Origin of the sequence: Thioalkalivibrio sp. ALJ16 (genome assembly GCF_000377345.1) — a bacterium.
Lineage (GTDB): Bacteria > Pseudomonadota > Gammaproteobacteria > Ectothiorhodospirales > Ectothiorhodospiraceae > Thioalkalivibrio.
This window is the reverse complement of record NZ_KB898044.1, coordinates 1-56,805: the sequence shown is the minus strand read 5'-3', so window position 1 is coordinate 56,805 and position 56,805 is coordinate 1. Positions and strand designations below refer to the sequence as shown.

The 56,805-nt window shown below is 67.8% G+C and carries 50 protein-coding genes, 3 tRNA genes and 1 other RNA gene (1 of these 54 only partly in view); 41 read left to right on the top strand and 13 right to left on the bottom strand.

Annotated elements, in window-relative coordinates:
* Positions 1 to 113: the 5' portion of an addiction module protein gene (locus D000_RS0108455; protein ID WP_018873099.1), read on the bottom strand. It extends 112 nt beyond the left edge of the window; the window shows 113 of its 225 coding nt (coding positions 1-113); the start codon lies at positions 111 to 113; the stop codon falls past the left edge of the window.
* 300 nt (positions 114 to 413) lie between these two features.
* On the opposite strand from D000_RS0108455, the gene D000_RS0108450 reads away from it, so the two are divergent.
* Together D000_RS0108450 and D000_RS0108445 are read left to right on the top strand one after the other, a co-directional pair.
* Positions 414 to 1,583, top strand: a complete 1,170-nt coding sequence (locus tag D000_RS0108450; RefSeq protein WP_018873098.1) for a GNAT family N-acetyltransferase/peptidase C39 family protein — start codon at positions 414 to 416, stop codon at positions 1,581 to 1,583.
* Positions 1,576 to 3,060, top strand: coding sequence for a RimK family protein (locus tag D000_RS0108445; protein ID WP_018873097.1), 1,485 nt, complete (start codon positions 1,576 to 1,578; stop codon positions 3,058 to 3,060). The genes D000_RS0108450 and D000_RS0108445 overlap by 8 nt, the downstream gene beginning before the upstream one ends.
* A 153-nt stretch (positions 3,061 to 3,213) precedes the next feature.
* Here the strand turns inward: D000_RS0108445 and D000_RS0108440 are convergent, their stop codons facing one another.
* Entirely contained in the window at positions 3,214 to 3,759 is a 546-nt protein-coding gene (locus D000_RS0108440) for a glycine cleavage system protein R (protein WP_018873096.1), read from the bottom strand.
* Between the two features lie 120 nt (positions 3,760 to 3,879).
* On the bottom strand, positions 3,880 to 4,701 hold the full coding sequence (locus D000_RS0108435) for a TatD family hydrolase (protein ID WP_018873095.1): 822 nt from the start codon (positions 4,699 to 4,701) through the stop codon (positions 3,880 to 3,882).
* A 164-nt stretch (positions 4,702 to 4,865) separates the two neighbouring features.
* Between D000_RS0108435 and pepN the strand changes: the two genes are divergently transcribed.
* The 6 genes from pepN (at position 4,866) to D000_RS0108405 (ending at position 12,618) form a co-directional block, all read left to right on the top strand.
* A complete protein-coding gene (gene pepN, locus D000_RS0108430) occupies positions 4,866 to 7,505 on the top strand; it encodes an aminopeptidase N (protein ID WP_018873094.1) in 2,640 nt (879 codons plus the stop codon).
* Positions 7,506 to 7,744: 239 nt separating this feature from the next.
* Positions 7,745 to 8,185, top strand: coding sequence for a hypothetical protein (locus D000_RS0108425; protein WP_051074954.1), 441 nt, complete (start codon positions 7,745 to 7,747; stop codon positions 8,183 to 8,185).
* A 146-nt stretch (positions 8,186 to 8,331) separates the two neighbouring features.
* The gene (locus tag D000_RS0108420) at positions 8,332 to 9,807 is read left to right on the top strand and encodes a TolC family protein (protein WP_018873092.1); all 1,476 of its coding nucleotides are present in this window, start codon (positions 8,332 to 8,334) and stop codon (positions 9,805 to 9,807) included.
* Positions 9,807 to 11,231: a multicopper oxidase family protein gene (locus tag D000_RS0108415; RefSeq protein ID WP_018873091.1), complete on the top strand. Its 1,425-nt coding sequence runs from the start codon at positions 9,807 to 9,809 to the stop codon at positions 11,229 to 11,231. Before D000_RS0108420 ends, D000_RS0108415 begins: the two co-directional genes overlap by 1 nt.
* 106 nt (positions 11,232 to 11,337) lie before the next feature.
* Positions 11,338 to 11,706, top strand: a complete 369-nt coding sequence (locus D000_RS0108410; protein WP_026279864.1) for a copper resistance CopC family protein — start codon at positions 11,338 to 11,340, stop codon at positions 11,704 to 11,706.
* A 3-nt stretch (positions 11,707 to 11,709) separates the two neighbouring features.
* Positions 11,710 to 12,618 (top strand): copper resistance D family protein, encoded by a 909-nt coding sequence (locus tag D000_RS0108405; RefSeq protein WP_018873089.1) that lies wholly within the window; start codon positions 11,710 to 11,712, stop codon positions 12,616 to 12,618.
* A gap of 59 nt (positions 12,619 to 12,677) precedes the next feature.
* Here D000_RS0108405 and D000_RS0108400 read toward each other — a convergent pair whose 3' ends face one another.
* On the bottom strand, positions 12,678 to 13,802 hold the full coding sequence (locus D000_RS0108400; protein WP_018873088.1) for a S1C family serine protease: 1,125 nt from the start codon (positions 13,800 to 13,802) through the stop codon (positions 12,678 to 12,680).
* Between the two features lie 44 nt (positions 13,803 to 13,846).
* Here D000_RS0108400 and D000_RS0108395 point away from each other — a divergent pair, with 44 nt between their 5' ends.
* From D000_RS0108395 to D000_RS0108370, 6 genes are all read left to right on the top strand, one after another.
* Positions 13,847 to 14,596, top strand: coding sequence for a Nif3-like dinuclear metal center hexameric protein (locus tag D000_RS0108395; RefSeq protein ID WP_018873087.1), 750 nt, complete (start codon positions 13,847 to 13,849; stop codon positions 14,594 to 14,596).
* Between the two features lie 330 nt (positions 14,597 to 14,926).
* A complete protein-coding gene (gene petA, locus D000_RS0108390; protein ID WP_026279863.1) occupies positions 14,927 to 15,529 on the top strand; it encodes a ubiquinol-cytochrome c reductase iron-sulfur subunit in 603 nt (200 codons plus the stop codon).
* Positions 15,529 to 16,938 (top strand): cytochrome b N-terminal domain-containing protein, encoded by a 1,410-nt coding sequence (locus D000_RS0108385; protein WP_018873085.1) that lies wholly within the window; start codon positions 15,529 to 15,531, stop codon positions 16,936 to 16,938. The genes petA and D000_RS0108385 overlap by 1 nt, the downstream gene beginning before the upstream one ends.
* Complete coding sequence (locus D000_RS0108380; RefSeq protein ID WP_018873084.1) at positions 16,938 to 17,681, top strand: cytochrome c1; 744 nt, start codon at positions 16,938 to 16,940, stop codon at positions 17,679 to 17,681. The genes D000_RS0108385 and D000_RS0108380 overlap by 1 nt, the downstream gene beginning before the upstream one ends.
* Before the next feature lie 374 nt (positions 17,682 to 18,055).
* A complete protein-coding gene (locus tag D000_RS0108375) occupies positions 18,056 to 18,682 on the top strand; it encodes a glutathione S-transferase N-terminal domain-containing protein (RefSeq protein WP_018873083.1) in 627 nt (208 codons plus the stop codon).
* A complete protein-coding gene (locus D000_RS0108370; protein ID WP_018873082.1) occupies positions 18,679 to 19,125 on the top strand; it encodes a ClpXP protease specificity-enhancing factor in 447 nt (148 codons plus the stop codon). Before D000_RS0108375 ends, D000_RS0108370 begins: the two co-directional genes overlap by 4 nt.
* On the opposite strand, the gene D000_RS0108365 is transcribed toward D000_RS0108370, so the two are convergent.
* Genes D000_RS0108365 through D000_RS0108355 form a run of 3 tightly spaced genes read right to left on the bottom strand, consistent with a single transcriptional unit; the run spans position 19,118 to position 22,761 of the window.
* On the bottom strand, positions 19,118 to 20,512 hold the full coding sequence (locus tag D000_RS0108365; RefSeq protein WP_018873081.1) for an FAD-binding oxidoreductase: 1,395 nt from the start codon (positions 20,510 to 20,512) through the stop codon (positions 19,118 to 19,120). The genes D000_RS0108370 and D000_RS0108365 overlap by 8 nt on opposite strands.
* A 10-nt stretch (positions 20,513 to 20,522) precedes the next feature.
* Positions 20,523 to 20,879, bottom strand: a complete 357-nt coding sequence (locus D000_RS0108360; protein WP_018873080.1) for a YraN family protein — start codon at positions 20,877 to 20,879, stop codon at positions 20,523 to 20,525.
* Between the two features lies 1 nt (position 20,880).
* Positions 20,881 to 22,761: a penicillin-binding protein activator gene (locus D000_RS0108355; RefSeq protein WP_018873079.1), complete on the bottom strand. Its 1,881-nt coding sequence runs from the start codon at positions 22,759 to 22,761 to the stop codon at positions 20,881 to 20,883.
* Between the two features lie 69 nt (positions 22,762 to 22,830).
* Between D000_RS0108355 and rsmI the strand changes: the two genes are divergently transcribed.
* From rsmI to lpxC, 19 genes are all read left to right on the top strand, one after another.
* A complete protein-coding gene (gene rsmI / locus D000_RS0108350; RefSeq protein WP_018873078.1) occupies positions 22,831 to 23,676 on the top strand; it encodes a 16S rRNA (cytidine(1402)-2'-O)-methyltransferase in 846 nt (281 codons plus the stop codon).
* A 274-nt stretch (positions 23,677 to 23,950) separates the two neighbouring features.
* Positions 23,951 to 24,305: RNase P RNA component class A (gene rnpB / locus D000_RS13610), an RNA gene on the top strand.
* 287 nt (positions 24,306 to 24,592) lie between these two features.
* Entirely contained in the window at positions 24,593 to 25,033 is a 441-nt protein-coding gene (gene mraZ, locus D000_RS0108345; RefSeq protein WP_018873077.1) for a division/cell wall cluster transcriptional repressor MraZ, read from the top strand.
* Between the two features lie 5 nt (positions 25,034 to 25,038).
* On the top strand, positions 25,039 to 25,965 hold the full coding sequence (gene rsmH / locus D000_RS0108340; protein ID WP_018873076.1) for a 16S rRNA (cytosine(1402)-N(4))-methyltransferase RsmH: 927 nt from the start codon (positions 25,039 to 25,041) through the stop codon (positions 25,963 to 25,965).
* Positions 25,965 to 26,249, top strand: a complete 285-nt coding sequence (gene ftsL / locus D000_RS0108335) for a cell division protein FtsL (protein WP_018873075.1) — start codon at positions 25,965 to 25,967, stop codon at positions 26,247 to 26,249. Before rsmH ends, ftsL begins: the two co-directional genes overlap by 1 nt.
* On the top strand, positions 26,237 to 27,952 hold the full coding sequence (locus D000_RS0108330; protein ID WP_018873074.1) for a penicillin-binding protein 2: 1,716 nt from the start codon (positions 26,237 to 26,239) through the stop codon (positions 27,950 to 27,952). The genes ftsL and D000_RS0108330 overlap by 13 nt, the downstream gene beginning before the upstream one ends.
* Positions 27,949 to 29,493, top strand: a complete 1,545-nt coding sequence (locus tag D000_RS0108325) for a UDP-N-acetylmuramoyl-L-alanyl-D-glutamate--2,6-diaminopimelate ligase (RefSeq protein ID WP_018873073.1) — start codon at positions 27,949 to 27,951, stop codon at positions 29,491 to 29,493. The genes D000_RS0108330 and D000_RS0108325 overlap by 4 nt, the downstream gene beginning before the upstream one ends.
* On the top strand, positions 29,490 to 30,860 hold the full coding sequence (gene murF / locus D000_RS0108320; protein ID WP_018873072.1) for a UDP-N-acetylmuramoyl-tripeptide--D-alanyl-D-alanine ligase: 1,371 nt from the start codon (positions 29,490 to 29,492) through the stop codon (positions 30,858 to 30,860). The genes D000_RS0108325 and murF overlap by 4 nt, the downstream gene beginning before the upstream one ends.
* The gene (gene mraY / locus D000_RS0108315; protein WP_018873071.1) at positions 30,841 to 31,923 is read left to right on the top strand and encodes a phospho-N-acetylmuramoyl-pentapeptide-transferase; all 1,083 of its coding nucleotides are present in this window, start codon (positions 30,841 to 30,843) and stop codon (positions 31,921 to 31,923) included. The genes murF and mraY overlap by 20 nt, the downstream gene beginning before the upstream one ends.
* 4 nt (positions 31,924 to 31,927) lie before the next feature.
* On the top strand, positions 31,928 to 33,274 hold the full coding sequence (gene murD / locus D000_RS0108310; RefSeq protein ID WP_018873070.1) for a UDP-N-acetylmuramoyl-L-alanine--D-glutamate ligase: 1,347 nt from the start codon (positions 31,928 to 31,930) through the stop codon (positions 33,272 to 33,274).
* Entirely contained in the window at positions 33,271 to 34,473 is a 1,203-nt protein-coding gene (gene ftsW, locus D000_RS0108305) for a putative lipid II flippase FtsW (RefSeq protein WP_018873069.1), read from the top strand. The genes murD and ftsW overlap by 4 nt, the downstream gene beginning before the upstream one ends.
* Positions 34,470 to 35,564, top strand: coding sequence for an undecaprenyldiphospho-muramoylpentapeptide beta-N-acetylglucosaminyltransferase (gene murG, locus D000_RS0108300; RefSeq protein WP_018873068.1), 1,095 nt, complete (start codon positions 34,470 to 34,472; stop codon positions 35,562 to 35,564). Before ftsW ends, murG begins: the two co-directional genes overlap by 4 nt.
* Positions 35,561 to 36,991: a UDP-N-acetylmuramate--L-alanine ligase gene (murC, locus tag D000_RS0108295; protein ID WP_018873067.1), complete on the top strand. Its 1,431-nt coding sequence runs from the start codon at positions 35,561 to 35,563 to the stop codon at positions 36,989 to 36,991. Before murG ends, murC begins: the two co-directional genes overlap by 4 nt.
* Complete coding sequence (gene murB / locus D000_RS0108290; RefSeq protein WP_018873066.1) at positions 36,988 to 37,950, top strand: UDP-N-acetylmuramate dehydrogenase; 963 nt, start codon at positions 36,988 to 36,990, stop codon at positions 37,948 to 37,950. Before murC ends, murB begins: the two co-directional genes overlap by 4 nt.
* Positions 37,947 to 38,885: a D-alanine--D-alanine ligase gene (locus D000_RS0108285; RefSeq protein ID WP_018873065.1), complete on the top strand. Its 939-nt coding sequence runs from the start codon at positions 37,947 to 37,949 to the stop codon at positions 38,883 to 38,885. The genes murB and D000_RS0108285 overlap by 4 nt, the downstream gene beginning before the upstream one ends.
* Positions 38,886 to 38,950: 65 nt before the next feature.
* Positions 38,951 to 39,673 carry a cell division protein FtsQ/DivIB gene (locus D000_RS0108280; RefSeq protein ID WP_026279860.1) on the top strand — a complete coding sequence of 241 codons (723 nt, stop codon included), beginning with the start codon at positions 38,951 to 38,953 and terminating at the stop codon, positions 39,671 to 39,673.
* A gap of 23 nt (positions 39,674 to 39,696) precedes the next feature.
* On the top strand, positions 39,697 to 40,932 hold the full coding sequence (gene ftsA / locus D000_RS0108275) for a cell division protein FtsA (protein ID WP_018873063.1): 1,236 nt from the start codon (positions 39,697 to 39,699) through the stop codon (positions 40,930 to 40,932).
* Between the two features lie 96 nt (positions 40,933 to 41,028).
* Positions 41,029 to 42,186: a cell division protein FtsZ gene (gene ftsZ / locus D000_RS0108270; RefSeq protein ID WP_018873062.1), complete on the top strand. Its 1,158-nt coding sequence runs from the start codon at positions 41,029 to 41,031 to the stop codon at positions 42,184 to 42,186.
* Between the two features lie 122 nt (positions 42,187 to 42,308).
* Positions 42,309 to 43,229 carry a UDP-3-O-acyl-N-acetylglucosamine deacetylase gene (gene lpxC, locus D000_RS0108265; RefSeq protein ID WP_018873061.1) on the top strand — a complete coding sequence of 307 codons (921 nt, stop codon included), beginning with the start codon at positions 42,309 to 42,311 and terminating at the stop codon, positions 43,227 to 43,229.
* 47 nt (positions 43,230 to 43,276) lie between these two features.
* On the opposite strand, the gene D000_RS0108260 is transcribed toward lpxC, so the two are convergent.
* On the bottom strand, positions 43,277 to 43,714 hold the full coding sequence (locus D000_RS0108260) for a DciA family protein (protein ID WP_018873060.1): 438 nt from the start codon (positions 43,712 to 43,714) through the stop codon (positions 43,277 to 43,279).
* Between the two features lie 45 nt (positions 43,715 to 43,759).
* Here D000_RS0108260 and D000_RS0108255 point away from each other — a divergent pair, with 45 nt between their 5' ends.
* From D000_RS0108255 to D000_RS0108240, 4 genes are all read left to right on the top strand, one after another.
* On the top strand, positions 43,760 to 44,650 hold the full coding sequence (locus tag D000_RS0108255) for a M23 family metallopeptidase (RefSeq protein ID WP_018873059.1): 891 nt from the start codon (positions 43,760 to 43,762) through the stop codon (positions 44,648 to 44,650).
* A 142-nt stretch (positions 44,651 to 44,792) separates the two neighbouring features.
* Positions 44,793 to 47,591 carry a preprotein translocase subunit SecA gene (gene secA, locus D000_RS0108250; RefSeq protein ID WP_018873058.1) on the top strand — a complete coding sequence of 933 codons (2,799 nt, stop codon included), beginning with the start codon at positions 44,793 to 44,795 and terminating at the stop codon, positions 47,589 to 47,591.
* Between the two features lie 27 nt (positions 47,592 to 47,618).
* Complete coding sequence (gene argJ / locus D000_RS0108245; protein WP_026279858.1) at positions 47,619 to 48,830, top strand: bifunctional glutamate N-acetyltransferase/amino-acid acetyltransferase ArgJ; 1,212 nt, start codon at positions 47,619 to 47,621, stop codon at positions 48,828 to 48,830.
* The gene (locus D000_RS0108240; RefSeq protein ID WP_018873056.1) at positions 48,811 to 49,788 is read left to right on the top strand and encodes a Nudix family hydrolase; all 978 of its coding nucleotides are present in this window, start codon (positions 48,811 to 48,813) and stop codon (positions 49,786 to 49,788) included. Before argJ ends, D000_RS0108240 begins: the two co-directional genes overlap by 20 nt.
* Before the next feature lie 40 nt (positions 49,789 to 49,828).
* On the opposite strand, the gene zapD is transcribed toward D000_RS0108240, so the two are convergent.
* The 5 genes from zapD to pilB are packed head-to-tail and all read right to left on the bottom strand — an operon-like array spanning position 49,829 to position 55,151.
* Positions 49,829 to 50,599 carry a cell division protein ZapD gene (gene zapD / locus D000_RS0108235; protein WP_018873055.1) on the bottom strand — a complete coding sequence of 257 codons (771 nt, stop codon included), beginning with the start codon at positions 50,597 to 50,599 and terminating at the stop codon, positions 49,829 to 49,831.
* 53 nt (positions 50,600 to 50,652) lie between these two features.
* The gene (gene coaE, locus D000_RS0108230) at positions 50,653 to 51,297 is read right to left on the bottom strand and encodes a dephospho-CoA kinase (RefSeq protein WP_018873054.1); all 645 of its coding nucleotides are present in this window, start codon (positions 51,295 to 51,297) and stop codon (positions 50,653 to 50,655) included.
* Positions 51,298 to 51,307: 10 nt separating this feature from the next.
* Positions 51,308 to 52,177 carry an A24 family peptidase gene (locus D000_RS0108225; protein ID WP_018873053.1) on the bottom strand — a complete coding sequence of 290 codons (870 nt, stop codon included), beginning with the start codon at positions 52,175 to 52,177 and terminating at the stop codon, positions 51,308 to 51,310.
* A gap of 3 nt (positions 52,178 to 52,180) precedes the next feature.
* Complete coding sequence (locus tag D000_RS0108220) at positions 52,181 to 53,392, bottom strand: type II secretion system F family protein (protein ID WP_018873052.1); 1,212 nt, start codon at positions 53,390 to 53,392, stop codon at positions 52,181 to 52,183.
* Between the two features lie 43 nt (positions 53,393 to 53,435).
* Positions 53,436 to 55,151, bottom strand: coding sequence for a type IV-A pilus assembly ATPase PilB (gene pilB, locus D000_RS0108215; protein WP_018873051.1), 1,716 nt, complete (start codon positions 55,149 to 55,151; stop codon positions 53,436 to 53,438).
* A gap of 223 nt (positions 55,152 to 55,374) precedes the next feature.
* On the opposite strand from pilB, the gene D000_RS0108210 reads away from it, so the two are divergent.
* From D000_RS0108210 to tuf, 4 genes are all read left to right on the top strand, one after another.
* Positions 55,375 to 55,459, top strand: a tRNA-Tyr gene (locus D000_RS0108210).
* Positions 55,460 to 55,514: 55 nt separating this feature from the next.
* A tRNA-Gly gene (locus D000_RS0108205) sits at positions 55,515 to 55,588 on the top strand.
* Positions 55,589 to 55,643: 55 nt separating this feature from the next.
* Positions 55,644 to 55,719 (top strand) — tRNA-Thr (locus D000_RS0108200).
* 67 nt (positions 55,720 to 55,786) lie between these two features.
* A partial coding sequence (tuf, locus tag D000_RS0108195; protein WP_018873050.1) for an elongation factor Tu occupies positions 55,787 to 56,805 on the top strand: 1,019 nt, incomplete at its 3' end.

The following is a 56,805-nucleotide window of genomic DNA, read 5'->3' as shown; positions in this document are numbered from 1 at the left end:
CGGTCCACGCCCGCATCGGGCGGGTTCAGGCTGCGCAGGAGGGAATCGACCATCAGAGCGCGCTCTTCCACGGGAAGGGACTCGGCTTCGTCAATGAGGTCTTTGATCTTCATGTCACCATCCTTGTGGTATCGCTGGGGGGCGATGACCGGCGCAAGCGGAGTTCTCATACTGGCATTTTGCGGCTGGCAGTGCGAGATGGAGGCTTGGTGGCTACATGCAGGAGGGAATATACGGCGGGCTCTGTTCGGCCCCTGGGGGGGCGGCACGGCCATCATCGGTCGCCTGGACGAACTAGCGGGGGCACTGCGTTAGTCGGGGTCTCGTCACCGGTGAATATTCCTGCTGGGGCGGGCTATTGGCGCCTGGTGGTTGCGCTACGATGGAGATCGGGCCGCCGCCGGGAGAGGAGCGTGAGCCAGCAGGTCAAGCAACGGGTCGCGCCCGCCGCAGAATCGCCCTTGATCCGTCCGGCCACGCTGGAGGATCTGGAGGCGCTGGTGGCGCTGGAGGATGCGGCGTTCGAGATCGATCGCATCTCGCGGCGGCAGTTTCGCTACCTGCTCACGCGCGGACATGCGGCTACGCTGGTGGTGGAGGATCCCGGCGGGGAGGGCCTGCTCGGCTACGTGATGCTGCTGTTCAGCCGTGGTACCTCGCTGGCGCGGTTGTACTCGATTGCGGTCAGCGCGCGGGCGCGCGGCCAGGGGCTGGGGCGGCGTCTGGTGGAGGCGGCGGAAGACGCGGCGCGCCAGCACGGGCGGACCGATCTGCGCCTGGAGGTGCGGCGCGACAATGCAGCCAGCCTGGCCCTGTTCCGCGGGCTCGGGTATCGCGACTTCGGCACCATCGACGACTACTACGAGGACCACATGGATGCCCTGCGGTTGCAGAAGTCGCTGGCGCCCGGGCCCGATCCGGCGCTGGTGCGCGCGCCGTACTACGCGCAGACGCTGGAATTCACCTGCGGCCCGGCCGCGCTGATGATGGCGATGCGCGCAGTGGACCCGGCACTGAAGCTGGACCGGCGCCTGGAGCTGCGCCTGTGGCGCGATGCCACCACGATCTTCATGACCTCGGGCCACGGCGGCTGCGGGCCGTACGGGCTCGCGCTGGCGGCGGCCCATCGCGGGTTCGAGGTGGAGCTGCTGGTGCGCGATCGCGGCGTGGCCTTCGCGGATTCCGTGCGCAGCACGGAGAAGAAGGAGGTCATGCAGCTGGTGCAGGAGGACATGGTCGAGGAGCTGGAACAGCTGGCGGTGCCGGTGGTGCATGGCCCGGTGAACGTGTCCCAGCTGGAGGCGCGCTTTGCCGAGGGCGGGGTACCGGTGGTGCTGATCAGCAGCGTGCGGCTGTATGCCGAGCGCTTCCCGCACTGGGTCACGGTGACCGGCTTCGACGAGCGCTTTGTCTACGTGCACGACCCGTTCGTGGATGCCGAGCAGGGCGAACGTGCGGTGGACTCGGTGAACATGCCGATCGCGCGTGCGGACTTCGAGCGCATGGCGCGCTACGGCCGCGCGGGGCTGCAGGCGGCGGTGATCGTTGGCCCGCGTCGTGCGGCGGAGGGCGGGCATGCCTGAGCACCGCATCCTGGTCGAGCGTCGGGCGGACTGGAAGCCGCACTTCCCCGACCTGCCGGTCATGGTCATCGACGACTACCTGCGCGGACTGGCCGCCGACGACCCGGCCACCCTGCGCGTGATCAACCTGTGCCGCAGCCAGCGTTACCTGTCCGCCGGGTACTACGGCTCGCTGCTGGCGGAGGCGCGCGGGCACCGGGTGATCCCCAGCGTGCGTACCCTGCAGGACCTGTCGCGCAAGTCCATCTACAGCCTGGATACCGAGGTTCTGGACGAGCGCGTGGCGCGCGTCCTGGGCCGCAGCCGCCAGGGCGCGCAGCCCGAGCGCCTGGAGCTGACCGTGCTGTTCGGCCAGTGCAACGAGCCGGCGCTGCAGGAGATCGCCGCGCAGCTGTTCGCCCTGTTCCCCGCGCCGATGTTCCGGGTGGAGTTCCGGCTGCAGGGGCGCTGGCAGATCCTCGCCCTGCGCCCGTTCGCGCTGAATACGCTGGAGCCCGAGCAGGAGCCGGCCTTCTTCGCCGCGCTGGAGCGCTATCTCTCCAGGCCGTGGCGGCGCCGCCGTGGGGCGCGTAGCGCGCGCTACGAGTTGGCTATCCTGCACAACCCGGACGAGGCGATGGCCCCGTCCACGCCGGCCACGCTCAAGCGCTTCGCCCGCGCCGGGCAGGAGCAGGGGATGGATGTCGAGCTGATCCAGGCGCGTGATCTGCCGCGGCTGGCGGAGTTCGACGCCCTGTTCATCCGCGAGACCACCGCGATCGACCACTACACCTATCGCTTCGCGCGCAAGGCCGAGGCCGAGGGCATGGTGGTGATCGACGACGCCGACTCCATCCTGCGCTGCACCAACAAGGTCTACCTGGCCGAGCGCCTCGCCGCCCATCGCGTGCCGACTCCAAAGACCGTGATCCTCAACCGCGAGACCATCCTGCGCGCGGAGGAACAGATCGGTTATCCCGTGGTGCTCAAGATCCCGGATGGCAGCTTCTCGCGCGGGGTGTTCAAGGCGAACGACCGCGCGGAGCTGGAATCCATCGCCCGACGCCTGCTGAAGGAGAGCGATCTGATCCTCGCCCAGGAGTTCGTCTACACCGAGTTCGACTGGCGCATCGGCGTGCTCAACCGCCAGCCGCTGTACGCCTCGCAGTACCTGATGTCGCGCAAGCACTGGCAGATCGTCAACCACGACGCCAAGGGCGGCCCGCGCGAGGGCGGCTTCCGCACACTGCCGCTGGCGGATGTGCCCGCCGCCGTGGTCAAGACGGCCGTCAAGGCCGCCAACCTGATCGGCAATGGCCTCTACGGCGTCGATCTCAAGCAGACCCCGCGCGGCGTGATGGTCATCGAGGTCAACGACAACCCCAACCTCGACGCCGGCATCGAGGACAAGGTCCTCGGCGAAACGCTCTACACCACCCTGATGCAGGACTTCGTCCGCCGCCTCGACGCCGCCCGTCGTCACCGCGCCGCGCCCTGATTGGTAACGAGAGTCCGCCAGTCGCTGCGTCGCAGGATGCGATGAGCGAAGCGAATCGCATCGGGGTTCGGGCTGTGCAGGGAGTGGTGCGTTTCGCTGCGCTCAACGGCACCCTACGGCTGCAGGATGTTTCCTACCCGCGTCAGGAGGCGGTCAGGCCACGGCCTCGGGTGGTTCCTGCAGTGGGTCGTGGAGTTCGAGGTCGACCATCAGCTCGTTGGCCAGGGCCTCCAGGTCATCCTGCAGCGTGTCCAGGTCCAGGCCCTCGGGGACGCCCAGGCGGGCCTTCGCGCGGAACATCGGCTCGCCGGTCATCGAGCCCGGCTCGCAGGCGGTCTCCAGTGTCTCGACGCTCACGCCGTGGCGCGAGAGCACGGCGGTAATGTCCTGCACGATCCCCGGCCGGTCGTGCCCGATCAGGTCCAGCTCCACCGGATGCCGCGCCGCTGGGGGCAGCTCGCTACCCCGCTGGATCTGTACCTGCAGCCCGTCCCCTTCCAGCCCGCGCAGCGCGGCCTCCAGCGCGTCGGCATTCTCGGTATCCACCTCCAGCAGTACCACTCCGGCAAACTGTCCGGCCAGTTGCGCCATCCGGCTTTCCAGCCAGTTGCCGCCCGCCGCGCGAGCCCGCGCCGCCACCGCGCTCACCAGCCCCGGCCGGTCCGGCCCGATCACCGTCAGAATCACCGAAGTCTTCATACGCACTTCCTCACACGAATCGCTATCGGACCAACCATCCTGCGCGCCCTTGCAGCCCATGACAATGCGCTGGATGTTGCTCACTGCGCCACCGCTCGACGAACGGCAGCATCGCTGCTCTCAGGCGTCGGCGGTTTCGGGCAGGTTGTAGAAGGCGCGGGCGGTGGCGGTGGTGTGGGCGGCGAGGTCTTCCGGGGTCTCGTCGCGCAGCTGGGCCACGTATTCACCGATGTGGGGGAGGAAGGCGGGCTCGTTGCGCCGGCCGTTGCCGATCTTTTTGCCGGTGCCCTTGGGCAGGGTGCGCGGCAGCAGGTACGGGGCGTCGGTCTCGATCATCAGGCGGCCGCGCGGGATGGTCGGGACCAGCGGGTGCAGGTGTTTGCCGCGGCGCTCGTCGCAGACCCACCCGGTGATCCCGATGTGGCAGTCGAGGTCGAGGTATTCGGCCAGGGCGTCGGCCTCGCCGGTAAAGCAGTGCACTACGGCGGCCGGCAGCTTGTCGCGCCAGCGGCGCAGGATCTGGGCGAAGTCATGGTGGGCGTCGCGTTCGTGCAGGAACACCGGCAGGCCGAGATCGGCGGCCAGCTCCAGCTGGGCCTCGAAGGCGATGCGTTGTTGCGGGCGCGGCGAGTGGTCGCGGTTGTAGTCCAGCCCCATCTCGCCCATGGCGACGACGTTGGCGTCCGCGCGGGCGAGGTCACTGAACCGGGCGGCGATCGCATCGGTCCACTGTTTGGCCAGATGCGGGTGCACGCCCAGGGTGGCGCGGCAGCAGTCCGGGTACTGGTCGGCGATCTCCAGGCACTTCTCGCTCTGGTGGGCGTCGGCGCCGGTGATCAGCATCCAGGAGACGCCGGCCTCGCGGGCGCGCTCGAGGACCTCGTCGCGTTCCTTGTTGAAGGATTCGTGGGTGAGGTTGAAGCAGATATCGATCCATTCCATGCGCGGTATGCTAACGGATTGGTGGTGTGGTGCCAGTCTCCGGGCCGTCATTACGGCGAGGAGTCGGAGCCGCGCTGGCAATGACAGTGTCATGGTCCGGGTTTGGGGCCGGGGCTGTGGTGGCGTGTTAAATCTTCTGCAATGCCTTTGATTTGGAGTTTCGAATGCGTGATGCGAGTCCCCAGGCGGTTTATCTGAGCGATTACCAGCCGCCGGCGTTTGTGGTGGAGAGCCTGGAGCTGGACTTCGATCTGGCCGCGGCGACCACCGAGGTGACCACGCGCATGGCGGTGCGGCGCAATCCGCAGGCGGCGGAGCCGAACGGGGCGCTGCGGCTGTACGGCGATGGCGTGGAGCTGGTGTCGCTGACGGTGGATGGCGCGGAGCCGGGCGAGGGCCTTCTGGAGCAGGATGGCGAGGGCCTGCTGCTGCACGGCCTGCCGGAGTCGGCGCGGCTGGAGATCGTCAGCCGCTGCCACCCGGAGCAGAACACCGCGCTGGAAGGCCTGTATGCCTCCAGCGGCAATCTGTGCACCCAGTGCGAGCCGGAGGGCTTTCGTCGTATCACGTTCTTCCCCGACCGCCCGGATGTGCTGACCACCTACCGCGTGCGCCTGGAGGCGGACCGGGCGCAGTACCCGGTGCTGCTGGCCAATGGCAACCGCGTGGAGGCCGGCGAGCTGGACGGCGGGCGCCACTACGCGGTGTGGGAGGACCCGTTCCCCAAGCCGTCGTACCTGTTTGCGCTGGTCGCCGGGGATCTGGCCTGCCAGCGCGATACGTTCACCACGATGTCCGGGCGCGAGGTCGCGCTGGAGCTGTATGTCGAGGCGCACAACGCCGATCGCTGCGATCACGCGCTGGCCTCGCTGAAGCGCGCGATGCGCTATGACGAGGAGGCCTTCGGCCGCGAATACGATCTGGACGTGTACATGATCGTCGCGGTGGACGACTTCAACATGGGGGCGATGGAGAACAAGGGGCTGAACCTGTTCAACGCCAAGTACGTGCTGGCCAGACCCGACACCGCCACCGACAGCGATTTTGTCGCCATCGAGTCGGTGATCGCCCACGAGTATTTCCACAACTGGTCCGGCAACCGGGTGACCTGCCGCGACTGGTTCCAGCTGTCGCTGAAGGAGGGGCTCACGGTCTTCCGCGACCAGGAGTTCACTACCGACTGCACCCTGTTCGGGGTCAAGCGCATCGACGATGTCGCCATGCTGCGCGCCTTCCAGTTCCCGGAGGATGCGGGCCCGCTGGCGCACCCGGTGCGCCCGGACCACTACGCCGAGATCAACAACTTCTACACCCTGACGGTCTACGAGAAGGGCGCGGAGCTGATCCGCATGCTGCGCACCCTGATCGGGCGCGAGACCTTCCGCCGCGGGCTGGACCTCTATTTCGAGCGCTTCGACGGCCAGGCGGTGACGACGGACGACTTTGTCGCGGTGATGGCCGAGGCCAGCGGGCGCGATCTCTCCCGTTTCAAGCGCTGGTACACCCAGGCCGGCACGCCGCATGTGACCGCGAGTACCGCCTTTGACGGCCCCGGTGGACCCGCCCGCATCACGCTCGCGCAGGAGATCCCGCCAACGCCCGGGCAGGACCACAAGGATCCGGTGGTGATCCCGGTGCGCATGGCCTTCCTCGATGCCCAGGGGCGGCGGATCCAGGCCCTCCGCGAGGGCGACGCCGCCAAGTGCGACGAATGGGTGCTGGAGCTGGACGCCGCCGAGCACACCTTCTGCTTCGAGGATCTGTCCGCCGAGCCGGTCGCGATCTCCTGGCTGCGCGGCTTCTCCGCCCCGGTGATCCTGAACGCCAACCAGGGCGTGGATGAACTGGCCCACCTGCTCGCGCATGACGACGATGCCTTCTCCCGCTGGGAGGCCGCGCAGACCCTGTTCCGCCGCGCGATCCGCGCCCGTATCGAACATGACGCTGCTGACTCCGCGCTGGAGGCTGCCACTGAGCGCGCCCTGCATGCCCTGATCGAGGACCCGGCGATCGAGCCGGTGCTGCTGGCGACCATCCTGCAGCTGCCGCCCACGCGCGAGCTGGCCGAGCTGTTCGAGCGCGTCGACCCGGTGCGGCTGCGCATGGAGCGCGACGACCTGGAGAAGCGTCTCTATGCCCCGCTGGCGGGTGCGATGCAGCAGATCCAGCCGAAGCTGGACGACGTCGACAACGGCGCCTTCACCGCCGAGGCAATGGGTCTACGCCAGCTGCGCAACCGCCTGCTGGCGCTGCGTGTGGCCGCTGGCGACCAGGCCGCGGTGCCCGAGGCCCTGGCGCAGTACCAGAAGGCGCGCAGCATGACCATGCGCATGGGCGCGCTGAACGCGGTGAACGAGCTCGATCACGAGGCCCGCGAGGTGCTGCTGACGGACTTCGAGCAGCGCTACCGGGACGACCCGCTGGTGCTGGACAAGTACTTCGGCCTGCAGGCCGGCAGTCAGGTCCCGGGCGGCTTCGAGCGCCTGGAGGCGTTGCTGGAGCATCCAGGCTTCCGCTGGACCAACCCGAACCGGGTGCGCGCGGTGCTGGGGCCGTTCATGGCGCGCAACGAACGCCACTTCCACCAGGAGGACGGCGCGGGCTACCGCCGCGTGGGCGGCTTCGTCGAGAAGCTGGACGCGATGAACCCGCAGACCGCCGCCCGCCTGGCCCAGCCGCTGACGCGCTGGCAGAAGGTGGACAGCGCCCGCGGCGAACAGATGCGCGCGGAACTCGAGCGCCTCGCCGCGCTCGAACTGTCACGCGACCTGCGCGACGTGATCGAGCGCGCGCTGGCGGAGTAGGCCAGCCCCTTAGCCGATGGGGCGACGGGAATGTGTGTGGGAGCGGGCTTGCCCGCGAAGCCCCTGCCAAAGCCAGATGCGGGCAGGAGCATTCGCGTGCAGGCACGCTCCCACAAGCCCACAAGGGTGCGCTGATGCGTGCGGGCTGTGATAGCGTATCGGCGGGTTATCGGGGTGATGCCTCTTGAGATGAGGATTTGACCGACGTGAAACGGGCCTTCCATCGACTGCTGTGCTGGATGCTGGTGCTGGCGATTGCCGGCCTGCCGGCGCTTGCGGCCGTCGCGAGCGTGGAAGGCGGTCACGCCGAGCATGCGATGCACGGGGCCCAATCGAAGGGCGACAAGCCTGCGGAACACGCGGCCCATGACCACTCACATGATCACGCGCACGGCGACGACCATGATCACCGTGCGCATGACGATCATGCCGATACCCGATATGGCGGCGACCACGCCCACGAGACTTCGGATTCCTCTGCCGCCAGCGGGGTGATCGTGCACGTGGATTGCGTGGACGCCGCCTGTATGGCGAGTTGCTCGGCCTGCAGCCACTGCCAGGGCATGCCGTCCATCACCGGGATGCACCTGCTGACCCCGGTCACGCAGGCCATGAACCTGTATTCCTTCCAGAGCGGTCCGCCTGCGGCCGCGTTGTACCGACCCCCGATCCTCTCCTGATCTGACTCTACCGGCCCGAGCGCCGGGACTGTCCGCACGTCCGGGTTCCACCCGGCACGGACGGACGGCAAGGCCGTGTCGCGTGTTCGCGCGGGATGCGGAATCGAAGTCCGATCAAGGAGATTTTCACGATGCGAGCAACTCGATTGCTGCTCCCCGTCGTTTCGGTGCTGTTCCTCGCCGGTTGCGCGGTCACCGCGCCCGAGCTGGACCGCTCCGAACTGGCGGAGGACATCTCGGTGCAGGGGATCGACCTGCCCGAGTCGGAGATGCCCCGGCCCTCTGGCGAGCTGACGCTCGAGGAGGCCATTCATCAGGCCCTGTGGCGCAACCCGCGCATGCAGCAGGCCTACGCCAAGCTGGATCTGACGGCCGCCGATGTGGTCGAGGCCGCCCAGTTCTCCAACCCCTCCCTGTCGCTGTCGGTGATGCGCCCCGAAGGCGGTGGCGGCAACGAGACGGGGGTTGGCCTGGCCTGGGGGATTTCCGGCCTGCTGATGCGCAGTGCGCGTCAGGACATTGCCGAATCCCACTGGGAGTCCACCCGTCTGCAGCTGGCCGAAGGCATGGTGGCCCTGGCCTCGGACACCGAGCGTGCCTGGTATGACGCAGTGGCCGCGCGCCAGCGGGTCCAGGTGCAGGCGCTGGAGACCCGTGCCGCGGATCTCGGTTCGCTGCTGGGCGAGCGCTTCTACGACGCCGGCAACATCACCGACCTGAAGCGGGCACAGCTGCGCATCCGCGCGGCCGAGGCCCGGCTGAAGCTCGAGGATGCGCGGCAGCGCGAGCGCGAGACCCGTCTGCGCCTGGCCCACCTGATGGGGCTGCCCGGCCAGGTGGATGGCTGGGAGGTCCCCGGCAAGCTGCCGCTGCCGCTGGCCGGTGTGGACGATCGCGATGCCCTGGTCGAGCAGGCGCTGGAGCAGCGTCTGGACCTGCGCGCCCTGGATCACGCCCTGGAGGGGCTGACCGAGGGCGTGGCCCTGGTGCGCCGCTATCGCTGGCTGGGCGATATCGAGCCCGGTATCGAGTTCGAGCGCGAGAGCGACGGCACCCGCCTGTGGGGCGGTGGCATCTCCTTCACCCTGCCGATCTTCAGCCAGAACCAGGCCGGCATCGCCCGCGCCGAGGCGCGGCTTTCGGACGGCGAGGCCCGCCGGGCCCGGCTGGAGCAGGCGGTCACTGCCGATGTGCACCAGCACTTCGTGCGGCTGGCTCATCACCGCGACAAGTTCGGCACCAAGCGCTACGAACTGCTGCCGGCCCGGGAGATCGAGCTGGAACGCGTGCAGGAGCGCGTGAACTTCATGTTCGACGATGTCTTCGACCTGCTGGTGACCAAGCAGGAAGAGCTGGCCGACTGGCAGCGCGCGGTGGCCGCACTGGGCGAGTACTGGCGGGCCCGGGTGGACCTGGCCTTTACGGTGGCTGGTGAGTTGCCGGGCGGGGCGCCGGGTGACGAGGGCTATCTTGAAACCGACGCACTCGAGCATGACCCGTCCGCGATGGATCACGGGGACCATGGCGGTCACGGCGGTCACGGCGGCCACGGAGACCACGGAGACCACGGGGATCATGACCATGGCGATCACGGTGACCACGGTCACGGAGGGCATCACTGATGAAACGGCGTAACTTCTTGCTGGCCGCCGGCGCGGCAATGCTGCCGGCAACCACCCTGACCCGGGTAATGGCCGAAACGGGTCACGAGCACCACAACGAGGGCGACGCCACGCCCGGCGAACGCACCGAACAAGGCTACATGCCGGTGCATACGCCGAACGGCTGGACCCTGCCGTATGAAATGAACAACGGCGTGAAGGAGTTCCACCTGGTCGCCGAAGAGATCGAGCACGAGTTCGCGCCCGGTTCGGTGGCCAAGTGCTGGGGCTACAACGGCACCACGCCGGGGCCGACCATCGAGGCGGTGGAGGGCGACCGTGTCCGTATCTACGTGACCAACCGCCTGCCGGAATACACCTCGGTGCACTGGCACGGCATCCATCTGCCCTCGGGCATGGACGGGGTGAAGGGCGTGACCCAGCCGCCGATCCATCCGGGCGAGACCTTCGTCTACGAGTTCGAACTGAACCAGCACGGCACGCACATGTACCACCCGCATGCCGACGAGATGGTGCAGATGGCGATGGGGATGATGGGGATGTTCATCATCCATCCGAAGGACGGCGAGATCGAGCCGGTGGACCGCGACTACGCGATCCTGCTGCACAACTGGGGCCTGCACCCGGGCACGCGTACGCCGGACCCGTCGATCATGGTGGACTTCGACCTGTGGTCGATGAACTCCAAGGTGTTCCCGGCCATCGACTCGCTGGTGGCGAAGACCGGCGAGCGGGTGCGCATCCGCATGGGCAACCTGTCGATGTGGAACCACCCGATGCATGTGCACGGGGTGACGTTCGAGGTGACCGGCTCCGATGGCGGGCGCTGGCCGCGCAATCAGTGGCGCAAGGAGGTCACCGAGATCGTCGCGGTCGGCCAGACCCGCGATATCGAGTTCACGGCACCGCCGGGTGACTGGGCGTTCCACTGCCACATGACCCACCACACGATGAACCCGATGGGTCACGGCATCGCCAATACCTTGGGCGTGGATCAGTCCGGCCTCGAGGAGGAGATCCGTACATTGCTCCCGGGCTACATGGCCATGGGCGAGCACGGCATGGCGGATCACCAGGACCACACCGATGGTGGCCACATGCGCGGGCCGGAGAACACCCTGGCGATGGGCATGGGCCAGGGGCCGTTCGGCAACATCGGCATGGGCGGCATGTTCACCCTGATCAAGGTGCGCGATGACCTGGAGCCCGGGGATTTCCGTGATCCGGGCTGGTACTGGCACCCGGACGGGGAGGTCGCCCGGCGTGTGAGCAGCGACCCTGACTTTGGTAGTCCGGTACGCCGCGGCAAGGTCGCGGGTGCGGATTCCGACGGGCTCCCGACCCCCAGCCGGGATGCCCATGGCGGGCATGGAGGTCATGGGGGGCATGGAGGACACAACGGCCACGGAGGCCACAACCACTAAGCGTCCACGGATGCAGGTGCCGGGACCGCCGCAAGGCGGCCCCCGGTGGCCTGCGGCCGGCGGAATCTGATACGACACGACTGCACTTGAGCAACTAGAGGATTACATGATGACGATTGTTACCCGCAATACCCTGCGTTCCGCCCTTGCAGCCCTGCTGCTTGTCTTCTCCGCCCCCCTGCTGGCCCACGAAGGCGAGATGGGGAGCGTCCCGGAGGACGGCTCCACGGTGCAGGGCACCCCGGAGGAGATCGGGATTCACTTCGATGGCGCGATGCGCATCACCCAGTTCGACGTGATCGGCCCGCGCGGCCGTGTTTCCCTGGCGGACCAGCCCGGCAACGATCCGACCGAGGAGTACCACGTGCGTCCGGCCGGTGATCTGGAGCCGGGCCGCTACGAGGTGCGCTGGCGCGGTCTGGCCCGTGACGGCCACATGATGTCCGGGACCTTCCGCTTCACGGTGGAGAACTAGGCCGTGGCCTGGCTGTCCGCGCTGACCGGTTTGGATGCCTGGACGGTCGCCATGATGCTGGTGGCGGCCGGGTTCTATGCCGGTGCCCTGCTGGCGGCCGGGGCGGTGCTGTTTCGTCTGGCGTTTCCGGATCTGCCCGATCCGGATCGCCGGGCGGCCAGCCGCATGGGTGCGGTCGCGGCCTGGGTCGCGATCGTGCTGGCCCTGGTCCAGTGGCCGCTGCAGGCCGGATACCTTGGGGGTGGCAATAGTTCCGCCGCCTTTGACCCGATGCTGCTCGGCATCGTGTTCGAGGGCGCCCAGGGTACGCGGCTGCTGCTGGCGGTGACGGGGCTGCTGCTGGTGCAGGCGATCCTGCTGGATGCCCGGCGCCTGTGGGGGCTGGGGTACGGCCTGAGCCTTGCCGGCGTATTGCTGGTCATGCTGGCCTTCGTGCAGGTCGGACATACGGTCAACGAACCCCGGTGGCTGCTGGGTGGCCTGCTGGTGGTTCATCTGCTGGCGGCCGCGTTCTGGGTCGGCTCGCTGTGGCCGCTGTATCGGCTGGCGGGCCACCCGCCCGGCGGGTCGGATGCCATTCGGACCCTGGAACGTTTCGGCCGGGTGGCGGTCTTCGGCGTCGGTCTGCTGGTGCTGGCGGGCATCGTCCTGGCTGCGTTGCTGCTTGGCGGGGTCACGCCACTGCTGACCACCAGCTACGGACAGTTCCTGATCGGCAAGCTGCTGATCGTGGCCCTGCTCCTGCTGCTGGCGGCATCCAACAAGTGGCGTCTGGTGCCGGCCCTAGAGCGCGGCGATCCCCGGGCCCCAGAGCGGCTGCGGCGCAGTATTGCGCTCGAGATCGGGCTGGTGGGGCTGGTGCTGCTGGTGACTGCCGTGCTGACCACGATCAGTTCCCCGGCCAACGGGTAAAGACCCCCGCCTATGGAATCCGGCCCCGGGCCTCCGAGGGGGCCGGGGCGTTCGTACCCCTAGATCGGGCGCTGGGCGACGGTGGCCTCGAGTGTGATCTCCTCGCCGTCGCGCAGGAGCTCGATGCCCAGGGCTTCGCCCGGCTGCGTGCGGGCAATCGCGTTCAGTGCCTCGCGCGGGGAATTCACGCTGCTGCCGTCCAGATGGGTGATGATGTCGCCGGTCTGGATTCCGGCCTCGGCAGCCGGGCCCTCGCGCAGGATACCGGCCACGAGCACGCCCCGCGGGGCATCCAGTCCGAACGATTCCGCCAGTTCCCGGTTCATCGCCTGGACCTCGATCCCCAGCCATCCACGGGCCACGAAGCCCTGCTCGATGATCTCATTCATCACGTTGCGCGCCAGATCCACGGGGATGGCGAACCCGATGCCGTGGGATCCGCCGGAGCGCGAGAAGATCGCGGTGTTGATACCGATGACCTCGCCACGGGCGTTGATCAGTGCGCCGCCCGAGTTGCCGGGGTTGATGGCCGCGTCGGTTTGGATGAAGTCCTCGAAGGTGTTGATGCCGAGCTGGTTGCGTCCGGTGGCGGAGACGATCCCCTGGGTGACCGTCTGGCCGACGCCGAAGGGGTTGCCGATGGCCAGCACCACGTCGCCGACCTGCAGGTCGCTGGAGCGGCCCACCGTGGCGACTGCGAGATCCGGACGGCGAACCCGCAGCACGGCGAGGTCGGTGTCCGGATCGATCCCGATGATCTCGGCGGGGTGGGCGGTGCCGTCGGGCAGCATCACGGCGATGGCATCGGCCTCTTCAATCACGTGGTGATTGGTGAGGATGTGCCCCTGATCGGTCATGATGACCCCGGAACCCAGGCTGGACTGCTCGCGTTCGCCGGGGGGCAGGGGCTGCCCGAAGAACTCGTGCAGTCCGAAGCCGGGCGCGGCATCGATGCTGCGCGAGGTCATGATGTTGACCACCGCCGGGGCGGCCCGGCGCACGCCCTCGGCGTAGCTGGCCGGCGCGGAGGTCAGCGCGATCGGGCGCTCCTCCGGCGCGGACACCCGCGATTCCGGTCCGCGCTCGCCGCGCTCGAGCACGCCGGGGAAGAACACGGCGATCACCACGGCCAGGGCCACGCCGGTGACAGCGGCTTGCAGCAGGAAGCGAGAGAAATTCACCATATGCCGAATATACCGAATCATGGATCAAACAGGGGGCTTCAGCCGTGGTCGATCGCGATGAACTGATGCAGGCAATGAACGCCGAGCTGCAGCCGGAGGCGTTCCGTGACTACTGCCCGAACGGTCTGCAGGTGGAGGGGCGCCGGGATATCCACCGGATCGTCAGCGGGGTGACCGCTTCGCGGGCCCTGGTGGAGGCTGCGGTGGAGGCCGACGCCGATATGATCCTGGTCCATCACGGCTACTTCTGGAAGGGCGAGCCGCAGGTGATCACCGGCATGAAGCGCGAGCGCGTGCGCCAGCTGCTGGCGCACGACATCAATCTGGTGGCCTACCACCTGCCGCTGGATGCGCACCCGGTGCTGGGGAACAACGCCCAGCTGGCCGAACGTCTGGGCTTCACGGTGGAGGGTCCGCTGCGCGAGGACGGGGTCGGGCAGATCGGGTTCCCGGCCCGGCCGCTGACGGCCGGCGACCTGCAGGCGCAGGTCAGCCAGGTTCTGGGTCGCGAGGCGCTGTGCGTGGAGGCGGGGGACCACCCGATCCGCCGCATTGCCTGGTGCACCGGTGGCGCCCAGTCGCTACTGACCGCGGCCGCCGCCCAGGGAGTGGATGCCTATCTCAGTGGCGAGATCTCCGAGCAGACGACCCACGAGGCGCGCGAGCTGGGCGTGCACTACATCGCCGCCGGCCACCACGCGACCGAGCGTTACGGCGCGCAAGCCCTGGGGCGCTGGTGCGCCGAGCGCTTCGGCCTCGAACACCAGTTCATCGATATCGACAACCCCGCTTGAGCCTTGCCCGGCCGGTGGCACGGAACAGCGTGCCGGTCGATGGCTCATTGCGGTGCAGGCTGTGCCCTTTCGGGGCATCTTTCGGAGCTATCACAACCCCTTTTTTAATCAGACGCTTATAAGGTTTCGGCGGGTTCGAGTCCGAGTGCAATGCTCGGTCTTAAGGCACCAATCTACTTGACCTTATTAGCGTGTTCGGGAATTCTATCGGATTTTACAGCTCGCCCAGATGGGGCTCCGCGCGGACGCCGCGGGCCTTCGCGTGCCGGCTGCGCTTTCGTTGTGCGGTCGCGGTACCACGATTTCAACACGTTGTTTGGAGAGACAAACATGGCAAACCAAGGCGTAAACCGAGGCCGTCGCCGGTTCCTCGTCGCCGCGACATCCGTCGTAGGCGGAGCCGGGGTCGCCGCTGTTGCGGCCCCGTTCCTGGCGTCCTTGCAGCCCAGCGCACGCGCTCAGGCAGCCGGGGCCCCTGTCGAGTTCGACGTGTCCGCTGTCGAGCCGGGTCAGCGTGTCAGCGTCGAATGGCGCGGTCAGCCGATCTGGGTGGTGCGACGCACTGACGAGATGATCGCCGGTTTGTCCGAGGTGGCTGATCGTCTGCGTGACCCGGATTCCGAGGTTGAGAGTCAGCAGCCGGCATACGCGCAAAACGAATACCGTTCGCGCGAGCCGGAAATCCTGGTCGTGATTGGAATCTGCACCCACCTGGGCTGCTCGCCGAGCTACCGTCCCGAGATCGGCGACCCCGAGATGGGTTCCGACTGGCAGGGCGGCTGGCTGTGCGGTTGCCACGGCTCGCGCTTTGACCTGGCCGGGCGCGTGTACCGCAACATGCCGGCGGCCACCAACCTGGTGGTGCCGCGCCATATGTACCGCACCGACACCTTGCTTGTCATTGGCGAAGACGAAGACGGGGAGGCGATCTAATGGCCAGCAATCCTGATACCAAGATCCAGGGCGGCGTGCTGGGCTGGGTCGATGCCCGCTTTCCGCTCTCCCAGATGTGGAACGAGCATCTGGCCCAGTATTACGCGCCGAAGAACTTCAACTTCTGGTATTTCTTCGGCTCCCTTGCCCTGCTGGTGCTGGTCATCCAGATCGTCTCCGGCATTTTCCTGACCATGTTCTACAAGCCCGATGCGGATCTTGCGTTCGCTTCGGTCGAATACATCATGCGTGATGTGGAGTGGGGCTGGCTGATCCGCTACATGCACTCCACTGGCGCCTCGATGTTCTTCGTGGTCGTCTATCTGCACATGTTCCGGGCGCTGATGTACGGCTCCTACAAGAAGCCGCGCGAGCTGATCTGGATCTTCGGTGTGCTGATCTATCTGGTGCTGATGGCCGAAGCCTTTGCCGGCTACCTGCTGCCGTGGGGCCAGATGTCCTACTGGGGCGCACAGGTGATCGTGAACCTGTTCCAGACCATCCCGTACATCGGGCCGGACCTGGTGACCTGGATTCGCGGTGACTTCCTGCTGTCCGACGCCACGCTGACGCGCTTCTTCGCGCTGCACGTGATCGCGCTGCCGCTGGTGCTGATCCTGCTGGTGGCCGCACACATCATTGCTCTGCACGAAGTGGGTTCCAACAACCCCGACGGCATCAACATCAAGGAAAACAAGGACGAGAACGGCATCCCGAAGGATGGTATCCCGTTCCACCCGTACTACTCCGTGAAGGATCTGGTCGGCGTCGGCGTGTTCCTGATGGTCTTCGCCGTGATCATGTTCTTCTTCCCGACCGGTGGTGGCCTGTTCCTGAAGCCGGACAACATGATCCCGGCCGACCCGCTGGTGACCCCGGACCTGATTCCGCCCGTGTGGTACTTCACCTCGATGTACTCCGTGCTGCGTTCCGTTCCGGATCCGTTCCTGGGTGTGGTCGCCATGGGTCTCGCGGTGGTGATGCTGTTCTTCATCCCGTGGCTGGACCGTAACCCGGTTCTTTCGATGCGCTACCGCTCGTTCGCGGCCAAGTTCAACCTCGGCGTGTTCGTGGTTGCCTTCGTGATCCTCGGCTGGCTGGGTCTGCAGCAGGCCACCACCGAGGTCAGCGAAATGAGCCTGCGCTGGTCCACGGTCTACTTCGGGTTCTTCTTCCTGCTGTGGTTCCTCAGCAAGGAGCGCTCCGTCGCCTTCAGCCTGATCGCATTCGCCGTGGTGGTGGGTATCTACACGATCTACGACATCCTGCGTTTCGATCCGAGTGACGCGAGTCTGATCATGTGGTCCTGGCTGATTCCGACCGTGTATCTGTTCGTGACCATGGTGGCCCCCGCCTTTGCGCGTGGCCTGGGCCGTGACCGTGCCGTTCCGGAAAGGGTGACTTCGTAATGAAAACGCTGATTGCAACTACGTTCCTGGCCGCTGCGGCCCTGTTCACTGTCCCGGCCGCTTCCGCGGCCGGGGGTAGCGGTGACCTGCAGAAGGCCAACATCGACGTGACCAACGAGGCCTCGTTGCAGCGCGGTGCCAACCTGTTCATGAACTACTGCATGGGCTGCCACAGCACCGAGTACATGCGCTACAACCGCGTGGCGCGCGATATCGGCCTGACCGACCAGCAGATGGAAGACAACTTCATCTTCATTACCGACGAAGCCGGCGATCCGGTCGGTGTCGGCTCGCTGATGAAGAACGCGATGAGCGAGGCCTACGGCGAAGAGGCCTTTGGTGTCGTCCCGCCGGACCTGACCATGACCACCCGCATCAACGGCGAGGACTGGGTCTACACCTTCCTGAAGAGCTTCTACGTGGATGATTCGCGTCCGCTGGGCGCGAACAACACCGTATTCAGCAACGTCGGCATGCCGCACGTGCTGTGGGAGCTGCAGGGCTGGCAGGAGAAGGTCGTCGATGAGGACGGCAACGAACGCCTGGAACTGGTCCGCTCGGGCAAGATGACCTCGAGCGAATATGACCGGGCCGTGCGCGACATCGTGACTTACCTCTCCTACATGGGTGAGCCGATGCAGCTCGAGCGCCAGCGGATCGGCCTGTACGTCCTGATTTTCCTCGGGATCTTCACGATCCTTGCCTACTTCTTGAAAAAGGAGTACTGGAAAGACGTACACTAGGCGGCCTGAACCGTCGCCGGCGCGAGGCCAGGGATGACCCCGCGCCGGTGTTATTGACCGTCTGCCCGGCGTGGCCTCGTGCCCGACCGGGGTAGGGAAACGCTGATTAATGTACACACTCGCGTTGGTACCCCAGGTTTTCCGAGACAAGGCGCGGTGCGCAGCCGGTAGTGGTTCTACCGGCAAGGGCCGCAACGCAGGATCGGGGAACCTGGGGTACCAACCCCAAGGGGCTCGGCCGCTTTTGCGTGGGAACGGCGTTGCGCCTCCTTTGTGCAGAATGACTGCACGGCAGTCACCGCGCCTTGTTCGCACGCAAAAGCGACTCGAGCGCGAGCGTGTACATCAATCAGTGTTTCCCTAGGGAGAAAGCCATGGCGCTGGTCGCCAATCGTCGTTCCGTAATGACCCTGTTTTCCGCTCACGACTGCGTGCGCTGTCACCGCGTGCGTATCATCCTCGCCGAGAAGGACATCGCGGTGGATGTCGTCAACCTCGGGCCGGACGAGCTCCCCGAGGACCTCTCCGATCTCAATCCCTACAACGAGGTGCCGACCCTGGTGGATCGGGACCTGGCGCTGTACGGAACCCACGTGATCACCGAGTACCTGGACGAGCGTTTTCCGCATCCGCCGCTGATGCCGGTGGATCCGGTCTCCCGCGCGGCCGCGCGGCTGGCGCTTTATCGCGTCGAGCGCGACTGGTATGAGGGACTGGACGCCGTTTATCAGGCCTCGGGCAATGCGTTGACCAAGGCACGCAAGATCCTGCGCGAGAGCCTGGTCAGTTCGGCCGAAATCTTCGAGCTCAAGCCGTATTTCCTGAGCGACGAGTTCTCCATCGTCGACTGCGCGATCGCCCCTGTGATGTGGCGCCTTCCGGTGGTCGGCATCGATCTCGGATCGCTGCCGCAGGCCATCCAGGACTACGCCGACCGCGTGTGCAAGCGTGAGTCGTTCCAGTTGAGTCTGACCGAGGCCGAGCGCGAGCTGCGCCTGTGACTTCGTCGCGCCCCTATCTGCTCCGGGCACTGTGGGAGTGGGTCACGGATAACGGCTTCACGCCGCATATCCTGGTCGACGCTACGCTGGATGGCGTGGTGGTGCCCGCGGCATTCGTCGAACAGGGCAAGATCACGCTGAATGTTGGCCCGTCGGCCGTGCAGGCGCTGAACATCGGGGACGATGCGGTGGCCTTCTCGGCCCGATTCGCCGGTAATCCGATGGACGTGTACGTGCCGATGACCGCGGTGCTGGCCATCTATGCCCGCGAGAACGGGCAGGGGATGATGTTCGGCAGCGAGCCGGGACCCGGTCCGGAAGACGGCCCCGGCGGCGATGGGCCGGACGACCCGGGTCCCAAGGGGTCCGATGCGGGTTCCGGTCAGGAAGGGGACAAGCCGGCCGCCCGGCGCAAGGGCCCAGCACTGAAGGTCGTCAAGTAGGGTCGGCCAGGTCCGGGCCCGGCGCCTTGCCGGGGTTCAGGATATTGTCGGGATCAAAGTGCCGCTTGATCCCGGCCATCAGTGCCAGCGCCACGGGATCGACCTCCCGTCCCACGAAGGCACGCTTCACCAGGCCGATGCCGTGTTCGCCGGACAGCGTGCCACCCAGCCCCAGTACCAGTGTGAATACCGCGTCCAGGCAGCGCTCGGCGGCCGCGAGCTCCTGCGGGTCATCCGGGTTCACCAGCAGGTTGACGTGGATATTGCCGTTGCCGGCATGGCCGAAATTCACGATCCGGATCGCATGCTCCGCCGCCAGGCGGTCGAGGCCGGCGATCAGGTCCGGGATGCGTGACACCGGGACCACTACGTCCTCGTTGATCTTTTTCGGCGCCACCGTGCGCAGCGCCGGCGAGAGCGCCTTGCGCACGGCCCACAGCGCCTGCGCCGCCTCCGGGGTGTCGGCACTGACGGTCTGCAGGCAACCCTCGCCCTCTGCCGCGCGGCGCACGCCGGTCGTGGTCGCGGCGATGCCCGCCTCGGTGCCGTCGGTCTCGATCATCAGGATGGCCCCGGCATCCGCCGGCAGCGGGCAGTCGGACGCATAGTCGCGGATCATCGCAATGGCCGAGTGGTCCATGAACTCGAGCGCCGAGGGCACCTCCGCGCGCGCCATCAGGCGCGACACCGCGCGTGCGGCGGCGTCCACGTCTCGATAGACCGCCTGGATCAGGCGTGTGGCCTCGGGCCTGGGGGTCAGGCGCAGGGTCGCCTCGGTGATCACCGCAAGCGTGCCTTCGGAACCGATCAGCAAGCGTGTGAGGTCGTACCCGACCACGCCCTTCGTAGTGTGAACCCCGGTACGAAAGGCCTCGCCGGTGCCGGCCACCGCGGCCAGGCCTAGCGTGTTGTCTCGTGGTGTGCCGTACTTGACCGCATGCGGCCCGGCCGAGTTATAGGCCAGGTTGCCACCGAGCGTGCAATAGGCACTGCTGGTCGGATCCGGTGGCCAGAAGAAGCCCTCCCGTCCCGCAGCCTCCTGGATCGCCCCGTTGGTCACTCCGGGTTCCGCAATCAGCCAGCGGTTGGCCGGGTCCACGTCAAGGATTCGGTTCATGTGCTCGAAGGAGACGACCAGGCCGCCATGGTCCGGGACCGCGGCGCCGGTGGTTCCGGTGCCGCGGCCGCGGCTGGTCAGGGCGGTGCCGAGCCTTCGGCACAGGCGCACCAGTTCGCGCACCGTGGCGGCATCGCGCGGAAACGCCACGGCCTCCGGCACCGCATGCAGCTTGGAGTTGTCGGCCCCGTAGGTCCAGCAGTCCGCCGGGTCGACCAGATAGTCGCCAGCGGGCAGCAGGCGTTCCAGCTCGCGTTGCAGTGGAGTCATACCGCCCGCCTCACGTGGCGTGGCCCTGGATCGCGTCCTGCAGCCACTCGATGCGGTTGGCCCCGTCCAGGGTCACGACGTCGAACCGCACCGGCCCGGTCCAGCGACTTTCCTGCAGATAGGCCTCCGCTACTCGCAGCAGCCGATCCTGCTTGCGCCGGTCGATGCTTTCCGCGCCGCCACCAAAGCCCGGGTGACTGCGCTTGCGCACCTCCACCAACACCAGGGTCTCGCCCTCCAGTGCGACGAGGTCCAGTTCGCCGTAGGGGCGGCGGACGTTGCGGGCGCGCAGGTGCAGACCCTGGGCCTCCAGGTAGTCCGCCGCGAGTTGCTCGGCGGCCTGGCCGGCCGCGCCGGGGCGGAACATGTCAGGTGTCCCCGGCGCTCGCGGGCCGGTCGATCCGCTGGGCCTCGCCGCGCTCGAAGCGCGCCCAGGCGGGCTCGCGCACCCATTCGTGGCTCAGGGGGTTCAGTCCCCAGGTCCCGGTGCCGCCCGGCAACTGGTGATGAGGTGCTGCGCGCACGGCGTCCTGGCGCAGGCTCAGGCGCAGCGCGTCCATGCCCAGTGCCACGAACCGGGGCAGTTCCTCGGTGAGGGGCTCCTCCCCCATCTCGCCGAGCGGGCGGATGCTGTCGAACAGGCGCGGGGCGTCCGGGAATACGATGCCGTTCAGATCCGCGTCGCGCCGTGGATCCGGGTACCCGGCGTAGACATGGGAGGTCGCCATGATCGGGAGCTGGGTGGCGCGGTGAAAATGCAGGTGCGGCACGATCCGTCGCACCTGGCCTGCGGCACCGGCCACGAACAGATGGTCAACGTCAGCCCGTACCTGCGGGTCGGCCTCCAGCTCCAGCCCGGTGCGGCGCGCAACGTCGCGGATCCGGGCCTCGCTCTGCGGGATGCCAACGGCATTCCCGATAGTGGCATTGAGGTCGTCCGCGGTGGGCTGCACGCGGACCACGGCGCGCGCCTGCAGCTCCAGCTCCGCGAGTGCTGCCTGGTGGGCCTGCGCGACGCGGTCGCCGAAGGTTCCTTCGGGCAGGATCACCAGCGCGTGGTTCCAGCCGGCGCGGGCCGCGCGATCGGCCACGGCGCGTGCATCCTCTTCCGGATTCAGCGCCAGCGTGGAGACATTGTCATGCGCACGGACGTCGGTACGGTTGAGCAGGACGGTGGGGCGCGTCTGTTCGCTGGCCGCCACCTGCTGAACCGACTCGCGGCGCAGCGGGCCGATGATGCGGGCAACCCCCGATTCGACCCCACGCCGGTACAGCGCGGCTGCGGCGTCGGGTTCCCCGCGGGTATCGCGCACGATCAGGCGACCGTTGCCGCTGCCCTCGGCGTAATAGGCGCGGGTGATCCCGTCCAGCACCGCATTGCCGAGCTCGGCGAGGTCGCCGGACAGCGGTAGCAGCACGAGGGTGTCGCCGCCGCTGTCGGCGCCCAGCGGAAAGCTGGCCAGCAGGTCCGGGAGCAGGCTGTTGGCCGGGTGCGAAGGGTTGCGCTCGCGCCACTGTGCGGCGGCCTGGCGGGCTTCTTCTGGCGAGCCGGCATTGCGCAGTGCGATGAACAGGCGTACCCAGGCGTCGCCGTCCGGCGGGTGGTTACCAAGTACCTGTTCCCGCTGGGCCGGGCGCAGCGCCGCCAGCAGCCCCCAGATGCGCTGCTGGTTTTCGCCGTGCAGGCCCGGTTCCATGATCAGCTGGCCGTCCAGCCGCAGGCGGCTGTCCAGGGCCTGATACCATTGGCCTTCGTGTTCCAGCAGGCGGGCATGCAGGGAAAGTCCCTGGCGATAGACCTCGGGGGTGCGGGTCGGATCGTCCGGGTCATCCGCGCCCAGGCGTTCACGGGCCTGTTCCCAGTCGCGCCGCTCGGCGGCCAGGCGGGCGCCAAGCAGACGGGTTGCCTGCGGCTCGCGCTCGGCGTCGGGCAGCTCGCTCCAGAGGCGGTCGGCCCGTTCCAGCTGGTCCGCGCTGGGGGCTGCCAGCGCCAGGACGGCCGCGACGGCCTCGCGAACGGTCTCCGGTTCCGGTCGCGCACGGGCCTCGCTGAGCAGCAGACTGGCGCGTACCTCGGGCGGCAGCTCGACCAGGTCCTCGCGCTCAACGGGCTCGGGCTCCGGAGTCGGGTCCGGACGCGGGGTCGCGCAGCCCGCCACAATGATCGTGGTGAGCAGCAGCAGGGCAAGACGGGGCGAGAGCCGGGCGCTGCCGGCGCGTTGGTGAGGTCGGGGCACGATGGTGGTCACGAGGTTTCCCTGGCGAATGAGGAGTCAGTATTGAAAGCGCATCAGGCCGTGTCAACGAACTGCGGCACGTTGTGGGTGGTTGCCACCCCGATCGGCAATCTCGGGGATCTGAGCCCCCGGGCCGGCGAGGTCCTAGGGCAGGTGGCGCGCATCGCGGCCGAGGATACGCGACACAGCGCCGGGTTGCTGGCGCACCTGGGTATTCGCGCCTCGCTCGTTAGTCTGCACGAGCACAACGAGTCCGAGCGCGTCCCGATACTCCTGCAGGCCCTGCAGGCGGGGGAGTCGGTCGCCCTGATCTCGGATGCCGGCACCCCGCTGGTGTCCGATCCGGGGTTTCGGCTGGTGCGCGCCGCGCGCGAGGCGGGGTTGCCGGTGCGGGCGGTGCCGGGGGCCAGCGCCCCCCTGGCCGCGCTCGCGGTGGCCGGGCTGCCGTCGGACCGTTTCTGTTTCGAGGGCTTTCTGCCGCATGCGGCCGGGGCCCGTCTGCGCCAGCTGGAGATGCTTCTGGCCCAGCCGGTCACTACGATCGTATTCGAGTCCTCTCATCGTATCCGCGCTGCGGCCGGGGACCTCGCCGGGCTGGCGCCTGCGCGCGAGGTTTTTCTGGCGCGCGAGCTGACCAAGCAGTTCGAGGAGCATTACCGGGGCTCCGCTGCGGACCTCCCGGCCTGGCTGGATGCGGATGCCAACCGCACGCGCGGCGAGTTTGTCCTGATCCTGGGGCCAGCCCCGGCCCCGGAAACGGGCGGCGAGGCCGACGAGCCGCTGGCGTCCGAGCATGAGCGCCTGCTGGTGGCGCTGATGCAGGAGCTCCCCCTGAAGCGGGCCGCGCGCCTGCTCTCCGATGCCACGGATCTGCCACGCAATCGCGTCTACGCCCGCGCCCTGGCACTCAAGGACGCCAAACGCTAGGCCTGTTGTTCAGCCACCGAAAGGGCAACGGCAAGAGCGGTCGACAGGAAGGGTAGAAGATGGGAAGAAAATCATTGTTGGGAAGGGTGGCTGGTTGTTGTCGTATCGCCCGGATCACGGTGTTTGGAGTCCAGTTGATTTCCTTCCGATCTTCAAACCTTCCTGTGAATCGCTGTTGACCTTGATCCGTGCGCCTGATGGCGGGTCAGGCCCTTGTTCGTCAGGACCTGGCCACGTCTTGCGTTCGCGGGCGGGGCGGCGTACAAGGAGCGCGGGAGTCGGCCAGGCAGTCGCTGCACCCTTGGGTGTGGAGGAAAGTCCGGGCTCCGCAGGGCAGGACGCCAGGTAACACCTGGGCGGCGCGAGCCGACGGAAAGTGCCGCAGAAAATACACCGCCGATGGCCCCGGTTCGCCGATGGCACAGGTAAGGGTGAAATGGTGCGGTAAGAGCGCACCGCACGGCTGGTAACAGTCCGTGGCAGGGTAAACCCCGTCCGGAGCAAGGCCAAATAGGGGTGCATGGTGTGGCCCGCATCGCACCCGGGTAGGCTGCTCGAGGCGTCCGGTGACGGACGTCCCAGATGAATGACTGTCCACGACAGAACCCGGCTTACGGCCGGCTCCCACTTTTTCCCACCTGCGAGTCTCCCGCCGCCGTGCCGGCTCGGGCCGGTCCCGCTGTGTCTGCGGAAAACTTGTAAAGTGATGCATGAAGTTTGGGCCTCAACGCGAGGCTTTTAATACCCTTCTTCCAGCTCGTTCGGCGCCTTCGCGTCGGTCGCGCTAAGTCTCTGTGATTCAACGCTTATTTTTTGTTTTTCGGGGTCGATTTTCTTGACTCTGGAGGATGCCCGTACCTATAGTGTCGAAAAGTGGGGCAAAGTGGGGAAAGGTGGGTAACCGCCGCTATCAATCATGTTTCGAGGCGTCAGCCAGCTCAATCTGGATGCGAAGGGCCGCCTGGCCATGCCGGCGCGGTATCGCGACGACCTCGCTATGAGCTGCAACAGCCAGCTGGTGATTACCGTTGATCCATCCCGCTGCCTGCTCCTCTACCCGTTTCCGGAATGGGAGCGCATCGAGCAGAACCTGATGTCCCGCCCCAACATGAATCCCAAGGTGCGCAACCTGCAGCGCCTGCTGGTGGGTCACGCCACCGAATGCGAACTCGATGGCAGTGGCCGTTTGCTGCTGCCGACGCCCCTGCGGCGGTATGCCGGCCTGGAAAAGCGGGTCGTCCTGCTGGGCCAGGGCAAGAAGTTCGAGATCTGGGACGAAGCCACCTGGGAAGAAACCTGTGCCCAGGTGCTGGGGGGTGACGTGGATGACGAAGCGCTCGAGTCCATCGCGTTGTGACGGACATGGAAGCCGTCTCCCATATCCCGGTGCTGCGCGACGCGGTGCTGGAGGGCCTGGCCGTGCGTGCTGACGGGTTGTACGTCGACGGCACCTTCGGCCGCGGTGGACACAGCCGCGCCATCCTCGAGCGTCTGGGTCCGGAGGGGCGCCTGCTGGCGATGGATCGCGACCCGGAGGCCGCCGCAGCCGCTGCGGACTTGGCCGACGACCCCCGTTTTGCGTTCGAGCCGGCACCCTTTTCGACCATGGCCGCCACCCTGTGTCGCCGCTTTCCCGGCCGCCCGGTGGACGGGGTATTCCTCGATCTGGGCGTGTCCTCCCCGCAGCTGGACACCCCCGAGCGCGGTTTCAGCTTCCAGCACGATGGTCCGCTGGACATGCGCATGGACCCCACCTGCGGCGAGAGCGCGGCGGACTGGCTGGCCCGTGCCGACGAGACCGAGATCGCCGACGTGATCTATCGCTATGGCGAGGAGCGTCATTCGCGGCGTATCGCGCGGGCGATTGTGGAGGCGCGCCGCGAGGCCCCGATCACGCGTACGGGGGAGCTGGCCGAGCTCGTCAGCCGGGCCGTCCCCCGGCGCGAACCCGGCAAGCATCCGGCCACTCGCAGTTTTCAGGCCCTGCGCATCTTCGTGAACCAGGAACTGGCCGAGCTGGAGCAGTGGCTGGCCACGATCCCCGACGTGCTGGCGCCGGGCGCGCGTCTGGTCGTCATCAGCTTCCACTCGCTGGAAGACCGCATGGTCAAGCAGGCCCTGCGCAAGCCGGTTGCGGACGTGCGTCTGCCGCGCGGTCTGCCGGTGATGCCGGAGGAACCGGAGCGCAAGCTGCGCCCGGTGGGCAAGCCGATTCACGCCGACCGCGATGAACAGCGCCGCAATCCGCGTTCGCGTTCCGCGGTGCTGCGCATCGGGGAGCGGCTCTGATGGTCGCGCGCGGGCTCCTGGCGGTGGCACTGGCGACCGGCGTGTTCGCCTCCGCGATTGGCGTGGTGGCGGCCAAGCACGAGGCGCGCCAGGCCTTCATTGACCAGCAGCAGGCGCTGGCGCAGCGCGACGTCCTCAACCTCGACTGGACTCAGCTGCAGATCGAGCAGTCCACCTGGGCCACTCAGGGCCGGGTGGAGGAACAGGCGCGCGAGCACCTGGGGATGATCCCCCCGGACTCCGATCGGATCGTCGTGATCGGAGGTGACACATGGGCGCGCTGAAGCGGCAGATCAGCGGCGGACGGCTGAAGGTCGTCATTGCAGTCTTCGCGGTCGCAAGCGCCGCGCTGCTGCTGCGCGCGATCGACCTGCAGGTACTAGAGCGCGACTTCCTGACCCAGCAGGGCGAGCAGCGCCAGGTGCGGACCCTGACCGAATTCGCCCATCGCGGCATGATCACCGATCGCCATGGCGAACCGCTGGCGATTTCGGCGCCGGTGCAGACCGCCTGGGCCAATCCGCAGGACCTGATGGGGCAGCGCGAACGCTGGGACGAGCTGGCGGCGGCCCTCGGGGTCGAGCCCGACTGGCTGGCCGAGCGCATCGAGGCCCGCGCCGGGCGCGAGTTCATCTACCTGCGTCGCCACATGCTGCCGGCCCAGGCCGAGCAGGTGGCCGCCCTGCGCATGCAGGGGGTTGGCCTGAATCGGGAATTCCGGCGCTATTACCCGCATGGCGAGGCCACCTCGCACGTGCTGGGCTACACCAATATCGACGATCAGGGCCAGGAGGGCGTCGAGCTGGCCTTCGATCACTGGCTCTCGGGGCACCCCGGGGCCAAGCGTGTGCTGCGCGACCGCCATGGCCGCACCATTCGCGATGTCGCCAGCATCCGCCCGGCCCGGGACGGCAACACGCTGGCCCTGACCCTGGATCAGCGGCTGCAGTACCTGGCCTACCGCGAACTCAAGACCGCGGTGACCGAGCACAACGCGCGCGGTGGATCCGCAGTTCTGCTGGACGCGCGTAGCGGGGAGGTCCTCGCGCTGGTCAACCAGCCTGGGTTCAACCCGAACAACCGCGGCGCGATCCGGTCCGATCGGGCCCGCAACCGGGCCGTCACCGATACTCTGGAGCCGGGGTCGGTGATGAAGCCATTCACCGTGGCCGCTGCCCTCGATGCCGGGGTGGTGGATCCGAATGCCACCCTGGAAACCGGCCCGGGCACCATGCGGGTCGGCCGCCTGACCGTGCGCGACCTGCGCGACTACGGGACCATCGACCTCACCACGCTGATCGCCCGCTCCAGCAACGTCGGTGCGACCCAGCTGGCTCTGGACACCCCGGCCGACCGCTTCTGGCAAACCCTGCATCAGGCCGGCTTCGGGCAGGCGCCGGGCACGCATTTCCCCGGCGAGGCCACCGGTCGCCTGCGTGATTTCACTACCTGGCGCGAGGTCGAGCAGGCCACGCTCGGTTATGGCTACGGCCTGTCGATGTCCGTTCTGCAGATGGCCGCCGCGTACACTGCGTTTGCCAATGCCGGTGAACGCATCCCGGTGCGCCTGGTGCGCACCGCGGACGACCTGCGCGAGCCCGCGCGCGTGATGGCGCCGCAGACGGCCCGCCAGGTGCTGGCGATGATGGAACACGTGATCGGCACCGAAGGTACCGCCCGCCAGGCCGCGATCGACGGCTACCGGGTCGCCGGCAAGACCGGGACCAGTCGCAAGAGCGGAGCCGGCGGCTATACCGAAGACCGCTACTTTTCCAGCTTTGTCGGCCTCGCGCCGGCCTCCGATCCGCGGTTCGTGATGGCCGTCGTCATCGACGAGCCGGGCGCCGGCGTGTATTACGGCGGCGCCGTGGCGGCTCCGGTATTCCAGCGCGTGATCTCTTCCGCGCTGCGCATGTTCAACGTGCGCCCCGACGCGATGCCGGAGATCCCGGTACGCCTGGCCGCGGAACGCGAGGGGGCGACATGATGGCTGCCCGCGATACCCGTGTGCCGAACACGCCGCTGCTGGGCGAGATCCTCCCGGCCGGGCTGCTCCCCGCCGGTCTGGAGCGCCTGCCGGTGAGCGACTTGATCCAGGACAGCCGCCAGGCGCGCCCCGGCTGTGCGTTCGTCGCGCTGCCCGGGACCCGGGGGCATGGTCTTGCCCACGCCGCCGAGGCGGCCGCGCGCGGCGCCGGCGTCGTCCTGTGGGACGAGGCGCCGAACCCGGAGATGACCCTGGCCGTGCCGCAGGTACGCGTGCCGGGCCTGCGCGACCGCCTGCCGCAGATGGCGCAGGCCCTGTACGGCGCCTGGCCGGCCACCGACCCGGTGGTGGCGGTGACCGGCACCGATGGCAAGACCTCGGTGACCCACCTGATTGCGCTGGCCCTGGAGCACCTGGGACGCCCGACCGGGCTGATGGGCACCCTGGGTGTCGGCCGTCCCGGGCACCTGGTGGATACCGGTCATACCACCCCCGGCGTGATCGACCTGCAGCGTCATCTGGCCGCGCTCACGGACGCCGGCTGTCGCGCGGTGACTCTCGAGGCGTCTTCGCACGGGCTGGCGCAGGGTCGCCTCGCCGGGGCCCCGATCCGGGTGGCGGTGCTGACCCATCTGAGCTCCGATCACCTCGACTTCCACGGCACCCGCGAGGCCTATGCCGCCGCCAAGGCGCGGCTGTTCGCCTGGCCGGGGCTGCAGGACGCGGTACTGAACCTCGACGATCCCTTTGGACGCCGGATGCTGGCGGACCTGCCGCCCGGCGTGCGCGCGCTGACCTACAGCGCCGACGGCCGGCCCGAGGCCGACCTGCGGGCGCACGGCATCGAGGCCACGCCCGCGGGCCTACGCTTCGTGCTCGAGACCGGTGACCAGTCCCGGCTCGTGCATTCGCCCTTGTTCGGGCGATTCCAGGTCGCCAACCTGCTGGCCACGCTGGCCACTCTGCGGACGCTGGGCGTCGACCTCGACGCCGCCGTTGCGGCAATGGCACAGCTGAGCGGCGTGCCCGGGCGTATGGAGCGTTTTCCCCAGGCCAGCGGCGCCCTGGCGGTGGTCGACTACGCGCATACCGCGGAGGCGCTGGCGTCCGCGCTGAAGGCGCTGCGCGCGCACACCCGCGGCCGCCTGAGCGTGGTGTTCGGCTGTGGCGGCGAGCGTGATCGCGGCAAGCGCCCGGCGATGGGCGCGGCCGCGTGCCGCGGGGCGGATGTGGTGTTTGTGACCGACGACAACCCGCGCGGGGAGGATCCTGCCGCGATTCGCGCCGAGATCCTCGCGGGCTGTGCCGACGCCGCGGAGTGCCACGAGATCGGCGATCGCGCCACCGCGATTGCCAGCGCCCTGGCCGAGGCGGGCGCCGGCGATGTGGTGCTGATCGCCGGCAAGGGGCACGAAACCACGCAGGAAATCCACGGCGTGCGCTACCCGTTCAGTGATCGCGAGCAGGTTGGCGCCGGGGTGGGGCTGCAGCCAGCGGGCGCGCAAACGGCCGCCGCCCTGAAGGGCATGGGGGAAACATGATCCAGATGACCAGCCAGGAACTGGCGACAGCGGTTCAGGGCCGACTGCAGGGCGCGCCGGACGCAGCCTTTTCGGGGGTGTTTACCGACACTCGTGAACCGCGGGCGGGGGCCCTTTTTGTGGCCCTGCGCGGGCCCAATTTCGATGCCCACGACAAGCTGACGGCAGACCTGCCGGCGGCCGTTCTGCTGGTGGAGCGCGCGGTGGATACGTCGCTGCCACAGGTCATCGTCCCCGATACCCGCGAAGCCCTGGGGCGGCTGGGCCGCGAGTGGCGGCGCCGCAGCCGTGCGCGGGTGATTGCGCTGACCGGCTCCAATGGCAAGACCACGACCAAGGAGATGCTGCGTTGCATCCTCGAGGGGGTGGGTTCGGTGCATGCCACCGCGGGCAACCTGAATAACGAGATCGGCACCCCGCTGACGCTGCTGGCGATGCCGCTGGATGTGGATTACGCGGTGATCGAGCTGGGCGCCAACCACGCCGGCGAGATCGGTCGTATGGTGCGCTGGGTCGAGCCGCAGGTGGCCCTGATTACCAATGCCGGACGGGCGCATCTGGAGGGCTTTGGCAGCCTCGAGGGCGTCGCGCACGCCAAGGCCGAGATCTACTCGGGCCTGCCAGCGCAGGGCGGCACCGCGGTCGTCAACCTGGATGATCCGTTTGCCGACTACTGGCTGTCGCTGAACGCACACCACCACTGCCAGCGCTTCTCGCTGGAGGGTGGCGGCGAGGTCGAGGGCATGTGGCAGGCCCCGGACCGGCTGCGTCTGGCCATCCTCGGCGCCGGGCGCGACCTGAGTCTGGTGGGCCCGGGGCGCCATCTCGCGGCCAACGCCGTCGCCGCCGCCGCGGCGGCGAACGCGGTCGGCATCGGAATCGACCGGATTGTCGAGGGCCTCGTGCGCTGGAAGCCGGTGCGTGGACGCCTGCAGGAGTTCTGGCACACCAGTGGTGCGCGGGTATGGGATGACAGCTACAACGCCAACCCGGACTCCCTGCGCGCCGGGCTGGAAGTGCTGGCCGCGATGCCCGGACGCCGCATCCTGGTCCTGGGGGCCATGGGGGAACTCGGCGCCGAGGCCGGCGAGCTGCATCGGGAGACCGGCCGACTCGCCCGAGCGATGGGCATCGACCAGTGCCTCACCCTGGGCGCAGCGGCGCGCGACAGCGCCGATGCCTTTGGCGAAGGCGGCGAGTGGTTTGCCGACCATGAAGCGTTGCGCGCACGCCTGGAGCCGTTGCTGGCGGCCGGTACGACCGTACTGGTGAAGGGCTCGCGCAGCCAGCACATGGAACAGATCATCGAGGGGCTGGATCTGGCCTCGGCGGCGCCGGAGGTGGCGAATGCTGTACGCGCTGACTGAGTACCTGAGCCAGTTCCATTCAGGTTTCACGGTCTTCCAGTACCTGACCGTCCGCGCCATCCTCGGGGTGGTCACGGCGCTGGCCATCGCACTGCTGATCGGTCCGGCGATGATCCGCCGCCTGACCGTTGGCAAGGTGGGTCAGCAGATCCGCGACGACGGGCCGGAATCGCATCTGAGCAAGGCCGGCACGCCAACCATGGGCGGTGCCCTGATCCTGGTTGCGGTCGCGGTGGCCACCTTGCTGTGGAGCGACCTCAGCAACCGCTTCGTCTGGATCGTCCTGCTGACGACGCTGGCCTTCGGGGCTGTGGGCGGCTGGGACGATTACCTGAAGCTTCGCTACGGCAACAGCAAGGGGCTTTCGGCACGCGCCAAGATTCTGTGGCAGACCCTGTTCGCGCTGATTGCCGCCGGGGTGATCATGTACACCGCCCAGAGCCCGGTGGAGACGACGTTCTACCTGCCGGTGTTCAAGGATCTCCAGTTCAGCCTGGGCTGGCTGTTCATTCCGCTGGTCTGGCTGGTGGTCGTCGGCGCCTCCAACGCGGTAAACCTGACCGATGGGCTGGATGGACTGGCGATCATGCCGGCGGTGCTGGTGGCGGGGGCGCTGGGCGTGTTCGCCTATGCCGCCGGCCACGCGGTGTTCGCCGAGTATCTCGGCATCCCGGCCGTGCCCGGGGTCGGCGAGGTCGTGATCTTTACCGCGGCCCTGGTCGGTGCCGGTCTCGGGTTTCTGTGGTTCAACACCTACCCGGCCCAGGTCTTCATGGGCGATGTCGGGGCCCTCGCGCTTGGCGCGGCCCTGGGTATGCTGGCGATCCTGACCCGGCAGGAGATCGTCCTGCTGATTATGGGTGGCATCTTCGTGCTGGAGACCCTCTCGGTGATGCTGCAGGTCGCGTCGTTCAAGCTGACCGGACGTCGCATCTTCCGTATGGCGCCGCTGCATCATCATTTCGAGCTCAAGGGCTGGCCGGAGCCGCGCGTGATCGTGCGCTTCTGGATCCTGACCGTGGTGTTCGTACTGATCGGTCTCGCGACCCTGAAGGTGCGCTGACGCCATGACCCGAGCCACTGCCGACAACCTGATCGTGGGCCTGGGGGCAACCGGACAGTCGGTTGCCCGCTACCTGCATGCGCAGGGGCAGTCGTTCGCGGTGACTGATACCCGCGCCCGCCCGCCGGCACTGGAGCCGGGCGCGCCGGCCGCGTGGCTGGCCGAAGCCTGGGCCGGCCCGCTCGACGACCTGGACGCAGGCGCCTTCGCGCGCGTGATCGTCTCCCCCGGGGTGGCCCTGGAGCACCCGGTGCTGCAGCGGGCGCACGCCGCCGGGGCACAGTTGACCGGTGACATCGACCTGTTCGCCGCCGCTGCCTCCGCGCCGGTGATCGCGGTTACCGGTTCCAATGGCAAGAGCACGGTGACCGCGCTGGTCGCCGAGTTGCTGGGCGCCGCCGGCTGGCAGGTGGCGGTGGGGGGCAACTTCGGTACCCCCGCGCTGGACCTGCTGGAGCAGGCTCCGCAGCTGTACGTGCTGGAGCTGTCCAGCTTCCAGCTCGAACGCAGCGCCGTACTGGCGCCGGCGGCTGCCGCCATCCTGAATATCTCGCCGGATCACCTCGATCGCTATGCGGATCTGGAGGCCTATGTCCGTGCCAAGGCGCGGATCCTGGAGCGCGCCGAGCGTGGTGTCCTGAACCGTGATGACGCCTGGCTGCGCACGCTCCCGCTGCCGGCCGGGCTGCGCGTGGTCTCGTTCGGACTGGATGCCCCGTGGGCGGCGACCGACTTCGGCGTGGCCCCGGGCGCGGCCGAGCCGGACCTGGTCCGTGGCGAGGAACATCTGCTGCCCACCGCCCGCTTGCGCCTGCGCGGACAGCACAACTGGGCCAATGCGCTTGCCGCACTGGCGCTGGCCTGGCCCTGGCTGGAGGACCGGGATGCGCGCACCCGCGCGCTTGCCGCACTCGCTGATTTCGCCGGGCTTCCGCATCGCTCCCAGTGGATCGCTGCGATCGCTGGCGTCGACTACATCAACGACTCCAAGGGCACCAATGTCGGCGCGACCCTGGCCGCCCTGCGCGGAACGCCGGGGCCGCTGGTGCTGATCGCTGGCGGGCAGGGCAAGGGCCAGGACTTCTCGCCGCTGGCCGACTATGTCCCCGGCAAGGTGCGCGGTGTCGTCCTCCTCGGCGAGGATGCGCCGCTGATCGCCCGCGCCCTGGCCTCGGTGGTCCCGGTGCAGCGGGTGGAGGATATGGATGCCGCGGTGGCGCAGGCAGCGGCCTGGGCCGAGCCCGGCGACACCGTGCTGCTGTCGCCGGGCTGCGCCAGCCTCGACCTGTACGCCAACTACCAGGCACGTGGCGACGACTTTGCCCGCGCGGTACGGGGGCTTCCGGCATGAGCGTATCCAGCACCCGTATCGGTTTGGAGGGGCGTGGTCTGGTCGCCGGCATGCGCGATCACGTCGATCTCCCGCTGCTGGCAGTCGCGAGCATCCTCCTCGGCATCGGCCTGGTTATGGTCGCCTCCGCCTCCATGGGGCTGGGTGAGCGCTACTTCGGCAATACCTGGCACTTCTTCCAGCGTCAGGTGATCTTTGCCGCGATCGGTCTCGTGGTCGCGACGTTCCTGTGGTCGGTCCCGCTTGCACGCTGGGAACGCGCCGGTCCCTGGCTGCTGATCCTGGTGATGGTGCTGCTGATCGCGGTCCTGATCCCCGGCGTCGGCCGTACCGTCAACGGGGCCACGCGCTGGATCCCGCTGGGCATGTTCAATCTGCAGGTGGCCGAACTGGTCAAGCTGCTGGTGGTGATGTACCTGGCCGGCTATATCGTGCGCCACTATTCGACCCTGCGGCTGCATTTCCTCGGCTTTATCCGGCCGCTGGTCGTCCTCGGCGTGGGGACGATCCTGATGCTGCTACAGCCGGACTTCGGTGGCGCCGCGATCATGCTGGTCATTGGCATGGGGATGCTGTTCCTGGCGGGCGCCAAGCTGTGGCAGTTCGTGGCGCTGGGCGCGACCATCGCCGTCGGCATGGCCATTGTCGCGGTCGCGGCACCGTACCGGGTTGCGCGCCTGACGGCCTTTCTCGATCCCTGGCAAGACCCGTTTGCGACCGGCTTCCAGCTTACCCAGTCGCTGATCGCGATCGGTTCGGGGGGCTGGTTCGGGGCCGGGCTGGGCAACAGCGTGCAGAAGCTGTTCTATCTGCCGGAGGCGCACAACGACTTCCTGTTCGCCGTATTTGCCGAGGAGTTCGGGTTCGTCGGTGTGGTCGCCCTGATCGCCCTGTTCGCGGTGCTCGTGTGGCGCTGCATCCGCATCGGCCTGATGGCGGAGCGTGGTGGCCACGCCTTCGCCTCGCATCTGGCCTTCGGGGTCGCGATCTGGATGGGGCTGCAGGCCTTCCTGAACCTTGCCGTCAACATGGGGCTGCTGCCCACCAAGGGCCTGACCCTGCCATTTCTCAGTTACGGCGGGAGTTCCCTGATCGTCTCGCTGGCGGCCGTGGGGCTGGTGATGCGTGTCTACCGTGAGGCACAGGTCCCGGCGCCCCGGGTGGCACCACCGCGACGTCGCCATGGAGGTGGGGCATGAGGCCGCCGCGTATCCTGATCATGGCCGGCGGGACTGGTGGGCATGTGTTCCCGGGGCTGGCGGTGGCCGAACTGCTGCGTGCGCGCGGCGCCGAACTGCTCTGGCTGGGTACCGCGCGGGGTGTGGAGTCCCGGCTGGTACCGGAAGCGGGGATCGAACTGCATACGCTTCCCATTGCCGGCGTGCGCGGCAAGGGGCTGCTCGGTCTGGCCCTCGCGCCCTGGCGCCTGGGGCTGTCACTGTGGGCCGCATTGGGCTTGATGACCCGCCTGCGCCCGGATGCCGTGATCGGCTTTGGTGGCTTTGCCGCCGGTCCCGGCGGTCTGATGGCATCGGCCCTTGGCCGGCCCCTCGCGATCCATGAGCAGAATGCGGTGGCGGGCCTCACCAACCGATGGCTGGCGAAGGTCGCGGACCGGGTTTACGCCGGCTTCGAGCACAGCTTCCCCGAGCGCGTGACGGTGACCGTGGTGGGCAATCCGGTCCGCGCCGAGATCGCCGCGCTGCCGGCCCCGGAGGCGCGTTACGACGAGCGCGGTGGCGCGCTGAATATCCTGGTTCTTGGCGGCAGTCTGGGGGCGCGTTCGCTGAACCGCACCCTGCCTGGCGCGCTGGCGCGCGTGGCGGCGCAGCAGCCGTTGCAGGTTCGCCACCAGGCGGGCGAGCGGACCCTGGACGAGGCCCGTGCCGCCTATGCGGAGGCAGGTCTCGAGGCCGAGATCAGCGCCTTCATCGAAGATATGGCCGCCGCCTATGCCTGGGCGGATCTGGTGATCTGCCGGGCCGGGGCGCTGACGGTCGCCGAGGTCGCCGCCGCCGGGGTGGCAGCGATCTTTGTCCCTTATCCGCATGCAGTGGACGATCACCAGACCGCGAATGCGGAGGCGCTGGTGCAGGCAGGAGCCGCCTGGCGCATCGCGGACGCGGAGCTCGATGTCCAGCGCGTATACGAGCTGGTGGTGTCACTGGATCGCGAGACCCTGCGGACCCGGGCCTTGCGCGCGCGCGAGCAGGCTTTCCCGGATACGGCCCGCCGGCTGGCCGATGCCTGCATGGAGATGGCGGGTGCCCGCCGGGAGGGGACGGGATGAGCGCCACACGTCTGCCGCGTCATGCGATGCGCCGTATCCGCCGCATTCACTGTGTCGGGATCGGTGGTTCCGGGATGAGCGGCATCGCCGAGGTCCTGCACCAGCTGGGCTATCAGGTGTCGGGCTCCGACCTCGGGCAGTCGCCGATGGTGCAGCGCCTGCAGGGAATGGGTATCCCGGTGGTGGCGGCCCACACCGAGGCCAATGCGGCCGATGCCGACGTGCTGGTGGTCTCCAGCGCGATCAACCCCTCGAACCCCGAGGTACAGGAGGCGCGGCGGCGCGGCATCCCGATTGTGCGCCGCGCCGAGATGCTGGCCGAGCTGATGCGTTTCCGCTACGGCATCGCGGTGGCCGGTACCCACGGCAAGACCACCACGACCAGCCTGATCGCCAGCGTGCTCGCGGAGGCCGGGATGGACCCGACCTTCGTGATCGGCGGGCGCCTGAACAGCACCGCCAGCCACTCCAATCTCGGGGCCGGCGACTACCTGGTGGCCGAGGCCGACGAGAGCGATGCCTCGTTCCTGCACCTGCAGCCGATGATCAGCATCGTGACGAACATCGATGCCGATCACCTGGGCACCTACGGCAACGACTTCGGCAAGCTGCGCGCCACCTTCCTCGAGTTCCTGCATCACCTCCCGTTCTACGGCATCGCCGTGCTGTGCGCGGACGACCCGCAGGTGCGCGACCTGTACCCGGAACTGGAGCGCCCGCGCCTGACCTACGGCATCGAGCAGTCGGCCGACGTGCGCGCACTGAATGTGCGCCAGGAAGGCGTGCGCATGGTTTTCGACCTGGCCCTGCCGGGGCAGGCGGCATTCCCCGTGACCCTCAACCTGCCCGGCCGCCACAATGTGCTGAACGCCCTGGCCGCGGCTGCGGTCGCACACGAGCTGGAGGTGTCACCGACTGCGATCCAGGCCGCGCTGGAGCGCTTCCAGGGGATCGGCCGGCGTTTCCAGGTGCAGACCTGGCAGGCCCCGAGTGGCCCGGTGACCCTGGTTGATGACTACGGTCATCACCCGCGCGAGATCAGCGCGACCCAGGCGGCTGCCCGTGACGCCTGGCCCGGCCGGCGGCGCATCACCATCTTCCAGCCGCATCGCTATACCCGCACGCGTGATCTGTTCGAGGACTTTGTCGAGGCGCTGTCGGAGACCGATGTGCTGATCCTGCTGGAGGTCTATGCCGCCGGCGAGGATCCGATCCCCAGTGCCGACGGCCGCAGTCTGGCGCGGGCCATTCGTCTGCGCGGTCAGGTCGAACCGGTGTTTGTCGAGCGTGCCGACGACGTCGTCGACGTGCTCGGGCGCATGTTGCGCGCGGACGACGTGGTCATTGCCCAGGGGGCTGGCGATATCGGCCGCCTGGCGGGGCTGCTGCCGCAGCAGCTGGCGGCGGCCGGCGGGAGCGCATCATGATGGCGGAACGGGTCATGGACAGCAGCGCAGGACCGTTTGCCCGCGTGCCGCGGGGCCGGCTGGAGGCCGGCGTTCCGCTCGCGGGCCTGACCTCCTGGCGCGTGGGTGGCCCGGCCGACTGGCTGTTCCAGCCGGCCGATCTCGACGACCTGGTCGCGGCCCTGAGTGACCACGCGAGCCATGCACCGGAGATGCCGGTGACCTTTCTCGGCCTCGGCAGCAACGTGCTGATCCGGGACGGCGGGATTGAGGGCCTGGTGGTGCACCTGTCCGGTGTCCTCAACGAGCGCCGCCGTCTGGACGGCGACCGCCTGCTGCTGGGAGCGGGGCTGGCCTGTGCCCAGGCGGCCCGTTTCGGGGCCCGCGAGGGGCTGGTCGGGGCCGAGTTCCTGGCCGGTATCCCGGGCACGGTGGGCGGCGCGCTGCGCATGAACGCCGGGGCCTGGGGCGGCGAGATGTGGCCGCTGGTGGAGTCGGTCACGACCATTGACGCCCGCGGCAGCCTGCACACCCGCACCCCGGCCGAATACCGCATTGGCTATCGCAGCGTGCACGGGCCCGAGGACGAATGGTTCACCGGCTGCATCCTGCAGCTGGCGGCCGGCGACCCCGAGACCGGAACCCGGCGCATCCGCGAACTGCTGCGCGAGCGTTCGGCGCGGCAGCCGCTGGGCCTGCCCTCCTGCGGTTCGGTGTTTCGTAATCCGGAGGGTGACCACGCCGCGCGCCTGATCGAGGCGGCCGGTCTGAAGGGGCTGTCTTGCGGCAGCGCCGAGATCTCTTCCAAGCACGCCAATTTTATTACCCATGACGGCCATGCGCGGGCCGCCGATATCGAGTGGCTGCTGCACCACGCCCAGGCCGAGGTGCAGCGCCGGTTCGGTGTCCGGCTGGAGCCGGAGGTGCGCGTCCTCGGACGGGACGCGAGCGCGAATGAGGAAAGCGAGGGAACGGCATGAGCAAGCGAACTGCACACGACTACGGCCGGGTCGCGGTCCTGATGGGCGGCTGGTCGGGCGAGCGCGAGGTTTCGCTGCACAGCGGCCAGGCCGTGCTGGCGGCCCTGCAGCGCCAGGGGGTGGATGCCCATGCGGTGGACCTGACCCGCGATCGCGCGCGCTGCCTGGATCTGGAAGGCTTCGATCGCGTGTTCATCGTGCTCCACGGCGAGTGTGGCGAGGACGGGACGCTGCAGGGCTGTCTGGACATGGCGGGCATCCCCTACACCGGCACCGGGGTTCTCGGTTCGGCCCTGGGCATGGACAAGCTCGCCTGTAAGCGGCTGTGGGCGGGCAGTAACCTCCCAAGCGCGCCGTACCGACTGCTGACCCCGGGCTTTGACCCCGACGCGGTGGCTGACGCGTTGGGTCTGCCGCTGATCGTGAAGCCGGCCCGCGGCGGTTCCAGTCTGGGCATTACCCGTGTGGATCGCGCGGCCGATCTCCCGGCCGCCTATGAGGCCGCACGCCTGCAGCCGGGCCAGGTGTTCGCCGAGCAGTGGATCAGCGGGCGCGAGTACACCGTCGCCATCCTCGGCAACGAGCCGTTGCCGGTGGTCGAGATCCGAGCCGCCGGCGGATTCTACGACTACCACGCGAAATACGAGGCGGACGATACCGGCTACATCTGCCCGCCGCCGCTGGACTCCAGCGCGCTGCTGGAGCTGCAGTCGCTGGCGATCGCGGCCTTCGCAACCCTCGAGGGCTGTGGCTGGGGCCGAGTGGACATCCTGCAGGACGAGCATGGCGAGAACTTCCTGATTGAGGTCAACACCATCCCGGGCATGACCGACCACTCGCTGGTCCCGAAGGCCGCGGCGGCGGCCGGTATCGATTTCGATGCGCTGTGCCTGCGCATCCTCGATTCCAGTTTCGAGTGTGGAGGTCTGCGTTGAGCGCACGCCGCACAACCCGCCCCGCGCGCCGGCCGCAGCGTCAGGGCCCGTCGCCCCTGCGCCGGCTGGCCGGTCCGGGCCTGCGCCTGATGGCGGGCATGGGCCTGGCCGCCGTGCTGGTGCTGGGCACGCTGGCCTGGCTCCAGTTCGATGCCGATGCGCTGCTGCCGATCGAGCGCATCGAGATTGCCGGCAATCCGCAGCATGCGGATGTCGACGCCCTGCGCGAGCTGGCCCGCGTGCATGCCAGCGGTTTTGTCGGTGTCGAGCTGGAGCCGCTGCGTGCGGTCCTGGAGGCGCACCCCTGGGTCGACAGCGTGCGTCTGCGCCGGCAGTGGCCGGACACCCTGGTGGTGGAGGTTCGCGAGCCGGTACCGGTGGCGCAGTGGGGCGGCGACCACCTGGTGGACCGCCGCGGCCGTCTGTTCGGCCCGGTGGACCTGGACCCGTGGTCGAGCCTGCCAGCGCTGGCGGGCACCGATGGCCGCCAGGTCGTGCTGATGCATCGCTATCTGGAGGTCTCCGCGCGGCTGGCGGATGCCGGTCTGGAGGTGGTCGGTCTGGAGGAAGGGGCACGCCATGACTGGAGCATTCATCTGTCCGATGGCGTGCGCGTGCTGATGGGGCGCGATGCCGATCTGTCGCGCCTCGGGCAGCTGGTGCGCGCGGCTCCGGCGATTCGCGAGTACCGCGAGGCCCCGGTGGAACGGATCGACATGCGCTACCCGCACGGGTTGGCCGTGGCCTGGGCGAACCCGGGCGATGACGGGGCGGGGGGCGCCCGATGACACGAACGACAGGACGCAGAAAGATGATGGCAAAGAAGTCGGAACCCGGTTTGATCGTCGGCCTGGATGTCGGCACCTCGAAGATCGAGGCCGTGGTCGGGGAGCTGACCGAGGAGGGCGAGATCGAGATCATCGGCATCGGCTCCTCGCCGTCGCGGGGGCTGAAGAAGGGCGTGGTCGTGAACATCGAGTCCACCGTCCAGTCGATCCAGCGCGCGGTCGAGGAGGCCGAGCTGATGGCCGGCTGCGAGATCCACTCGGTCTATACCGGGATCGCCGGCTCTCACATCAAGAGCTACAACTCCACCGGTGTGGTCGCGATCAAGGACGGCGAGGTGGTCGCCGGCGACGTGGACCGGGTGATCGATGCCGCCCGCGCGATCGCGATCCCGGCCGACCAGCGCATCCTCCACGTGCTGCCGCAGGAATACATCATCGATGAGCAGGAGGGCATCCGCGAGCCGATCGGGATGTCCGGGGTGCGGCTGGAGGCCAAGGTGCACCTGGTCACCGGCGCGGTGTCCGCGGCGCAGAACATCGTCAAGTGTGTGGAGCGCTGCGGGCTGCGGGTGGACGACATCATCCTGGAACAGCTCGCCTCCAGCTATTCGGTGCTCAGCGAGGACGAGAAGGACCTGGGTGTCTGCCTGGTGGACATCGGCGGCGGGACCACCGACATCGCGGTGTTCGCCCACGGCGCGATCATGCACACCGCGGTGATCCCGATTGCCGGGGATCAGGTGACCAACGACATCGCGGTCGCCCTGCGCACGCCGACCCAGTACGCCGACGAACTCAAGATCAAGTACGCCTGCGCACTGCGCTCGCTGGCCGACCCGGGGGAGACCATCGAGGTCCCCGGTGTCGGCGATCGCGCCGCGCGCCGGCTGTCGCGCCAGACGCTCGCCTCCGTCGTCGAGCCGCGCTACGAGGAACTGTTGCAGCTGGTGCAGGCGGAACTGCGCCGCAGCGGTACCGAAGAAATGATTGCCGCCGGGGTGGTGCTCACCGGCGGCTCGTCCCGAATGGAAGGTGTGGTGGATCTCGCCGAAGAGGTCTTCCACATGCCCGTACGCCTGGGGGTGCCACAACGCGTCACCGGGCTCCTGGATGTGGTGAAGAACCCGATCCACGCGACGGGGGTGGGGCTGTTGCTCTACGCCCGCGAGTCGCGCGCAGAGCAGGAATCCCGGCCCGTGAACAGCGGATTCCAGGGTGTATGGGCGCGCATGAAGCGCTGGTTTTCCGGGCAGTTCTGACCTTCGGGTCAGCCCGGGTTCAGGCGGTCGGACCGCTCTCCGGCCATTACGCAGGCAAATGCAGTACACGTACACACGCAACGAGAGGACGCAGCCATGACGTTCGAACTGATGGATACCTATAGCCAGAACGCCACGATCAAGGTCGTCGGCGTCGGGGGCGGCGGCGGCAACGCCGTGCAGCACATGGTCAACTCGCAACTGGAGGGCGTGGATTTCATCTGCGCCAATACGGATGCCCAGGCGTTGAAGAACCTGGACTCCAAGACGCTGCTGCAGCTGGGCGGCGACATCACCAAGGGTCTGGGTGCCGGCGCTGACCCGGCCGTTGGCCGCGAGGCGGCCCTGGAGGATCGCGAACGCATCCAGGATCTGCTGCAGGGGGCCGACATGGTCTTCATTACCGCAGGCATGGGTGGCGGTACCGGCACCGGGGCCGCGCCGGTGGTGGCGCAGATCGCCAAGGAGATGAACATCCTGACGGTCGCGGTCGTCACCAAGCCGTTCCCGTTCGAGGGCAAGCGCCGCATGCAGGTCGCGATGTCCGGGATCAAGGCGCTGACCGAGCAGGTCGATTCGCTGATCACCATCCCCAACGAGAAGCTGCTGACGGTGCTGGGCAAGAACACCACGCTGCTGGATGCCTTCAAGGCCGCCAATGACGTGCTGTTCGGCGCCGTGCAGGGCATCGCCGAGCTGATTACCCGCCCGGGTCTGATCAACGTCGACTTCGCCGACGTGCGCAACGTGATGCGCGAGATGGGCATGGCCATGATGGGGACCGGGTCCGGCACCGGCGAGGATCGAGCCCGCGAGGCCGCCGAGGCCGCGATTGCCAGCCCGCTGCTCGAGGATATCGATATCTCCGGCGCGCGCGGCATCCTGGTGAACGTCACCGGCGGCATGGATGTCGGTATCGGCGAGTTCGAGGAAGTCGGGGAGGCGGTGAAGGCCCTGGCATCGGAAGACGCCAACGTCGTCGTCGGGACGGTGATCGACCCCGAGATGACCGATGAGCTGCGGGTCACCCTGGTGGCGACCGGCCTGGGGGCGCCGGCCTCGCAGTCCGAGCGCCCGCAGGTGCGAGTGGTCGATGCGCAGCCCAAGAAGGCGGTCGGCTCCGACGTTGAAGTCGATCTCGACCAGCCGACCGTCAAGCGCCGCGGTGGCGACAACCTAGCGGTGGACTACAACCAGCAGCAAGGTATTGATGTGCTGGATATTCCGGCCTTTCTGCGCAAGCAGGCAGACTGAGACCGGGTGCTCATGCAGGACGAGCGGAATCCTGCAATAATGGCGCAATCGTTGTGTGCATGAGGAGCCCGGGAGGGCCCGGGCTCCCCTTATGCGCTCTGCTGCAAGAGAGGCTCAATTCGTTGATCAGGCAAAGAACGCTCAAGAACAGCATTCGGGCAACCGGCGTCGGTCTGCATACCGGAGAGAAGGTCGTACTGACCCTGCGCCCGGCCCCGGTGAATACCGGGATTGTGTTCCACCGCTGCGATCTTGATCCGTCCGTGGAGCTGCGCGCCTGTGCCGACAATGTCGGTGACACGCGTCTGTCCACCACGCTGGTCAACGGCGATGTCCGGGTATCGACGGTGGAGCATCTGCTCTCCGCGATCGCAGGTCTGGGAATCGACAATCTGCACGTCGATGTCAGCGCCGCCGAGGTGCCGATCATGGACGGCAGTGCCGGTCCCTTCGTGTTCCTGCTGCAGTCCGCCGGACTGAAGGAGCAGGACGCACCCAAGGAATTCATCCGGGTGAAGCGCAGCGTTGAAGTCCGTGAGGGCGACAAATGGGTGCGCTTCGAACCCTATGACGGTTTCAAGGTCGGTTTCTGCATCGACTTCGAACACCCCATGTTTACCGATGGCAGCCAGAAGGCCGAGCTCGACTTCTCCTCCACGTCCTTCGTGAAGGAGGTGTCGCGGGCCCGCACCTTCGGGTTCATGCGCGACATCGAGGCCCTGCGCGCCAACCAGCTGGCGCTGGGTGGCAGCCTCGACAATGCCGTGGTGCTGGACGACTACAAGATCCTCAACGAAAACGGCCTGCGCTACGACAACGAACTGGTCAAGCACAAGATCCTCGACGTGGTCGGGGATCTGTACCTGCTCGGGCACAGCCTGATCGGGGCGTTTACCGGGCACAAGTCCGGCCACGCGCTGAACAACCAGCTGATTCGCAAGCTCGCTGCGGACGAGACGGCCTGGGAAAAGGTCACCTTCGAGGATCCGGACGAGCGCCTGCCCATCTCCTTCGGCCAGCTGGCGCCCACGCCGGCCGGCTAGCCTGGCGGCAGCCCAGCGCGTGCACGCGCTGGAGGTCGGTGCGCGGATCAGTTGTCCTGTGCCGAGCGCCGGGCGGCCCGCGCCAGGCGCTCCAGGGCGCCGGCCAGGGCAGGGTCGGTCACCCGGGCGGCGGTGTCGGCCAGGATGCGCCGCGCCGCATCCGGAATCTCGCGCCGCTCCAGCGGCGCTACCGGTTCGGGGGCGCGCGGGGTCTGGCTGAGTCGGATGCGCATCTGGGTAACGCCCTCGAAGCCCGCGGCCGCCAGGGTCTTCAGCAGCTCGCGCTGCTGGAAGCGCATCTCGGTGGCCAGTCCGCGCTCCGCGCAGATCGCCACCAGGGTGTCGTCGCGCACGCTCAGGGCCAGGCGGCCGGCCTTCAGGGCCTCGCCTGTCAACCCTTCCAGGGCACGCTCCACGCGGCGGTCGCGGTTCGAGTATTCGGACCAGTCGCGGGCAATAAAGCGGGTGATCCGTTGTGGTGTCATCACCCGGCCCCGTGATCGCGGGACGAACAGGACAAGAGGTTTGGCATGCAACTGATCGTACTACGACCGGATGGCCTTTGCGCGCGGTTCCCGCTCTGGGGGGTCGGTCTGGCGGCGGCGCTGACGCTGCTGCTGGTGGCGGCCGCGGTGGTGGCGGCCTACCTGGCCGGACAGCAGCAGCGCGAGATCATCAAGGTCCCGGTGGCCACCACCCTGGATCCGGCCGTCCTCGAGAACGCCGACCGCGAGGCCGCCCGCGAGGGCATGAACCAGCTGGTGGAACGCGTGGTGACGCTGGAGCGCCAGCTGGCACGGGTCGATCTGCGCATCCGCTCGGTCGGGGACAGCCTCGGGTTGAATGTCGCCGACCTCGAGCCCGACATGGGTGGCCAGGGCGGTCCGCTGCTGGACGGCCCGAATTCGCCTCTGGATCTGCATGACCAGCTGCTGGCCCTGGAGCATCTGCTGGGACGCCAGGCTTCGGCGGTGGACCTGGTCGACTCCGAACTGCGCCAGGATGCGGCGCGCGACGCCCTGCAGCCGCAGCAGCGTCCGGTCGAGGATGATGCCTGGATCAGCTCCGCGTTCGGCTATCGGCAGGACCCGTTCACCGGCCAGCGCCGGTTTCACTCGGGCATGGACTTCGCCGGCCGCCCCGGTTCGGAGATCCGTGCGGCGGGTGGAGGCCTGGTGGTCTTCGCCGGGCGCCGCGGTGGCTATGGCAACCTGGTCGAGATCGCCCACGGTGGCGGGCTGAACACGCGCTATGCCCATAACGCCGATATCCTGGTGGAGTCCGGCCAGCGGGTAGAGGCGGGCGAGGTGATCGCGACCATGGGCCGTACCGGGCGCGCAACGGACACCCACCTGCATTACGAGGTCGTCGAGGCCGGCGAGGCCCTGAACCCCTATTCCTTCCTGCCCCGGCAGGACTGACCCCCGCTTCCCGGCGAACGCCCCGGCACGGAGCGGCCAGCATCCACGCCCGGACACGCGCCCCCCGGGCGAACGGGCGCCAGCGTTTCCCCTGCGGATCGTTTATCCTAGGCGGGTTTCAGCCAACCCTTCCCGGATCCCCATGGTCAAGCAGCTCGTACAGAAGATTTTCGGCAGTCGCAACGATCGCATCCTGAAGCGCTATACCCGAGCGGTCGAGCGCATCAATGCCCTTGCCGAATCCACCGAGGCACTCGCGGTCGACGAACTGCGGCACAAGACGCAGGAGTTCCAGCGCCGTCTGGGCGAGGGTGAGGATCTGGAGAAGCTTCTGCCGGAGGCCTTTGCGGTCTGCCGCGCGATGAGCGCCCGGGTTCTGGGGCTGCGCCACTTCGACGTGCAGCTGATCGGCGGCATGGTCCTGAATGACGGCCGTATTGCCGAGATGCGCACCGGGGAGGGCAAGACCCTGGTCGCGACCCTCCCCACCTACCTGAACGCGCTGACCGGCGACGGCGTGCACGTGGTGACGGTGAACGACTACCTGGCCCGACGTGACGCCGCCTGGATGGGGCAGCTCTACCACGCCCTGGGGCTGTCGGTGGGCGTGGTCAACAGCTCCGGTGGGCTGGGCGTGGATTCCGCCTCCTTCATGTTCGACCCCGACTACCAGGCGCCCGAGGGCGGTTTCGACCGCCTGCGTCCGGTCACCCGGCGCGAGGCCTACGCGGCCGATATCACCTACGGCACCAACAACGAGTTCGGCTTCGACTATCTGCGCGACAACATGGCCTTCTCGGCCGATCAGCGGGTCCAGCGCGCGCTCAACTTCGCGGTGGTCGACGAGGTCGATTCCATCCTGATCGACGAGGCCCGCACCCCGCTGATCATCTCCGGCCCCAGTGGCGACAGCTCGGAGCTGTACGAGCGCCTGAATACCATCCCGCCACAGCTGGTGCGCCAGGAAGACGAGGAGAGCGCGGGCGACTACTTCGTCGACGAGAAGGCCAAGCAGGTCTTCCTCAGCGAGGAGGGTCACGAGAAGGCCGAGGAACTGCTGCGCGCCGCGGGGCTGCTGGAGGAGCACCAGACCCTGTACGACTCCGCCAGCATCGCGGTCCTGCACCACCTGAACGCCGCGCTGCGGGCCCACGCCCTGTTCCACCGCGACGTGGACTACCTGGTGCGCGACAACAAGGTGCAGATCATCGACGAGTTCACCGGCCGCATCATGGGCGGCCGGCGCTGGTCCGAGGGCCTGCATCAGGCGATCGAAGCCAAGGAGGGGGTGCCGATCCAGCGCGAGAACCAGACGCTGGCCTCGATCACCTTCCAGAACTACTTCCGTCTGTACGAAAAGCTCTCCGGCATGACCGGCACGGCCGACACCGAGGCCTACGAGTTCAAGACCATCTATGACCTGGAAGTGGTCGTCATCCCCGGCAACAAGCCGCTGCAGCGTGACGACATGCAGGACCTGGTGTTCCTCACCCAGCCCGAGAAGTACGCGGCGATCATCAAGGAGATCCAGTGGTGCGTGGATCGCGGCCAGCCGGTGCTGGTGGGGACGGCCTCGGTCGAAAGCTCGGAACGCCTGGCCGACGCGCTGAAGAAGACGGGTATTGCGTTCGAGGTCCTGAACGCGAAGCAGCATGAGCGCGAGGCCGCGATCATCGCCCAGGCGGGGCGGCCGAAGGCCGTGACCCTGGCCACCAACATGGCCGGTCGCGGGACCGACATCGTGCTGGGCGGGTCGCTGGACGCGGAGCTTGCCGAGGTCGATGCCGACGACGCCGCGCGGCGCGAGCAGATCAAGGTCGAATGGCAAAAGCGGCACGACCAGGTGCTGGAGGCCGGGGGTCTGCACATCATCGGCTCCGAACGCCACGAGTCGCGCCGGATCGACAACCAGCTGCGCGGCCGTTCCGGGCGCCAGGGCGATCCCGGTTCCAGCCGATTCTTTCTGTCGCTGGAAGACAACCTGATGCGGGTGTTCGCGTCCGAGCGCGTGCGCGGACTGATGCAGCGTCTGGGCATGAAGGAAGGCGAGGCCATCGAGAATGCCTGGGTCTCGCGCGCGATCGAGAATGCGCAGCGCAAGGTCGAGGCGCACAACTTCGATATCCGCAAGCAGCTGCTCGAATACGACGACGTCGCCAACGACCAGCGGCGGGTGATCTACGACCAGCGCGCCGAGCTCCTGACCACCGAGGACATCAGCGAGACCATCGACACCCTGGTCGAGGATGTCGTCAACGCCCTGATCAGCCTGTATCTGCCGCCGGGCTCGATCGAGGATGAATGGGATATCGAGGGTCTGCAGCAGGCACTCAACGGCGAGTTCGGCATCGACCTGCCGGTGCAGCAGTGGCTTGATGACGAGGATGACCTGCACGAGGAGCCGCTGCGCGAACGCATCGTCGCGCATGCCCGCGAACTCCTCGGGAACAAGCGCGAGCAGCTGGGCGACGAGACCATGAACCGCCTGCAGCGCGACGTGATGCTGCAGGTGCTCGACAGCCAGTGGAAAGAACACCTCGCGGCGATGGACTACCTGCGCCAGGGTATCGGCCTGCGCGGCTATGCCCAGCGCAATCCCAAGCAGGAATACAAGAAGGAAGCCTTCGCGATGTTCCAGTCGCTGCTGGAACGCATCAAGCACGATGTCGTGAAGTTCCTGCTGCGCATGCAGCTGCGTTCGCCGGAGGAGGTCGAGGCCCTGAAGCCGAAAAAGGCCGCCCCGGCCGAGGATGATCTGCAGTTCCAGCACCAGAATCCGGACAGCGCCCTGGCGGCTGACGGCGGCGCCGAATCCGGTGCGCGCGAGCCGGTGGGCGGCGGCGAGGCCCCGTACCGGCGCGAGGAACCCAAGCTGGGGCGCAACGAGCCCTGCTGGTGCGGCTCCGGCAAGAAATTCAAGCACTGCCACGGCAAGCTGTAGGCCGGGCCCCAGCATGGAAACAAGCCCATGGCAGTAGGATTGATCGCGCCGGAGGTCCTGCACCCGGTACCCGGCATCCGCCTGGCCGCCACCGCGGCCGGCATCCGCTACGTGGGGCGGGATGACCTGGTGCTGATCGACGCCGGTGCGGACGCGGCGATCGCGGCGCTGTACACCACCAATGCCTTTCGCGCGGCCCCGGTCATCGTGGCGGCCGAGCATCAGGCGGCCGGGCGGCCGCGCTGGCTGCTGATCAATGCCGGCAATGCCAATGCCGGGACCGGTGCGCCCGGGCTGGACGCCGCGCGCGCCTGTTGCGAGGCGCTGGCCGCGGTGACCGGTGGCACGCCTGCCGCGGTGCTGCCGTTTTCCACCGGTGTGATCGGCGAACCCCTGCCGGTCGAGCGCATCTCCGGCGCCCTGCCGGCGCTACAGGCCGGCCTGGCCCCGAACACCTGGATGCAGGCGGCGCGCGCGATCATGACCACCGATACCGTGGTCAAGGGCGCGAGTCGCCGGGTCCCCCTGTCCGCCGGCGAGATCACGCTGACCGGAATCGCGAAGGGATCGGGGATGATCCACCCGGACATGGCTACCATGCTGGCCTTCATCGGGACTGATCTGGCGATCGAGGCCGAGGCCCTCTCGGATCTGCTGCGCCAGGCCAATGTCGAGAGCTTCAATGCGATCACCGTCGACGGGGACACCTCGACCAACGATGCGGTGGTTTGCATGGCCAGCGGCGCCAGCGGCATCGGGCTGGCCACGGCAGCGGACCGTGCGGCCTTCGCCGCCGCACTGGAGGCCGTGTGCCTGGAGCTGGCGCAGGCGATCGTCCGCGATGGCGAGGGGGCGACCAAGTTTGTGACGGTCGAGGTCACCGGCGCCGGGTCGCGCAGCGAGGCGGCCGCGGTCGCCGAGACGGTCGCCCTGTCGCCACTGGTGAAGACCGCTTTGTTTGCCTCCGACCCGAACTGGGGGCGCATCCTGGCCGCCGTCGGTCGCGCGGGCATCGCGGATCTGGTGATCGATCGCGTCGCCATCCGGGTCAATGATGTCGAGATCGTCCGCGCGGGCGGCCGGGCGCCCGGGTATGCGGAGGCCGCGGGCCAGCAGGCCTTCGGCGCCGAGGAGATCCACATCGTGATTGACCTCGGCCGCGGCGACGCCAGCGCGCGCAAGTACACCTGCGACTTCTCCCACGAGTACGTGCGCATCAATGCCGAGTACCGCTCCTGAGCCTGTCACGGGGACGCCGGTCGAGGTCGCCGTCGGGCTGATCCGCGATGCGGATGGGCGCGTCCTGGTCACGCGCCGTCGGGCCGGGCGCCACCTGGAAGGCTTCTGGGAATTCCCCGGCGGCAAGGTCGCGCCGGGCGAGACGCCGGCGGCGGCGCTGGCACGCGAACTTGACGAGGAACTGGGCATCCGGGTCCATGCGGCGACCCATTGCCTGTCGATCCCCCACGACTACCCCGAACGGCGCGTGATCCTGCGGGTGTTCCGGGTGGCGGACTGGACGGGGCAGCCCGCGGGCCGCGAGGGGCAGCCGCTGGAATGGCGGGCGCCACAGGCCCTGGAGGCGGCGGAGTTTCCGGCCGCCAACGGCCCGATGCTGGCGGCGCTGACCCTGCCGGCCACCTGTCTGGTTACACCGTCGCCGCGCACGGTGGACGAAATCGGCACGGTGGTCGCGCGTGTGGGGCAGGCCCTCGCCAGCGCTCAGGCTGGTATGGTGCAGGTGCGGGCGCCGCATCTGGAGCGCGACGATTATCTCGAACTGCTGGCCGCGGTGCTGACGCGGGCGGAGCCGCAAGCGATCCCGGTGCTGGCGAATGCGCCGCCGCCGTGGCTGGCAGGGTTTCCGCAGATTGGGCTGCACCTGCCCGAACGCCGCTGGCGCGAGCTGGACGCCCGGCCACAGGGCTTCGGGCGGGTGGCGCTGTCGGTGCATGATCGCGCCGGTCTGGAACGCGCGGCGGCGCTGGGTGCGGACTTCGCGGTGCTGAGTCCGGTTGAGGCCACGGCGACCCATCCCGGGGCCAAGCCCCTGGGCTGGGAACGATTCACACAGCTCGTGCGGGGCGCTGCGCTACCGGTATACGCCCTGGGGGGCATGGATACGGCCAGTCTGCCGCAGGCGCAGGCGGCCGGTGCGCAGGGGATCGCTGCGATCCGGGGGCTGCTCGGAGACTAGGCTCGGCGTGGCCGGGCACGAGGCGGCAGCGCGGGGTCGTTCAGATCGCGCAGCAGCAGAGCCGGAACGGGATGTCGTGCCCGGCCGGGGCCGGGCGCTCGCGGAAGTTGCCGGGGGCGAAGAAGCGGACGGTGAAGCGCTGGCGGCCCCCGCTGATCTCGGGGTAGACCCCGAGCTCGGTGTCCACGGTGACCCGGATCAGTTGCCAGGCATGCGTGGTGTCGAGGGCGCGCTCGAAGTAGCCGTCCTCGGCGGTGACCGGTTCCGCGTTCCCCGAGCGGCGCATGTAGCGCAGAACCTGTGCGGTGGCCTCGGCCACGGTGTTCAGCGGTTCGAACCACTCCAGCAGGAGCTCGCGGCGGGCTGGTTCCGGCTGCGCCAGCCAGTAGTGGTAGATCGGCAGGTCGAAGTCGAAGGCCCCGCCTGGCAGCGCCATGCGCTGGCGCACGCTGGAAAAGAATTCGCTGCCGCGCACGCGATGGTCGAGCGCCCCGGCCTGCGCCTCAAGGGCGTCGTGCAGGCGTTTCTGTGCGGCCATGGTCTCGCTGAAGCGGTCGGTGTCGACGCCCGGCTGGTTGGCCAGGCGGTTCAGGTTGACGGTCTGGCGCTCGATTTCGCCCATCAGCTCGCGCTTGATGTCCACGCGGGTGACGAGGGCGTAGATGTCCACCAGCGAGGCCAGGGCCTCGTGGTGGTCGAATGGCCGTCCCGACTCCAGCGCATCGCCAAAACGCGCCCCCAGGGCCTCCAGCCGAAGCAGCAGGCGCACACGTTCGTGCAGCGGTTGTTCGAAGGTCAGGGGTTGGCTCACGGCGTTCCCGCTTGGCAGGGGCTGGGCTGGACGGTCAGGTAATCCGCGCAGTATCAGGTATTCTGGGGAGGGTTTTCTACCCGTCGGCTGCCCGTGGTGGCCTGCTGGCGCAGGCGGGCGTCGCAATCTGCGACCTGTTGCGCCAGTTCGGCATCGGTGGTCTTCCCGGTGTTGTGAATGGTGCTGTCCGCGCGCAGGCGCCGCTCCTCGCGGTTCATCTGCGCCTCGATGATGGCTTCCACCTCGGCCGGGCTGCGCCCGTCGCGGCGGCTGACGCGCTCGACCTGCTCGAAGGGGTCGCAGTCAACCACGATCACGTGGTCAAAGCGCTGTTCCCAGCCGGCCTCGAACAGTAGCGGGACGACGATCAGGGCGTAGGCGGGTCGGTCCGGGAGCCGCGCCAGGCGTTCCTCGATCGCGGCCTCGACCGCGGGATGCACCAGGGCCTCGAGGGCCTGGCGCTCGCCGGGGTCGGTGAAGATTCGGCTGCGCAGCGCGCCGCGGTCGAGGTGCCCGCGCGCATCCAGCACGCCGGGCCCGAAATGATCGATGATGGCGGCGTAGAGGTCGTGTCCCGGCGCCTGCAGTTCACGATTGATGGTGTCGGCGTCCAGGACCGGTACGCCGAGGCTGGCGAACAGGTCACCGACCCGGCTCTTGCCGCAGCCGATCCCCCCGGTGAGTCCGACGCGCAGCATGGCGTTCCGCCTACAGGCCCTGAGGGAAGTAGAGGGCCAGCAGTTGATCGCCCCAGATCAGCGTCAGCCAACCGGCGGCGGCCAGGTAGGGGCCGAACGGGATCGGGATGTTGCGATCGCGCCCACGCAGCAGGATCAGGGCGATGCCGACCACCGCGCCAACCAGGGAGGCCAGCAGCAGGATCACCGGCAGGGCCTGCCAGCCCAGCCAGGCGCCAAGCGCGGCCAGGAGCTTGAAGTCGCCGAAGCCCATTCCCTCCTTGCCGGTCAGCAGGCGGAATCCGTGGAAGATCAGCCACAGCGTCAGGTAGCCGGCCGCGGCCCCGATGACGGCGGACTGCAGGTCGGTGAAGGTGCCGGGGATATTGACCAGCAGCCCCAGCCACAGCAGGGGCAGCGTGAGCTGGTCCGGCAGCAGGGTGGTGCGGGCATCGATGCCGGCGGCGGCGACCAGCACCGCGGTAAAGACCAGCGCCAGCAGTCCGGCGGCGTCCGGCCCCAGCTGCCAGATCGTGACGATGAACAGCAGCGCGGTCAGGGCCTCGACCGCCGGGTACTGCCAGCTGATGCGGTTGCCGCAGCCGGGACAGCGCCCGCGCAGGAACAGGAAGCTGAGCAGGGGGATGTTTTCCAGCGCGCGGATCGGGCGCTGGCACTGCGGGCAGCGCGAGCGCGGCCGCAGCAGGTCAAAGGGCTCGCGGCCCGCATCCTCCGCCGGCGGGTGCTCCAGGATCGCACGTGCCTCGTGCTCCCACTCGCGTTCCAGCATCACTGGCAGGCGCGCGATGACTACGTTCAGGAAACTGCCGATCAGCAGCCCGAAAACCCCGGCGATCGGCAGGGCCCAGGCGCCCAGTTGCGTGCCGGTCTCGGCCAGCATGGCCTAGATCACCTGGCCCATCTGGAAGATCGGCAGGTACATGGCGATGACCAGGCCACCGACCAGCACGCCCAGGACGACCATGATCAGCGGTTCCAGCAGGCTGGACAGGCTGTCCACGGCGTTGTCGACCTCTTCTTCGTAGAAGTCGGCGACCTTGGAGAGCATGGAGTCCAGGGAGCCGGATTCTTCCCCGATGGCGACCATCTGTACCACCATGTTGGGAAAGACGGCGGTATTGCGCATGGACCACTGCAGCTGGCCGCCGGCCTCGGTTTCGTCGCGCATGCGCAGCGTCGCCTCGCGGTAGACCGCGTTGCCGGTGGCGCCGGAGACCGAGGTCAGCGCATCCACCAGCGGGACACCGGCGGAGAACATGGTGGCCAGGGTGCGTGCGAAGCGTGCGATGGCGGCCTTGCGCAGGATCGGGCCGAAGGCCGGGGCCTTCAGGATGATGATGTCGAGAAAACGCGCGAAGCGCGGCGAACGCCGTTTGGCCTGCACGAAGATGAATCCGATCGCGACCATCACGCCGAGGATGGCCCACCACCAGCTTTGGGTGAACTCCGAGAGATCGACCACCATGCGGGTGAATACGGGGAGGTCGGCCCCGAAGCCCTGGAACAGGGCCTCGAACTGCGGGACCACGTAGATCAGCAGGATGGCCGTCACCACGATCGCGACGACGATAACCGCGGCCGGGTAGAACAGGGCCTTCTTGATCTTGGCCTTCAGGGCCTCGGTCTTTTCCTTGTAGGTGGCGATCTTGTCCAGCAGGGTTTCCAGTGTCCCCGCCTGCTCGCCGGCCTCGACCAGGTTGGTGACCAGGTCATCGAAGTATTTCGGATGCTTGGCGAGGGCCTTGGCGAAGGTCTCGCCGCCTTCCACATCGGCCTTTAGCTTGAGCACGAGATCGCGCATCGCGGGTTTTTCATTCCCGCGGCCGACGATCTCGAAGGCCTGCACCAGCGGCACACCGGACTGCAGCATGGTGGTCATCTGGCGGAGGAAGTAGGCGATATCCGCCGGCACGATCTTCTTGCTGCCGGCAGACAGCAGCGATTTCGGCTTCTTGCGGATCTTGGTGACGTTGATGCCGTTCTTGCGCAGCTCGGCGCGCGCGACGGCCTCGTTGTCGGCCGGCGTCTCGCCCTTGACCCGGTTGCCGTTCTTGTTCAGTCCTTCCCAGGTGTAGATTGTCCCGGAGTCGGCCATCCCCCTGTCCCCCTGTAGCTGGTGACCTGTGCCTGCTGCGGCACTAGTCCTTGGTCACGCGATTGACTTCCTCGAGGCTGGTCAGCCCCGCCATTACCTTCATCAGACCGGCGCGGCGCAGGTCTTCGATCCCTTCTTTTTCTGCCTGCTCCGCGAGCTGCATGGAGTTGTATCCCTCGAGGATGCCGCGCTGCATCTCCTCGCTGATCGGCATGACCTGGTAGATCCCCAGCCGACCCTTGTAACCGTTGGTGCACTGATCGCAGCCCACTGCCCGATACGCCGTGACCCCGGCCTGGATGTCGGCGTCGGTAAAGCCTTCCTTGCGCAGGACCTCCTCGGGGAGGTCTTCGCGTTCCTTGCAGTTCGGGCACAGCCGCCGTGCGAGGCGCTGGGCAATGATCAGCAGGATCGAGGAAGCGATGTTGTAGGGCGGCACGCCCATGTTCGCCAGGCGGGTCAGGGTCTGGGGTGCGTCGTTGGTGTGCAGCGTCGACAGCACGAGGTGGCCGGTCTGGGCCGCCTTGATCGCGATCTCGGCGGTTTCAAGGTCGCGGATTTCCCCGACCATGATCACGTCCGGGTCCTGGCGCAGGAAGGCGCGCAGCGCGCTTGCGAAGGTCAGGCCGACCTTCGGATTTACGTTGACCTGGTTGACCCCGGGCATGTTGATTTCCGACGGGTCCTCGGCGGTGGAGATGTTGCGGTCCGCGGTGTTCAGAATGCCGAGCCCGGTGTACAGGGACACGGTCTTGCCCGAGCCGGTCGGGCCGGTGACCAGGATCATGCCGTAGGGTCGACTCAGGGCCTTGAGATAGGCCTCTTTCTGATGCTGCTCGTAGCCGAGCTGGTCGATCCCGAGCGAGGCACTGCTCGGGTCGAGGATACGCATCACGATCTTTTCGCCATACAGCGTCGGCAGGGAGCTGACACGGAAGTCGATCGCGCGAGTGCGCGAGAGCTTCAGCTTGATGCGCCCGTCCTGCGGCACCCGGCGTTCGGCGATGTCCATGCGCGACATGACCTTCACGCGGGCGGTGATCCGCGGGGCCAGCGAAGTCGGCGGGTGCGCCACCTCGTGCAGTACGCCATCGATCCGGAAGCGCACGCGGAAGTCCTTCTCGAACGGCTCGAGGTGGATGTCCGAGGCTTTGCGGTTGATCGCGTCCATCAACAGCTTGTTGACGAAGCGCACCACCGGGGCATCGTCGGCGCCGTCGGCCGTGTCCCCGCTGTCCTTGTCGTCCTCGCCGGATTCGATCGCCAGGCTGTCCAGCCCGTCATCACCGAGGTCGTCCATCAGCGAGGAGGCGGCGCTCAGGGCGCTGTCGATCATGCGATCGAGCTTGTGCGGCTCGACCAGCACGGCCTCCACTGGCATCCCGGTGGCGAACTTGAACTCGTCGGTGGCGCCAAGGTTGGTCGGGTCCGAGACCGCGATGTAGAGGCGATTGCCCCGCACCATCAGGGGCAGTGCGTGGTGCTTTTGGATCAACTTTTCATTGAGGTGATCCTTCGGCAGCAGGTCCGGGTCGAAGCAGCCCAGATCCAGTACCGGCAGCCCGAACTCCTCGGCCGCTGCCTCCGCCAGGCGCGCCTCGGCGACCTTGCCCTTGGTGGAGAGCAGGCTCATCAGTGGCGTCTGCTGGGACTGGGACTCCTCGACCAGTTGCGAGGCAATGTCTTCCGCGATCAGGCCGCCCTCGACCAGACGCTTCGCCAAGCCGGGGAGCCGCGGTGCCGTAGTGGTGTTCGCCATGGGCCTCAGTTTCGAAAAGCGTTGATGCTCCACACTCTACGTGCGTCCGCGTTGGAAGGGAAACGCGCCGCGGACGGGCGCTCGCCCCGAGTGCACCTCGATCATAGGAATCAACCCCACCAAACACAAGGCGTTTGCGGGCATGTGCCGCAATCCGGGTTTTGCTCGCGGGAGGTGCTTGACGCTGCGGTTCGCGCTGGTCCAGAATACGCGGCTTGATCGAGGAGGGATACCCAAGCGGTCAACGGGGGCAGACTGTAAATCTGCTGGCTCAGCCTTCGGAGGTTCGAATCCTCCTCCCTCCACCATCGGGTTTTCAAGCCAGCGGCCTGTAGCGGGCGGTGGTTGGTAAGCCAGGGTTCTGCGGGTGTAGTTCAATGGTAGAACCTCAGCCTTCCAAGCTGATGATGTGGGTTCGATTCCCATCACCCGCTCCAGATCCGGCCAGTTCTGGCCCGCAACAAGGCGGGAAAGGCCCTGGCGGCAGTATCGGCTCATGTAGCTCAGTCGGTAGAGCACTTCCTTGGTAAGGAAGAGGTCACCGGTTCGAATCCGGTCATGAGCTCCATATTTAATGTCAGCGTACAACCTGCGTCGCTGTTGTGTTTTAGCGTCACGATCCGGGGAAACGAGAGATGTCCAAGGAAAAGTTCGAGCGTAAGAAGCCGCATGTGAATGTGGGGACGATTGGTCATGTTGACCATGGGAAGACGACGCTGACGGCGGCGCTGACTGTGGTGCAGGGCAAGAAGTTTGGTGGCGAGTCGCGTGCGTACGATCAGATTGACAACGCGCCGGAAGAGAAGGCGCGCGGGATCACGATTGCGACGGCGCACGTGGAGTACGAGTCGGAGAATCGTCACTACGCGCATGTGGATTGCCCCGGGCACGCGGACTACGTGAAGAACATGATCACGGGTGCGGCGCAGATGGACGGCGCGATCCTGGTGGTGTCGGCGGCCGATGGCCCGATGCCGCAGACCCGCGAGCACATTCTGCTGGCGCGTCAGGTGGGTGTGCCGCACATCGTGGTGTTCCTGAACAAGGCCGACATGGTGGACGATCCGGAGCTGCTGGAGCTGGTGGAGATGGAGGTGCGCGATCTGCTGTCCTCCTACGACTTCCCGGGCGACGACACCCCGGTGATCACCGGTTCTGCGCTGAAGGCGGTTGAGGGCGACGAGTCCGAGATTGGCGCGCAGGCGATCGAGAAGCTGATCACGGCGATGGACGAGTACATTCCGGAGCCGGAGCGCGCGATTGACGGCGATTTCCTGATGCCGGTGGAAGACGTGTTCTCGATCTCGGGCCGCGGCACTGTGGTGACCGGTCGTATCGAGCGCGGTGTGGTGAAGGTGGGCGAGGAGATCGAGATTGTCGGTATCCGCGACACCCAGAAGACCACCGTTACCGGTGTCGAGATGTTCCGCAAGCTGCTGGACCAGGGCGAGGCGGGCGATAACGTGGGCATTCTGCTGCGTGGTACCAAGCGCGACGAAGTGCAGCGTGGTCAGGTGCTGTGCAAGCCGGGTTCGATCAACCCGCACACGCATTTCGAGGCCGAGGTGTACATCCTGGGCAAGGACGAGGGTGGTCGTCATACCCCGTTCTTCAACGGGTATCGCCCGCAGTTCTACTTCCGCACGACGGACGT

Bases quoted from the DNA above. Each gene is read 5' to 3' on its own strand.
- D000_RS0108445 (WP_018873097.1), top strand. From the start codon at position 1,576: ATGCCTGAGCACCGCATCCTGGTCGAGCGTCGGGCGGACTGGAAGCCG.
- D000_RS0108440 (WP_018873096.1), bottom strand. From the start codon at position 3,759: ATGAAGACTTCGGTGATTCTGACGGTGATCGGGCCGGACCGGCCGGGG.
- D000_RS0108435 (WP_018873095.1), bottom strand. From the start codon at position 4,701: ATGGAATGGATCGATATCTGCTTCAACCTCACCCACGAATCCTTCAAC.
- pepN (WP_018873094.1), top strand. From the start codon at position 4,866: ATGCGTGATGCGAGTCCCCAGGCGGTTTATCTGAGCGATTACCAGCCG.
- D000_RS0108425 (WP_051074954.1), top strand. From the start codon at position 7,745: ATGCTGGTGCTGGCGATTGCCGGCCTGCCGGCGCTTGCGGCCGTCGCG.
- D000_RS0108415 (WP_018873091.1), top strand. From the start codon at position 9,807: ATGAAACGGCGTAACTTCTTGCTGGCCGCCGGCGCGGCAATGCTGCCG.
- D000_RS0108410 (WP_026279864.1), top strand. From the start codon at position 11,338: ATGATGACGATTGTTACCCGCAATACCCTGCGTTCCGCCCTTGCAGCC.
- D000_RS0108400 (WP_018873088.1), bottom strand. From the start codon at position 13,802: ATGGTGAATTTCTCTCGCTTCCTGCTGCAAGCCGCTGTCACCGGCGTG.
- petA (WP_026279863.1), top strand. From the start codon at position 14,927: ATGGCAAACCAAGGCGTAAACCGAGGCCGTCGCCGGTTCCTCGTCGCC.
- D000_RS0108385 (WP_018873085.1), top strand. From the start codon at position 15,529: ATGGCCAGCAATCCTGATACCAAGATCCAGGGCGGCGTGCTGGGCTGG.
- D000_RS0108380 (WP_018873084.1), top strand. From the start codon at position 16,938: ATGAAAACGCTGATTGCAACTACGTTCCTGGCCGCTGCGGCCCTGTTC.
- D000_RS0108375 (WP_018873083.1), top strand. From the start codon at position 18,056: ATGGCGCTGGTCGCCAATCGTCGTTCCGTAATGACCCTGTTTTCCGCT.
- D000_RS0108365 (WP_018873081.1), bottom strand. From the start codon at position 20,512: ATGACTCCACTGCAACGCGAGCTGGAACGCCTGCTGCCCGCTGGCGAC.
- D000_RS0108360 (WP_018873080.1), bottom strand. From the start codon at position 20,879: ATGTTCCGCCCCGGCGCGGCCGGCCAGGCCGCCGAGCAACTCGCGGCG.
- mraZ (WP_018873077.1), top strand. From the start codon at position 24,593: ATGTTTCGAGGCGTCAGCCAGCTCAATCTGGATGCGAAGGGCCGCCTG.
- rsmH (WP_018873076.1), top strand. From the start codon at position 25,039: ATGGAAGCCGTCTCCCATATCCCGGTGCTGCGCGACGCGGTGCTGGAG.
- ftsL (WP_018873075.1), top strand. From the start codon at position 25,965: ATGGTCGCGCGCGGGCTCCTGGCGGTGGCACTGGCGACCGGCGTGTTC.
- D000_RS0108330 (WP_018873074.1), top strand. From the start codon at position 26,237: ATGGGCGCGCTGAAGCGGCAGATCAGCGGCGGACGGCTGAAGGTCGTC.
- D000_RS0108325 (WP_018873073.1), top strand. From the start codon at position 27,949: ATGATGGCTGCCCGCGATACCCGTGTGCCGAACACGCCGCTGCTGGGC.
- murF (WP_018873072.1), top strand. From the start codon at position 29,490: ATGATCCAGATGACCAGCCAGGAACTGGCGACAGCGGTTCAGGGCCGA.
- mraY (WP_018873071.1), top strand. From the start codon at position 30,841: ATGCTGTACGCGCTGACTGAGTACCTGAGCCAGTTCCATTCAGGTTTC.
- murD (WP_018873070.1), top strand. From the start codon at position 31,928: ATGACCCGAGCCACTGCCGACAACCTGATCGTGGGCCTGGGGGCAACC.
- ftsW (WP_018873069.1), top strand. From the start codon at position 33,271: ATGAGCGTATCCAGCACCCGTATCGGTTTGGAGGGGCGTGGTCTGGTC.
- murG (WP_018873068.1), top strand. From the start codon at position 34,470: ATGAGGCCGCCGCGTATCCTGATCATGGCCGGCGGGACTGGTGGGCAT.
- murC (WP_018873067.1), top strand. From the start codon at position 35,561: ATGAGCGCCACACGTCTGCCGCGTCATGCGATGCGCCGTATCCGCCGC.
- murB (WP_018873066.1), top strand. From the start codon at position 36,988: ATGATGGCGGAACGGGTCATGGACAGCAGCGCAGGACCGTTTGCCCGC.
- D000_RS0108285 (WP_018873065.1), top strand. From the start codon at position 37,947: ATGAGCAAGCGAACTGCACACGACTACGGCCGGGTCGCGGTCCTGATG.
- ftsA (WP_018873063.1), top strand. From the start codon at position 39,697: ATGATGGCAAAGAAGTCGGAACCCGGTTTGATCGTCGGCCTGGATGTC.
- ftsZ (WP_018873062.1), top strand. From the start codon at position 41,029: ATGACGTTCGAACTGATGGATACCTATAGCCAGAACGCCACGATCAAG.
- D000_RS0108260 (WP_018873060.1), bottom strand. From the start codon at position 43,714: ATGACACCACAACGGATCACCCGCTTTATTGCCCGCGACTGGTCCGAA.
- D000_RS0108255 (WP_018873059.1), top strand. From the start codon at position 43,760: ATGCAACTGATCGTACTACGACCGGATGGCCTTTGCGCGCGGTTCCCG.
- secA (WP_018873058.1), top strand. From the start codon at position 44,793: ATGGTCAAGCAGCTCGTACAGAAGATTTTCGGCAGTCGCAACGATCGC.
- argJ (WP_026279858.1), top strand. From the start codon at position 47,619: ATGGCAGTAGGATTGATCGCGCCGGAGGTCCTGCACCCGGTACCCGGC.
- D000_RS0108240 (WP_018873056.1), top strand. From the start codon at position 48,811: ATGCCGAGTACCGCTCCTGAGCCTGTCACGGGGACGCCGGTCGAGGTC.
- coaE (WP_018873054.1), bottom strand. From the start codon at position 51,297: ATGCTGCGCGTCGGACTCACCGGGGGGATCGGCTGCGGCAAGAGCCGG.
- D000_RS0108225 (WP_018873053.1), bottom strand. From the start codon at position 52,177: ATGCTGGCCGAGACCGGCACGCAACTGGGCGCCTGGGCCCTGCCGATC.
- D000_RS0108220 (WP_018873052.1), bottom strand. From the start codon at position 53,392: ATGGCCGACTCCGGGACAATCTACACCTGGGAAGGACTGAACAAGAAC.
- pilB (WP_018873051.1), bottom strand. From the start codon at position 55,151: ATGGCGAACACCACTACGGCACCGCGGCTCCCCGGCTTGGCGAAGCGT.